Annotated in this window: 47 protein-coding genes, 5 tRNA genes, 1 other RNA gene and 3 pseudogenes (1 of these 56 running past the window's edge); 30 read left to right on the top strand and 26 right to left on the bottom strand. The window is 39.1% G+C overall.

Translation table 11 applies throughout. The annotated features are described in order from the left end of the window. Positions 1 to 277 carry the 3' end of a lipid-A-disaccharide synthase gene (gene lpxB / locus H3T84_RS08925; protein ID WP_198218896.1) on the top strand. It extends 896 nt beyond the left edge of the window, so the window shows 277 of its 1,173 coding nt (coding positions 897-1,173); its start codon lies beyond the left edge, outside the window; it ends in the stop codon at positions 275 to 277. After that, the gene (gene rnhB / locus H3T84_RS08920) at positions 274 to 879 is read left to right on the top strand and encodes a ribonuclease HII (protein ID WP_198218895.1); all 606 of its coding nucleotides are present in this window, start codon (positions 274 to 276) and stop codon (positions 877 to 879) included. The genes lpxB and rnhB overlap by 4 nt, the downstream gene beginning before the upstream one ends. Before the next feature lie 217 nt (positions 880 to 1,096). Here the strand turns inward: rnhB and dksA are convergent, their stop codons facing one another. Both dksA and H3T84_RS08910 read right to left on the bottom strand, forming a co-directional pair. After that, entirely contained in the window at positions 1,097 to 1,513 is a 417-nt protein-coding gene (dksA, locus tag H3T84_RS08915; RefSeq protein ID WP_025329875.1) for an RNA polymerase-binding protein DksA, read from the bottom strand. A gap of 162 nt (positions 1,514 to 1,675) precedes the next feature. Beyond that, positions 1,676 to 2,239, bottom strand: coding sequence for a YggT family protein (locus H3T84_RS08910; RefSeq protein WP_100125692.1), 564 nt, complete (start codon positions 2,237 to 2,239; stop codon positions 1,676 to 1,678). 653 nt (positions 2,240 to 2,892) lie between these two features. On the opposite strand from H3T84_RS08910, the gene H3T84_RS08905 reads away from it, so the two are divergent. Next, complete coding sequence (locus H3T84_RS08905) at positions 2,893 to 3,438, top strand: NADAR family protein (RefSeq protein ID WP_232346172.1); 546 nt, start codon at positions 2,893 to 2,895, stop codon at positions 3,436 to 3,438. Between the two features lie 268 nt (positions 3,439 to 3,706). On the opposite strand, the gene proC is transcribed toward H3T84_RS08905, so the two are convergent. Continuing rightward, positions 3,707 to 4,504 (bottom strand): pyrroline-5-carboxylate reductase, encoded by a 798-nt coding sequence (gene proC / locus H3T84_RS08900; protein ID WP_198218893.1) that lies wholly within the window; start codon positions 4,502 to 4,504, stop codon positions 3,707 to 3,709. A 300-nt stretch (positions 4,505 to 4,804) separates the two neighbouring features. On the opposite strand from proC, the gene H3T84_RS08895 reads away from it, so the two are divergent. Together H3T84_RS08895 and pdxY are read left to right on the top strand one after the other, a co-directional pair. Further along, positions 4,805 to 6,526, top strand: a complete 1,722-nt coding sequence (locus H3T84_RS08895; RefSeq protein WP_198218892.1) for a VWA domain-containing protein — start codon at positions 4,805 to 4,807, stop codon at positions 6,524 to 6,526. A 637-nt stretch (positions 6,527 to 7,163) separates the two neighbouring features. Then, positions 7,164 to 8,030: a pyridoxal kinase PdxY gene (pdxY, locus tag H3T84_RS08890; RefSeq protein WP_084547953.1), complete on the top strand. Its 867-nt coding sequence runs from the start codon at positions 7,164 to 7,166 to the stop codon at positions 8,028 to 8,030. Positions 8,031 to 8,106: 76 nt separating this feature from the next. Here pdxY and H3T84_RS08885 read toward each other — a convergent pair whose 3' ends face one another. Further along, on the bottom strand, positions 8,107 to 8,826 hold the full coding sequence (locus H3T84_RS08885; RefSeq protein ID WP_198218891.1) for a YggS family pyridoxal phosphate-dependent enzyme: 720 nt from the start codon (positions 8,824 to 8,826) through the stop codon (positions 8,107 to 8,109). Positions 8,827 to 8,984: 158 nt separating this feature from the next. Between H3T84_RS08885 and H3T84_RS08880 the strand changes: the two genes are divergently transcribed. The 4 genes from H3T84_RS08880 (at position 8,985) to ruvC (ending at position 12,998) form a co-directional block, all read left to right on the top strand. Next, entirely contained in the window at positions 8,985 to 10,028 is a 1,044-nt protein-coding gene (locus H3T84_RS08880) for a type IV pilus twitching motility protein PilT (RefSeq protein ID WP_037476158.1), read from the top strand. A 265-nt stretch (positions 10,029 to 10,293) separates the two neighbouring features. Next, entirely contained in the window at positions 10,294 to 11,484 is a 1,191-nt protein-coding gene (locus tag H3T84_RS08875; protein WP_198218922.1) for a PilT/PilU family type 4a pilus ATPase, read from the top strand. Between the two features lie 131 nt (positions 11,485 to 11,615). Further along, complete coding sequence (murU, locus tag H3T84_RS08870; protein WP_198218890.1) at positions 11,616 to 12,317, top strand: N-acetylmuramate alpha-1-phosphate uridylyltransferase MurU; 702 nt, start codon at positions 11,616 to 11,618, stop codon at positions 12,315 to 12,317. Between the two features lie 129 nt (positions 12,318 to 12,446). After that, entirely contained in the window at positions 12,447 to 12,998 is a 552-nt protein-coding gene (ruvC, locus tag H3T84_RS08865) for a crossover junction endodeoxyribonuclease RuvC (RefSeq protein WP_198218889.1), read from the top strand. A 104-nt stretch (positions 12,999 to 13,102) separates the two neighbouring features. Here ruvC and H3T84_RS12215 read toward each other — a convergent pair. The 8 genes and pseudogenes from H3T84_RS12215 to H3T84_RS08820 form a co-directional block, all read right to left on the bottom strand. After that, positions 13,103 to 13,819 (bottom strand): annotated as a pseudogene (locus H3T84_RS12215) (DUF2071 domain-containing protein). A gap of 1,484 nt (positions 13,820 to 15,303) precedes the next feature. Next, positions 15,304 to 16,413 (bottom strand): sterol desaturase family protein, encoded by a 1,110-nt coding sequence (locus tag H3T84_RS08850; protein ID WP_037476166.1) that lies wholly within the window; start codon positions 16,411 to 16,413, stop codon positions 15,304 to 15,306. A 19-nt stretch (positions 16,414 to 16,432) separates the two neighbouring features. Further along, positions 16,433 to 17,035, bottom strand: coding sequence for a phosphatase PAP2 family protein (locus tag H3T84_RS08845; protein WP_037476168.1), 603 nt, complete (start codon positions 17,033 to 17,035; stop codon positions 16,433 to 16,435). Then, on the bottom strand, positions 17,032 to 18,321 hold the full coding sequence (locus tag H3T84_RS08840; RefSeq protein ID WP_100116589.1) for a F390 synthetase-related protein: 1,290 nt from the start codon (positions 18,319 to 18,321) through the stop codon (positions 17,032 to 17,034). Before H3T84_RS08840 ends, H3T84_RS08845 begins: the two co-directional genes overlap by 4 nt. Then, positions 18,318 to 19,124: an MBL fold metallo-hydrolase gene (locus H3T84_RS08835; protein WP_037476172.1), complete on the bottom strand. Its 807-nt coding sequence runs from the start codon at positions 19,122 to 19,124 to the stop codon at positions 18,318 to 18,320. The genes H3T84_RS08840 and H3T84_RS08835 overlap by 4 nt, the downstream gene beginning before the upstream one ends. Further along, positions 19,125 to 20,132 carry an NAD(P)-dependent oxidoreductase gene (locus tag H3T84_RS08830; protein WP_198218886.1) on the bottom strand — a complete coding sequence of 336 codons (1,008 nt, stop codon included), beginning with the start codon at positions 20,130 to 20,132 and terminating at the stop codon, positions 19,125 to 19,127. Beyond that, complete coding sequence (locus tag H3T84_RS08825) at positions 20,129 to 21,142, bottom strand: 3-oxoacyl-[acyl-carrier-protein] synthase III C-terminal domain-containing protein (protein ID WP_037476177.1); 1,014 nt, start codon at positions 21,140 to 21,142, stop codon at positions 20,129 to 20,131. The genes H3T84_RS08830 and H3T84_RS08825 overlap by 4 nt, the downstream gene beginning before the upstream one ends. 708 nt (positions 21,143 to 21,850) lie before the next feature. Next, positions 21,851 to 22,150 carry a DUF6694 family lipoprotein gene (locus H3T84_RS08820; RefSeq protein WP_037476179.1) on the bottom strand — a complete coding sequence of 100 codons (300 nt, stop codon included), beginning with the start codon at positions 22,148 to 22,150 and terminating at the stop codon, positions 21,851 to 21,853. A gap of 907 nt (positions 22,151 to 23,057) precedes the next feature. Here H3T84_RS08820 and dprA point away from each other — a divergent pair. The 10 genes from dprA to rpsJ all read left to right on the top strand — a co-directional run bounded on the left by dprA (position 23,058) and on the right by rpsJ (position 30,110). Then, entirely contained in the window at positions 23,058 to 24,239 is a 1,182-nt protein-coding gene (dprA, locus tag H3T84_RS08815) for a DNA-processing protein DprA (protein WP_198211616.1), read from the top strand. 11 nt (positions 24,240 to 24,250) lie between these two features. Then, entirely contained in the window at positions 24,251 to 24,709 is a 459-nt protein-coding gene (locus H3T84_RS08810; RefSeq protein WP_025329887.1) for a DUF494 family protein, read from the top strand. 141 nt (positions 24,710 to 24,850) lie between these two features. Further along, a complete protein-coding gene (topA, locus tag H3T84_RS08805) occupies positions 24,851 to 27,145 on the top strand; it encodes a type I DNA topoisomerase (RefSeq protein ID WP_198218885.1) in 2,295 nt (764 codons plus the stop codon). Between the two features lie 78 nt (positions 27,146 to 27,223). Next, positions 27,224 to 27,796: a 16S rRNA (guanine(966)-N(2))-methyltransferase RsmD gene (rsmD, locus tag H3T84_RS08800; protein WP_198218884.1), complete on the top strand. Its 573-nt coding sequence runs from the start codon at positions 27,224 to 27,226 to the stop codon at positions 27,794 to 27,796. A gap of 91 nt (positions 27,797 to 27,887) precedes the next feature. After that, a complete protein-coding gene (locus H3T84_RS08795) occupies positions 27,888 to 28,142 on the top strand; it encodes a YfhL family 4Fe-4S dicluster ferredoxin (RefSeq protein WP_037392355.1) in 255 nt (84 codons plus the stop codon). 113 nt (positions 28,143 to 28,255) lie between these two features. Continuing rightward, a tRNA-Tyr gene (locus tag H3T84_RS08790) sits at positions 28,256 to 28,339 on the top strand. A gap of 38 nt (positions 28,340 to 28,377) precedes the next feature. Further along, positions 28,378 to 28,451: transfer RNA gene (locus H3T84_RS08785), tRNA-Gly, on the top strand. Between the two features lie 22 nt (positions 28,452 to 28,473). After that, a tRNA-Thr gene (locus H3T84_RS08780) sits at positions 28,474 to 28,548 on the top strand. A 42-nt stretch (positions 28,549 to 28,590) separates the two neighbouring features. Further along, a complete protein-coding gene (gene tuf, locus H3T84_RS08775) occupies positions 28,591 to 29,781 on the top strand; it encodes an elongation factor Tu (RefSeq protein ID WP_025329891.1) in 1,191 nt (396 codons plus the stop codon). Between the two features lie 17 nt (positions 29,782 to 29,798). Beyond that, positions 29,799 to 30,110, top strand: a complete 312-nt coding sequence (gene rpsJ / locus H3T84_RS08770) for a 30S ribosomal protein S10 (RefSeq protein ID WP_025329903.1) — start codon at positions 29,799 to 29,801, stop codon at positions 30,108 to 30,110. Between the two features lie 294 nt (positions 30,111 to 30,404). Here rpsJ and H3T84_RS08765 read toward each other — a convergent pair whose 3' ends face one another. From H3T84_RS08765 to H3T84_RS08755, 3 genes are all read right to left on the bottom strand, one after another. Next, a complete protein-coding gene (locus H3T84_RS08765) occupies positions 30,405 to 31,601 on the bottom strand; it encodes a PLP-dependent aminotransferase family protein (RefSeq protein WP_198218883.1) in 1,197 nt (398 codons plus the stop codon). 259 nt (positions 31,602 to 31,860) lie between these two features. Next, positions 31,861 to 33,087 carry a diaminopimelate decarboxylase gene (lysA, locus tag H3T84_RS08760; RefSeq protein ID WP_198218882.1) on the bottom strand — a complete coding sequence of 409 codons (1,227 nt, stop codon included), beginning with the start codon at positions 33,085 to 33,087 and terminating at the stop codon, positions 31,861 to 31,863. Next, positions 33,080 to 33,250 carry a lipoprotein gene (locus H3T84_RS08755; RefSeq protein WP_078474526.1) on the bottom strand — a complete coding sequence of 57 codons (171 nt, stop codon included), beginning with the start codon at positions 33,248 to 33,250 and terminating at the stop codon, positions 33,080 to 33,082. Before H3T84_RS08755 ends, lysA begins: the two co-directional genes overlap by 8 nt. Positions 33,251 to 33,382: 132 nt before the next feature. Between H3T84_RS08755 and cyaY the strand changes: the two genes are divergently transcribed. The 3 genes and pseudogenes from cyaY to H3T84_RS12510 all read left to right on the top strand — a co-directional run. Continuing rightward, entirely contained in the window at positions 33,383 to 33,706 is a 324-nt protein-coding gene (gene cyaY / locus H3T84_RS08750) for an iron donor protein CyaY (protein ID WP_078474527.1), read from the top strand. A 22-nt stretch (positions 33,707 to 33,728) separates the two neighbouring features. Continuing rightward, positions 33,729 to 34,628, top strand: coding sequence for a LysR family transcriptional regulator (locus tag H3T84_RS08745; RefSeq protein WP_078474528.1), 900 nt, complete (start codon positions 33,729 to 33,731; stop codon positions 34,626 to 34,628). A 100-nt stretch (positions 34,629 to 34,728) separates the two neighbouring features. Beyond that, positions 34,729 to 34,869: pseudogene (locus tag H3T84_RS12510) on the top strand (DUF4291 family protein); the annotation flags it as partial. A gap of 533 nt (positions 34,870 to 35,402) precedes the next feature. On the opposite strand, the gene H3T84_RS08735 reads toward H3T84_RS12510, so the two are convergent. The 3 genes from H3T84_RS08735 to H3T84_RS08725 all read right to left on the bottom strand — a co-directional run bounded on the left by H3T84_RS08735 (position 35,403) and on the right by H3T84_RS08725 (position 39,602). After that, positions 35,403 to 36,560, bottom strand: coding sequence for a hypothetical protein (locus tag H3T84_RS08735; RefSeq protein ID WP_037475230.1), 1,158 nt, complete (start codon positions 36,558 to 36,560; stop codon positions 35,403 to 35,405). 14 nt (positions 36,561 to 36,574) lie between these two features. Further along, positions 36,575 to 37,774 carry an ATP-grasp domain-containing protein gene (locus H3T84_RS08730; protein WP_198218881.1) on the bottom strand — a complete coding sequence of 400 codons (1,200 nt, stop codon included), beginning with the start codon at positions 37,772 to 37,774 and terminating at the stop codon, positions 36,575 to 36,577. 412 nt (positions 37,775 to 38,186) lie between these two features. Further along, positions 38,187 to 39,602, bottom strand: coding sequence for a pyridoxal-dependent decarboxylase (locus H3T84_RS08725; RefSeq protein ID WP_037475236.1), 1,416 nt, complete (start codon positions 39,600 to 39,602; stop codon positions 38,187 to 38,189). Between the two features lie 198 nt (positions 39,603 to 39,800). On the opposite strand from H3T84_RS08725, the gene thiL reads away from it, so the two are divergent. From thiL to H3T84_RS08710, 3 genes are all read left to right on the top strand, one after another. Beyond that, positions 39,801 to 40,763, top strand: coding sequence for a thiamine-phosphate kinase (gene thiL, locus H3T84_RS08720; RefSeq protein ID WP_037475239.1), 963 nt, complete (start codon positions 39,801 to 39,803; stop codon positions 40,761 to 40,763). Further along, positions 40,747 to 41,298, top strand: coding sequence for a phosphatidylglycerophosphatase A (locus tag H3T84_RS08715; protein WP_370385788.1), 552 nt, complete (start codon positions 40,747 to 40,749; stop codon positions 41,296 to 41,298). The genes thiL and H3T84_RS08715 overlap by 17 nt, the downstream gene beginning before the upstream one ends. Before the next feature lie 131 nt (positions 41,299 to 41,429). Beyond that, complete coding sequence (locus H3T84_RS08710) at positions 41,430 to 41,981, top strand: ZapG family protein (RefSeq protein WP_198218880.1); 552 nt, start codon at positions 41,430 to 41,432, stop codon at positions 41,979 to 41,981. A gap of 68 nt (positions 41,982 to 42,049) precedes the next feature. Here the strand turns inward: H3T84_RS08710 and H3T84_RS08705 are convergent, their stop codons facing one another. Continuing rightward, positions 42,050 to 43,468 (bottom strand): 3'-5' exonuclease family protein, encoded by a 1,419-nt coding sequence (locus H3T84_RS08705; RefSeq protein WP_037475242.1) that lies wholly within the window; start codon positions 43,466 to 43,468, stop codon positions 42,050 to 42,052. Positions 43,469 to 43,705: 237 nt separating this feature from the next. Between H3T84_RS08705 and H3T84_RS08700 the strand changes: the two genes are divergently transcribed. Next, positions 43,706 to 43,782, top strand: a tRNA-Arg gene (locus tag H3T84_RS08700). Positions 43,783 to 43,789: 7 nt separating this feature from the next. Beyond that, positions 43,790 to 43,864 (top strand) — tRNA-Glu (locus tag H3T84_RS08695). A gap of 105 nt (positions 43,865 to 43,969) precedes the next feature. On the opposite strand, the gene H3T84_RS08690 is transcribed toward H3T84_RS08695, so the two are convergent. The 3 genes and pseudogenes from H3T84_RS08690 to H3T84_RS08680 form a co-directional block, all read right to left on the bottom strand. Then, positions 43,970 to 44,698 carry an SIMPL domain-containing protein gene (locus tag H3T84_RS08690; RefSeq protein ID WP_037475244.1) on the bottom strand — a complete coding sequence of 243 codons (729 nt, stop codon included), beginning with the start codon at positions 44,696 to 44,698 and terminating at the stop codon, positions 43,970 to 43,972. A 118-nt stretch (positions 44,699 to 44,816) separates the two neighbouring features. Beyond that, positions 44,817 to 44,914, bottom strand: an RNA gene (ffs, locus tag H3T84_RS08685) — signal recognition particle sRNA small type. Between the two features lie 295 nt (positions 44,915 to 45,209). Continuing rightward, a pseudogene (locus H3T84_RS08680) lies at positions 45,210 to 46,446 on the bottom strand (DEAD/DEAH box helicase); the annotation flags it as partial. 430 nt (positions 46,447 to 46,876) lie between these two features. Here H3T84_RS08680 and recA point away from each other — a divergent pair. Both recA and trpE read left to right on the top strand, forming a co-directional pair. Next, entirely contained in the window at positions 46,877 to 47,926 is a 1,050-nt protein-coding gene (gene recA, locus H3T84_RS08675) for a recombinase RecA (RefSeq protein WP_037392494.1), read from the top strand. A gap of 310 nt (positions 47,927 to 48,236) precedes the next feature. Then, entirely contained in the window at positions 48,237 to 49,712 is a 1,476-nt protein-coding gene (trpE, locus tag H3T84_RS08670; protein WP_198218879.1) for an anthranilate synthase component I, read from the top strand. A gap of 135 nt (positions 49,713 to 49,847) precedes the next feature. Here the strand turns inward: trpE and modD are convergent, their stop codons facing one another. From modD to lepA, 4 genes are all read right to left on the bottom strand, one after another. Continuing rightward, complete coding sequence (gene modD / locus H3T84_RS08665) at positions 49,848 to 50,693, bottom strand: ModD protein (protein WP_198218878.1); 846 nt, start codon at positions 50,691 to 50,693, stop codon at positions 49,848 to 49,850. A gap of 97 nt (positions 50,694 to 50,790) precedes the next feature. Continuing rightward, positions 50,791 to 52,524, bottom strand: coding sequence for an ABC transporter ATP-binding protein (locus tag H3T84_RS08660; protein ID WP_198218877.1), 1,734 nt, complete (start codon positions 52,522 to 52,524; stop codon positions 50,791 to 50,793). After that, positions 52,517 to 54,349: an ABC transporter ATP-binding protein gene (locus H3T84_RS08655; RefSeq protein WP_198218876.1), complete on the bottom strand. Its 1,833-nt coding sequence runs from the start codon at positions 54,347 to 54,349 to the stop codon at positions 52,517 to 52,519. The genes H3T84_RS08660 and H3T84_RS08655 overlap by 8 nt, the downstream gene beginning before the upstream one ends. Before the next feature lie 642 nt (positions 54,350 to 54,991). Then, positions 54,992 to 56,788, bottom strand: coding sequence for a translation elongation factor 4 (gene lepA, locus H3T84_RS08650; RefSeq protein ID WP_198218875.1), 1,797 nt, complete (start codon positions 56,786 to 56,788; stop codon positions 54,992 to 54,994). A 134-nt stretch (positions 56,789 to 56,922) separates the two neighbouring features. On the opposite strand from lepA, the gene H3T84_RS08645 reads away from it, so the two are divergent. Then, positions 56,923 to 57,360, top strand: coding sequence for a MerR family transcriptional regulator (locus H3T84_RS08645; protein WP_198218874.1), 438 nt, complete (start codon positions 56,923 to 56,925; stop codon positions 57,358 to 57,360). The last annotated feature ends 311 nt before the right edge of the window (positions 57,361 to 57,671 follow it).

Here is a 57,671-nt window from a genome sequence, read left to right as displayed (position 1 = left end):
AATCTCACCTTTAACCTATGCATATGTCAAACATAAAATTAAAGTGCCGTATGTTGGTTTGCCTAATATTCTGTTAGACAGAGGTGTGGTACCTGAATTACTGCAAAGTAATGCAATGCCACAAAAACTGGCGGAGGCTGTGATTCACTGGTACGAATCGCCACAAGAAGTACAGGATTTGCAGGCAGACTTTTCAGCACTACATCAGCAGCTGCGTTTGAATACTGATGAACTGTCTGCACAGGCGGTATTGCAGCATGCAACGGGGCAAATATGAATACAGAGCTGATGGTTTTACCCAGCCATGCCGGTGTAGACGAAGCCGGTCGTGGTCCGTTAGTTGGCAGTGTATATGCAGCAGCTGTTATTTTACCGGCAGATTATGATTTACCCGGTCTTACTGATTCAAAAAAATTGTCCGAGAAAAAGCGTGATGAGCTGGCAATATTAATTAAACAGCAGGCAACTGCATGGTCTGTAGCTGCAGCAGACGTGGCAGAAATACACCAGTTTAATATTCTGTTTGCAACTATGCGTGCCATGGCTCGTGCTGTAGCCGGTTTACATATTCAGCCGGCTAAAGTGTGGATAGATGGCAATCGCATACCTGCTGATATGACGTTGCCGGCAGAAGCAGTAGTTAAAGGCGATCTCAAAATAGCCGCTATTTCTGCCGCTTCTATTCTGGCCAAAACGGCACGTGATGCAGAAATGTATGAGCTGGATAAATATTATCCGCAGTATGGTTTTGCTCGTCATAAAGGCTATGGTACAGCCGCACATCTTGCTGCATTGCAGCAGTTTGGAGTGCTGCCACAGCACCGGCAGGATTTTGCGCCTGTGAAAGCCTTGCTGGCTCAGGGAAAATACTGTCTCTGAGGCTATTCAGCCGCGGGATTGTACTTTTTATGCTTAATCTGTACATCGCTGTTATATCAACATTTTATAATTTCTATTGAATTAATTTCAAATAATTAGCAACAGTTAATATTTAAGCAAATTAGCGGTAAGGCATGCATTATCGCAATGATGATATGTAGCAATAATGCAAAAACGCTTTCCGGCAGGAAAGCGTTTTTAATCCATAACAGATAAATTAATCAACAAACTGTTTTTTAATTCGTTCACGCCGTTCCTGCGCTTCTACCGACAAAGTTGCAGTAGGGCGAGCGAGTAGCCGTTTCAGACCGATAGGTTCGCCGGTATCCTGACAAAAGCCATAATCGCCTTCGTCTAGTTGACGCAATGAAGCCTGAATTTTACTTAATAACTTACGTTCACGGTCACGGGTGCGCAGTTCTAATGCATATTCTTCTTCCAGTGTTGCGCGATCTGCAGGATCAGGCGTAGTAGCCTGCTCCTGTAAATGTCCGGCCGTATTGTTGGCATTATGAATCAGCTCATCCTGGAGTTTTAACAGCAAATCACGGAAGAAAGCTTGGTGTTCTTCATTCATGTATTCTTCTTCAGGGCCATTCCAGGCCTGGATGTCTTGTTCTGTGAGTTTGGCCATTGTACAGTCTTTCTTTTGCATAGCTCGATTAAGCAATTAGCTCAGGAACTGACAGCTTAATCTGGATTTGAAAATAACAGATACTGGATTTCAGGCTGTTAAAAAAGTTCGGGCATAATAGCATGTTTTTATAATTTATTAATAATTTTGCATTCGACAACATTATCCGAATATCAGCCAGTATGAAATCTTACTGCTTGCCTGCGGCAGCCACCATTCGAGACAAAGCCAGAGCACAAGCAGAATAATTGTCGCAGAAAAATCATATTTACCAATACGCATAAAGGCAAACGGACGGGTTAATGGAGCATAAATACGCTGCAAGGTAAATAGCAGTACTGAATAAGGTTTGCTCAGACTTAAAAACATTCTTATTACCAGCCCGATGAATAATACATAGCACAGTGCTTTCAGGGAAAACAGAATGCAAAGAGCCAGACTGGCTGCAATAGTGCGAATATCCGGTAATACCCATCTAAGGCTGATAAACAGATTTAGCGTACATGCCAGGTAATAAATAATGACAGTAGCCAGAATGCAGGCAATATCCCATTGGTACAATGGCGGTATAATTTTACGCAGAGGGCGTACCAGCCAGTTGGTACTGCGTACACAAAACTGAGCCAGAGGATGCAGAAAAGGTAATTTAGCCCACTGTAACAGAAGCCGGGCCCAGCATATAATACTCAGTGCACTGGCTAATAAAAATAATGTTTTACTAATCACATAATGCCTTTAAGATTCAACTGATGTTGAATCTTGTTTTGTAGAAAGAGATTCAGGCAGATTATATTATGGAAAAGTTTGAAAGAACAAACCCTAACTTGGCAGTGTATTCTGCTTAAAATGAAAAATAAATAATAATATTTGATAAATATGAGCTTTTATCTAAGGTAAAATTTAAATCTGCAACGGTATAATCCGGCATCCATAATACAGAAATTTGTATTCCGCAATTTTAATCTGAAATACAATGTCCTTGTATTGGTAATTTTTCTTACTTTTAAGTTTAATTGAGCTGTTAACTCAGAGTTACTCTATATTTATGAATCAAGATATACTGACAAGTTTTTGGTGCAACGGATGAAGTAGGTTTACCGATATCAGTTATACCGGTTTTAATACTGAAGCAGGTAGTTCCGGGGACAAGTTGTACCCGAATATTGGTACTAATGATGACATCTGTGCAATATCATTAAAACAATATAATAATCATATTGAAGATATAAATAAAACTGATTACCGGATAGATATAGATAAAGAAAATTTAAAATTTATTCAATTAACCCTTTGCTAAATGAATACCAGATATATCAATTTGGACTAATTTATTGATATTTATTTTAAAAAATAAAGATAGAATATAATGAGGAATGAATATGGATTTGCAGGAATTACGCCAGCAATATAGCAGAGGTAAGCGATTCAAATATTTATACTTTTGGGGACATACGCAAAAGCAACCCTCTTCAATGATAACTAAATCCTGTCTTAGCCAATGGTATCATAGTGGTTTTGTGATTGATAATATTTATTATCCAACTGCTGAGCATTATATGATGGCAGAAAAGGCAAGATTGTTTAATGATCAACAAAAGGTGTCAGAGATTCTTAAAGCAAATAATCCAAAATTAGCGAAATCGTTAGGAAGAAAAGTAGCATATTTTGTACCTGATATTTGGAATGAACGATGCTTGGCTGTTGTCATAGCTGGTAATTTTGCTAAATTTTCACAAAATCCGGAATTAGCCGATTTTTTATTATCCACTAAACAAAAAATATTAGTCGAAGCTAGTCCTGTAGATAAAATATGGGGGATAGGATTGTCTGAAGATACACCTAATATTGATAACCCCTTAATTTGGCGTGGTAAAAATTTATTGGGTTTTGCTTTAATGACTGTCCGTCAGCAATTAAAAGAATAAGTATTAATTGTATTAATACTTAGATAAAACAGAAAAGCAATATTTCTTGGATAAATATTGCTTTTCTGTTTAAACTGTTTGCCTGATAAGTTGCCATTTTCATCTTTTCAGCACTGGTTTTTTCAAGCATAGCTGATAAGTTTGTAACAGTTAATTTATATGTTTGGTCTAAAAATGTCGATTCGACTATCCTTGAAGTACATTATCACAAATTATACTAAAAAATATATTTTTTAATTAATAATGTTTTGTATAGGAATAGTATTTTTTAAATAGGTGCAAGTTGTTGCTGCATTTCTTCTGCTCGCGCAACACTGGCAGCAACACCGTCAATTACAACCTGTGTCAGCTGATGCTGGTCAAAAACTGAAGTCGCAGCAAATGTGGTGCCACCTTTAGATGTTACATTTTTTTGTAGTTGAGCAAATTCGGTGCCAGACTGTTCTGCCAGATTTACTGCACCTTTGAATGTGCCTAGTGTCAGACGGTGAGCTTCTTCAGGGCTGAAACCCTGTTGTATGGCAGCTTGTTGCAGGGCATTAAGAAAATAGAAGACATAGGCCGGACCACTGCCACTGATACCGGCGATACGATTAATGCCGTTTTCATCTTCCAGCCATACTACTTCGCCTGTTGTGCGCATGATATTTTCTGCAACGGTTTTGTCTGCTTCACATATGTCTGCTGGTGCATACATACCGGAGATTCCTTGACCAATCTGGCAGGGGGTATTGGGCATAATCCGGATAATACGCTGATGATTATCCAGAAACTGACTTAAAGTATTTATTGTTAAGCCGGCAGCTATGCTTAATACAAGTGCACCGTTAAGCCGGATACCGGCTGTAGCCTGCTGCATATCTTGCGGTTTAACTGCCAGTATCAGGATATCTGTGGCTGCCAGTTCAGTTAATTTATCACTGGTACGTATCTGATATCGCTCGCTTAGATACTGTCGTTTATTCTGATTACGGTCAATTACTTCTATCTCATAACCGCCTTGCTGAGTCATACCGGCAACAATCGCTGTTGTCATATTGCCACCGCCAAGAAAACATACATTCATACGATTTTCCTCAGTTTTATTAAAAATAATTAGCTTAATTGGTAATATTATCTGAATTAAATAAATTTAAACAATATTGGTTTGTAAAGAATTTTATATTCAATATTAGCTTAATTATAGGTTTAACGTGTAACGGATAAAATCAACATTGGTTGCAGCATCGGATTCAGTAACCGAATATTAATTAATTAATATTTTACTCTGTTGATTTTAAAGCTGATAAGAAACAAATAAAATTACTGGTGTTAATTTGACTATTATGTTAATAATATATTTTTATCTGATAAATAAAGAATATTTATGTTAAAAATAAAATCAATAGGTCGTAAAGCTTCTTGTAGTTTGATCATGGTGTTATTAACCAGCATACTGAGTGCTTGTAATACGCCTAGTACCAGCGATCAACCAGATGGTCGCTATGAAAAAATGTCAGCGGGATATGATACTGCGTATTATAGTCCCAACACCAACATGGGGAAACCTAGTGGGAAGTTTTCGACTAGCATGGAGTATGATTCCAGACTAGGACACAGGGGGGCAATCTATCAGAGTCCAGGCTCAAGGGCTGTATTTGAAACTCAGCAGCCTGATACTGCGCAATATAAAAATTATTCTGATAACCCGGTAAAACAGGTGGCTACTGAACCTGTCAGTACATTCAGTCTGGATATGGATACAGCCAGTTATGCAAATAGCCGACGGTTTATCACCCAAGGTCGGATGCCGCATCCTGATGCGGTAAGAGTAGAAGAATTTATTAATTATTTTCCAAGTGCTTCGAATGAGAAATTAACGTCAATAACAGGTTCTCCTTTTTCTGCCGGTTATGAGCTGGCCCCCAGCCCATGGAACACAGATAAGATTCTGTTAAGAGTTAATATTAAGGCAAATGATGTCAATTTTAATCAGTTACCGCCGTCGAATCTTGTTTTTCTGATAGATACATCCGGTTCGATGGATGGTGAAGACAGGCTGGATTTGCTTAAACAGTCATTAAAGTTACTGGTAAATGAACTGCGTCCGCAAGATAAGGTTTCTATTGTTACTTATGCCGGAAGTGCCGGAGTGGCGCTGGAATCTACCTCTGGTAGTAATAAAGCCAAAATTATGGCTGCCATTAATAAACTTGAAGCTAGGGGCAGTACCGCTGGCGGAGAAGGGCTGCAACTGGCTTACAAGATGGCTGAACGGGGCAAAGTAAACGGTGGAATCAATCGGATATTGCTGGCTACTGACGGTGATTTTAATGTTGGTATTAATAGCACAGAAGAGCTGAAAGCATTTGTCAGCAGAGAAAAAGAAAAGGGTATAACATTATCTACACTTGGTTTTGGTACTAATAATTTCAATGATGCAATGATGGTTCAGATTGCTGATGCAGGTAATGGTAATTACAGCTATATCGATAGTCTCGAAGAAGCGCAAAAGGTATTGCAGGAGGAGATGAGTGCCACTTTGGTGACGGTAGCTAAAGATGTCAAAGCTCAGATCGAATTTAACCCGGCTCAGGTACTCGAGTATCGCCAGATTGGTTATGAAAAACGGCAGTTAAAGCAGGAAGATTTTAATAATGATAAAGTTGATGCAGGTGATATTGGTGCGGGGAAAAAGCTGACGGTTTTATATGAACTGACGCTGGCCGGTGGTAAACCAAGTATTGATCCTTTACGTTATCAGAACAAAAAATCAGCACCAGCTATAAATGCAAACAATAAAGAAATTGCTTTTCTTAAATTACGCTGGAAAGCACCACGTGGTGAAAATAGTGAACTGGCTTCCCTGCCTATAGAAAAGAAAGCTCTGGCCAGTTCTTTTGCTAAAGCCGGAGTAGAAACACGGTTTATGGCCGCAGTAGCTGCATACGGACAAAAATTGCGTAATAATCCTGAATTGTCTAAAACATCTTATCAGCAGATAGCAAGCTGGGCAAATAATGCCAAAGGTGAGGACAAGCAGGGCTACCGCGCTGAATTTGTAAAATTAGTCAGAAAGGCAGCTGCTCTGGACGATAAAGACAACTAAGTCATGATTCACTAGCATATTAAATTTATTTCTAATAGAAAATAAACAGAGATTACTGAACCGGGTAATTTAATAACTAAAAAAGCCAGTTTTAAAACTGGTTTTTTTAGTTATTAATGTTTATAAATTAGTTTTGTCTGCTCACTACAATTATCAGATTCGGAAGATATAAATATTTATGCTTTTGGAGTAATTTAAAGGTTATAATTAATTTCAGTGATAAAAAATAATTGTTTTCAGATTAATTAATTTCAATTCAACTATTATCTGGTTTATGTGCTGCAATCAGAATTAGTATTGTTCAAATAATGATATGCAGTATATATAAAACCAATAATTATTGAGAAAAATAAAACACAAGGTTTGGCTGTTACATGAATATCTGAATATTTTGTAAATAAATTTTATATAGTATTGTTTTTGCAATGTTAGAGATAAATCCGGACAAATTATGTCGTAATTAGTGTGTATACAGATATGAAAAGCAAGATTCAGGGCTGAGGTGTTGATATAAGTAATGATTTATCCGAACCAATATAATCTGAGTATAATCAGTTTTGTCAGCATGTTTAGCTGATTATCAGGTTTTTATGAAATTCGCTGGGTAAACACTCATCGGATTGTAAATGGCATTATTATGAAAAATATACTTTCAATTCAGTCTCACGTGGTATTTGGTCATGCAGGTAACAGTGCTACTGTTTTTCCTATCCGTCGGTTAGGTGTCAATGTCTGGCCATTAAATACAGTACAGTTTTCTAACCATACTCAGTATAAGCAATGGAAAGGTATGGTAATGCCGGCTGCACATTTACTGGATATTGCAGATGGCATTGCCGCAATTGATGAATTAAAAAATTGTGATGCTGTACTAAGTGGTTATATGGGTTCAGCTGAGCAAGGCAATGCGATTACTGATATTGTCAGAAAAGTGAAACAAGCTAACCCGCAAGCCATTTATTTTTGTGATCCGGTAATGGGACATCCGGAAAAAGGCTGTATTGTGGCAGGTGGCGTAGCTGAATTTTTGTGTGATGTGGCTTTGCCGCTGAGTGATATGATTGCGCCGAATCTGTTTGAGCTGGAAGAATTGAACAACAAACAACGTATTCATAATGTGGAGGAAGCAGTTGCAGCCTGCCGCGCTTTATGCAATAAAGGTCCGCAGGTGGTTCTGGTGAAACATTTGAGCCGTGCCGGCTATCAGACAGATCGTTTTGAAATGCTACTGGTCACTGCTGAGGAAGCATGGCATATTCACCGGCCATTGGTAGATTTTGGTGAACGGCAGCCGGTAGGTGTGGGAGATATGACCAGTGGTATTTTTCTGGCTGATTATCTGTCTGGTAAGACCTTGCTGGAGTCATTTGAGCATACTACTGCTGCAGTATACGGCGTTATGCTGGAAACTCTAAAATGCCGGCAGTATGAGTTGCAGGTGGTCGCTGCTCAGGAAGAAATAGCTCATCCTACACATCGCTTTCAGGCTGAGAAAATAGCCTGATTGATTTATATATTTATCATAATGATGATAATTTTTGTGCTGCCGGTAAGAAATCCTTACCGGCATAATTTTATTTCTAAGAATTATTTTCTGTTTGAGTGTAGTTGCGCTGCCCAAAAATTGCACTGCCTACCCGTACATGAGTAGCTCCGCAAGCTATAGCAATACTTAAATCCGCGCTCATACCCATTGATAATACATCAACTGCAAAACCGTCCTGGTGCAAGTACTGTAACAGGTTTTGCATCTGATGGAACTGTTGTTGTAATTCAGTGTCTGTGCTACCGGCCTTGGCTACACACATAAGTCCGCGCAGTTTAAGACGCGGTAATTCGCTGATCATATTAGCCAGTGTCAGTAATTCGCTTTTATTTGGGCTAATACCATGTTTATTGCTTTCTGCTGAAATATTCACCTCAATACAGACATTGAGGGGCGGTAAATATTCAGGACGCTGCTCATGCAGCCGCCGGGCAATTTTTTCACGATCAATAGTGTGTACCCAGTGTGCCCGTTCTGCCACAATTCGGCTTTTATTTGACTGAATATGCCCTATCATGTGCCAGACAATATCCAGCTTAGCGAGCTGACTGGTTTTTTCGCTGAATTCCTGAATATAGTTTTCACCGAAATCGCGTTGACCAGCTTCATATAAAGTAACGATATCATTGATAGGAAAGGTTTTACTAACAGCAATTAGCTGTACCGGCTGTGGGGCCGCAGTTTGCCGGCAGACATCATTTATGTTTGCCAGTACCTGTTGCCAGTGTTGAATTAAGATGTCTGTATTTTTCATAATTAATGGTATTTTTCAATTTTTCTGATTAAATCTAAGTATATTTGTAAAAATTTTGGCATAGTGACAAATATTTTCATTTTAAAGATACGACAACTTGATTAGAATAAGAACCATACTTGTGCCTGTATCATGCAGGCGAGCATAATGGAGTAAACATGCAGATAACCGATTTATTGGCCTTTGGCGTTAAAAATAAAGCTTCCGACTTGCATCTGAGTGCAGGTCTGCCACCTATGATACGCGTTAATGGTGATATCCGCCGTATCAATCTGCCTGAACTGAGCGCAGAAGAAGTAGGTAAGATGATTGCTTCTATCATGAACGATTATCAGCGCAAGGAATATCAGCAAAATCTAGAAACTGACTTTTCGTTCGAATTGCCCAATGTATCGCGGTTCCGTGTAAATGCCTTTAATACTGAACGCGGCCCTGCAGCTGTTATGCGTACCATTCCGAGTAAAGTTCTTACGCTTGAAGAACTCAGAGCCCCGGCAATTTTTCAGAAAATTGCAGAAATGCCGCGCGGGCTGGTGCTGGTAACCGGGCCTACAGGTTCAGGTAAGTCAACTACACTGGCTGCGATGATCGATTATATCAATAATAATGATGCCGGCCATATTTTAACAATTGAAGATCCGATTGAGTTTGTGCATCAAAGTAAAAAATCGTTGGTAAATCAGCGTGAACTGCATCAGCATACCCATAGTTTTGCCAATGCTTTACGTTCGGCACTACGTGAGGATCCGGATGTGATTCTGGTAGGTGAAATGCGAGATCCGGAAACGATTGCTCTGGCTTTGACTGCTGCTGAAACAGGTCACTTGGTGTTTGGTACTTTGCATACTACTGGTGCCGCTAAAACCGTTGACCGTATTGTGGATGTATTTCCTGCTGGTGAAAAAGAAATGGTTCGTTCCATGCTGTCAGAAAGTTTGCAGGCAGTGATTTCTCAGACACTGCTGAAAACCAAAGATGGAAATGGTCGTGTGGCTGCGCATGAAATCATGATCAGTAATCCGGCAGTGCGTAATCTGATTCGGGAAAACAAAATTGCTCAGATCAACTCCACTTTACAAACCGGGCAGAAATTCGGAATGCAGACACTCGATCAGTGTTTACAGCAATTAGTGCGTGAAAATCGCATCAGTATGGATGTTGCACGTTCGAAAGCAGTAAGCCCGGATCAATTAGTAGGATAATTATTTTTGTTTTTATTCAGGAAAGTGTATTGACATGGGTATGTTGAAAGGCTCTGCTACTGAGTCCGGCTTATCTGATTTACTTGCAGATATGGTTAATCAATATCAACAGCCTGCTACTGAGGCAGCTGATACTTCAGTTTCAACTGTCGGTGCAACTGTCAATTCATCGGCCGTTGCCAATCAAAAGCCGGTTTCCCAAGCTAACGTTGTTGCTAAAGAAGCTACGTCTGAAATCAATAAAACGATCAAACCTAAAAACACAATGACAGAATCCCGTACACAAGAAATAAATACTTCAGCCCCTGTTGCCCCGGAGAGGGAAACTATCCATATCCATCCGGTACTTGAAAAAATGGCTGCAGAGGCTGTTCGTTTAAATGCAGCAGATATTTTTATCAGTCCGGGTTTTCCTCCGTCATGGAAAATTGACGGTATCATTACACCGGCCCCTACTAAACCTTTAACCGGCGATGAAACTGCCAAAATTACCTTTTCTACCATGACGATGGCGCAACGTCAGCGCTTTATTAAAGAGCTGGATCTGAATTATTCTATTATTGCTAAAAATGGTGTGCGCTTCAGGGTTAATGCTTATCATGAACAAGGTCGGATTGGTATGGTATTGCGCCGGATTACCACTGATATTCCAACGATTGAAAGCCTTTTTTTACCACCGGTACTGAACGAACTGGTAATGAAAAAACGCGGGCTGATTATTCTTGCCGGTCCTACCGGTAGTGGTAAATCCACTACCATGGCTGCTATGCTGGATTATCGCAATGCTAATTCTGCCGGCCATATTCTGACTATTGAAGATCCGATTGAATATATTCATAAACCCAAGAAAAGCATTTTTACTCATCGCGAGGTAGGTGTGGATACGCTGAGCTGGGATAATGCTATGCAAAGTGCTCTGCGTGAGGCCCCTGATGTAGTGTGTGTAGGGGAGGTGCGCAGTGATGAAAGCATGGAGTATGCATTAAAACTGGCTCAAACCGGCCACTTATGCTTTTTTACTCTGCATGCCAGTAGTGCAAATCAGGCTATTGAACGTATTCTGAATTTTTATCCGGAAGAGCAGCATAAACAAGTATTGATGGATTTGGCACTGAATCTGGTATGTATTATCGGTCAGCGTCTGACTGCGAAAAAAGATGGTAAAGGCCGTCGTGCTGCGATTGATTTGCTTATTAATACGGCTACTGTCCAAGACTATATCTATAAAGGTGAGTTAATGCAGATAAAAGATCTGATGGCTAAAGCGGGTAATGATGGTATGCAAACTTTCGACCAGTGTCTGTTTCAGTTATATGTCGATGGTGTTATTGATTTTGATGAAGCTTTGCGTCAGTCTGATTCACCAAATGATTTACGCTTACGTATTAATCTGTATGAACAGGGTGAAAAGGGTGCGGCAATCTTTGATACTGGGGCAGATTTGAATCTGATTTAAACTGATTAAATTTATTAATCAGCTATGATTTCGAATATTCAGGCAAAGCTATATGCTTTGCCTGTTATATTATCGGCTTGATCTATCAGCCTGTAATTTTAACTGTATTTACTACGGAATAATCAATCATCATGAAAGCCATGATTCTTGCTGCCGGACGCGGTGAGCGTATGCGTCCACTGACAGATACTTGTCCAAAACCATTGCTGAATGTTGGTGGTATACCTTTAATTGCCCATCATTTACGGCGGTTAAAGGCAGCCGGATTTACTGATATTGTTATTAATCATGCCTGGCTTGGACAGCAAATCGAAGATACTCTGGGTTCAGGGCGTACTTATGGCGTGAATATCCGTTATTCTGCGGAAGCAGAGGGTGGGTTGGAAACAGCCGGAGGGATTGCCACGGCCTTACCTTTATTGGGGCATGCCCCTTTTCTGGTCATAAACGGAGATGTTTTAACTGATATTGATTTTGCACAGGCGTTAAAGATTAGTGAAAAGTTACAGCAAACAGGTAAGCTGGCACATCTATGGCTGGTTAATAATCCGGTACATCATCCGGAGGGTGATTTTAGTCTGACGGACCAAGGAGATGTTGTTGAACGGCAGCCAGAAAACCCGGCATTTACTTTCAGTGGTATAGGTGTCTATCATCCTGCTCTTTTTAATGAGATACCAAGATATACCCGGGCTAAACTGGCACCTTTGTTGCGTACAGCTATGCAAACCGGGCTGGTGAGCGGGAAGTATTATGATGGTTATTGGCTGGATGTAGGTACAGAAGAACGCTTGCAACAAGCAAATCAATGGGCTGCTGAAAAAAAATCTTAAATCACTAACAGATCTGATTAATATACGATAACATAATTTACTCAACTGGCAGGGCAAATATCCGTTTATAAGATAGTGTCGCAACCTGTCAGCATAATTTCTTGTTTTTCAGTGATTAAGTAGTAAAGTATGCAAAAACAACCGACAGAGCAAAATCATATTCGAATTCTGGGCGTTGACCCCGGCAGTCGTGTTACCGGCTTTGGAGTTATTGACGTCATCGGTAGCCAGCATATTTATGTTGCTTCCGGATGTATTAAAACGATTTCAGGTGCTCCATTAGCTGAGCGTATCCGTATAATTGTTAAAAATTTACGTGAGGTGATTACAACTTATCAGCCAACGCAAACTGCCGTAGAGCAAGTTTTTGTCAATGTTAATCCTGCTGCAACGCTGGTACTGGGACAGGCCCGCGGAGCTGTATTAGCCGCATTAACCTTGGGAGAGCTGCCTATATTTGAATATACTGCACTACAGGTCAAACAGGCTGTAGTAGGTAAGGGGAAAGCTGCTAAAGAGCAGGTACAGCATATGGTGGTACAAATGCTGTCACTGTCGGGTACACCTCAGGCTGATGCTGCGGATGCTTTAGCGGTAGCGTTAACTCATGCTTTACGAAATTATAGTCTGGCTTCAAGAATTCAACAGGGGCTAACTATTAAATCTGGTCGTTTTCGTTGAATCCTGTCTGCCAGATGATATTCTGCTATTTGTCAAAGTACCTATTTCTATTTTCTATGTGCAGAACAATACAATTAGTAAATTATAATTTTTGTTGATAAAGCCTATAATGCTGTCGGTGGTAAATAGATGGTAAATTCGTTGATAGGCTGAAGTAAAACGCTGTAGGGATGCTGCTGTTCATCCTCATTAACTAAATTCATTCTACTTAACAGGCCAAATTGTGCTGACTCAAGTTTTGCCTGCTTTACATCCAGTCGATCATGCCAAACACGGTAATTTCCTAATTTGCCATTACGCCGGTAGTAGAAGCCGGCTAATGGACGAGTCAGATATACCTGTGCAGGTGCCCAGTCAGACTGTGTATGCATTTCATAATGCTGGTAACATTTGGAAAGTGGATCAAAGTGACAATTGAAATTTATTTTGCCCCGATGCCAGGGTAATTTCCATACACTACGGGGTACCATAATCGTCCAGGAATCCAGAGTTGTGCCCAAAAACTAGACACAGCGTTCACCAGTAGTGGTATCTATAATATAAATTCTATAGTTTGTTTGCCCCATGGTAAAAACAGGGAACGGATAAACGGCTGAAGTGAAATCAACATCCATAAAAGGTACTACTGATAACAAGCCTTTTTGCTCACCATTAATTATGACACTATTCAGCTGGAAACGTGGGGGAAATAATCCTGCAAATCTCTCTGCATCAATTGCGTAAGTAATAATAGCAAAATGTTTTAATTTACAGTCTGTATCTATGCCTGATGGAGCCGGACGCGGATGCAGAAAATCTTTAAATTTAAGAGGCGTTAGCATATCAATACCTTTAATTCTTATCTGAAAATATAATCAGTATCAGGAATCATTAATATTCCTAAACTAAGTATATATATTAATTTACAAAAATAAGCGTAAATTAATATATATTATAAATTTAGTTTAAAAATTTACATTCTAATTAAATGATAATCCTATATCATAAATTAAATGTTTTATATATAAAGAATATTAGATAAGAATTATATTCTTAAAAGATAATTAATTATTTTATTTTAAACTGGGGGCTATCTATTTAATATATTTGGGATAATTGGAAAATTATTTAATTTAAATATAATGTGAATAAATTAAAAAAAGCATTATGCTCAGATAGAATTGGTTTTAACGCCAATATCTAAATGACAAAACATTTTTGCAAATATTAAATCTTTTTGGTTCAGTTTAAGTGTACTAACGGCAAATGTAGATGAAATTAAATTTTTTCTGATATGAATGCTTAGACATGCCAATATTGGTGCGAAAATGCAGCTTGGCAGTCTGCAGAAATTATAATGATATTGGAATAATATTATGAAAATGCCCGTTTATTATTGCATGATTTAAGATTATCCGGATATTCAGGTACCCATTAGCTGAGCGTATTCGTATAATCATTCAAAATTTATGTACGACCTATAGCCAACGCATTACCGTAGAACAGGTTTTTGTCAATGTTAACCTGTTATAACGCTGGTGCTCAGACAAGTGCGCAGAGCTAAACTGGCAGCATTAATGCTGAGAGAGCTGCCTGTATTTGAATATACTGCACTTCAGGTCAAACAGGCTGTGTAGTAAGGTAAGGGCGCGGTCAAAGAGAGCAGGTAAAGCAAAATGGTGCAAATGCTGTTACTGTCGGGTACACCTCAGGCTGATGCTGCGGATGCTTTAGCGGCAGCATTGACTTATGCTTTATGTAACGGAGGCTGGTTTCAAAAAATTAGCAGGGATTGACATTAAAGTCTGGTCGTTTTTGTTCAATATATTTTATTACTTAATATGGCAGTTGGTAAAAAAACCAGACTGGCTATGGTTTTGTTCAGATAACTTAGGCAGAGCTAAGAGGTGGTAATTCATGCGGAGTAAAAAGTGACATTAAAAAATATTGATTTACCATAGTCAAGTATTTTTTTAACAGAAGATTGTTTATACGAAGAGGCTTCTGCTGCGTATAAACTGGTAATACCTGTAATTGATGTATAAGCGCGCAAACTTAATTCAATCAATGGGTAAAACTTAAACTATGAATCACTTTTAAAGTGTGATATTAAACTAATTCAGGCTTTATAATGCTCGGGCAAGTTTAAAACAAATCAGTAAATAATGAAGATTAAATTGCTTAATTGATCAAAAATAGAAACAGTATTAAGGTTATAAAGATATTTATCTGAAAGATAAAATACTTTTAGTCTTTATAATATAGGTAGTAATAACATAATATTACCAGTTGCAAAATAAAACCCAGAGCATAAATGATACTAAAATCAGATAGCCAGATATTGTCCTTTAATCCAGAGGATAAATGTGATGACACCATGCATTGCAATTAACCCCATAAATAACAACCAATATAAAGCTGACCATTGTAATAGAATAATAAAAAACAGTGGTATGCAACAGCAAAGCATAAACCAGGTGATAATTCCCCACCGTTTACCTTCGGCTATGCCTCCCAAAGCTATACTTCCTAAAACTAAACTGCTAAATAACAAATATTGTGTGATGTTTGGATTTTGATAACCATAGCCATAATCGTAGACATAACATAGCACCAGGCAAAACAAAATCAAACCACCGCTCACCAATAATGTATTCGGTACGCGATAATAACCTGAAGTAGACGGAGTATAGTGGATATTGAGCAGTTTCATGAAAGGTAATAAGCTTGCCCAAAAAGGATTTTGTGACTTAATACCATGGCTGCCATAAGCAATTGTTTTATCTGTTGGCAGGGTTTTAAAGGTACCAAAAAGCTTATCCCAGAATATAAATGAACCTGAAAAATTACTGTTTGAGTAAAAGCGATTTTTAAGATGATGAACTTTATGATGATTAGGAGTGACAAAAATTTGTTCCAATATTCCTAATTTTGGAGTAACAGCATTATGATTAAAAAACTGAATAGAATAATGGAATACAGATACAGCGGTAAAAATTGGTGTCGGAACACCAGCTAAAGCCAGCAAAGCAAAGAATGGTATTGACGCCAACGATGAATACCATGAGTTACGAACCGCCAAAGATAAATTAAAATTTTCACCCTGATGATGAAGTACATGAATTGCCCATAATATTGGTATAGTATGATGCAGGCGGTGCTCCCAATAAAAGCCAAAATCCCAGGCAAATAAGGTAAATATCCAGATTAAGATAACCGGTACATCAGCAAAGAGATTAAAACTAAAATGGGTATAAATAAAATGATAGCAAAAGACTTCGAATCCCCTGAAGAACCAAAGCATTAAATGCCCTGAGTTTAAATTGAAAATAATATCAGGCCAGTTGATGGTTGCTTTTTTTATTTTCTGCAAAAATATTGCTTCGGCCACTATCAATATCATTATAATCACAAAAGGGAAGGCCAATTCCACCATAATAATGATTCCTATAAAGCTAAGATTGTTTAATCACACGTTTAAATCCATATTGCACACTCCATCCCGCTATCAGTGCCAGTACAGTACCGCCAATAAAATCAATAAAGAGATGTCGCCGAAGCTGGATGATCGATAACACAATCGTCATTCCCCATAGTAATAAAATTATATTGCGCAGAGGGTGAAACTTGTTTAATGCACCCCAGATAGCAAGAGATGTTAAGGTAACATGCAGTGAGGGAAAACAGTTTACTGGATCATCAATTTCAATCAGTTTTACCAGTAACCATGAACTGATAGAACTACCGTTATCGACCGGATAAATCATCGTGGTTGGAAAAATAAGGTAACACAGAGCGGCCAGAATCCCGCTAAGTACAAAACAGCCAGACATCCAGCCCAGGCGTTTATAAGGGGCAATAAAAAAGCAAATTGGAATAATTAAAAAAAACGAGAGATAAGCCCAGATAGCATGGGGTGTAAATTCAATCCATTTATCGATTATTGACGGTGAAAGTAAACTCGGTTCATGTTGCAGATAGGCTGAACCATGATAAGCCATTCCGACTATTCCCCAACTTGTAAATAAATAAACGCATCGCATCCAGAAGTGCTTCATTGAACACCTCGATCGCGAATAATTCGTCGCCTTTTTTGTGAAAATTCGGCAGGTATCGTGGTAACAGACATAAGTTTCCACTTTAGCTGAGTAACATTTGCGCCTTGCTGAATAAAATGTGCAGTTAATGCCTGTTGGCATTGACTTAAATATGCTTGTGAACAGCAGGCAATCAGCTCAATACTGTTATCCTGATGCTGAATCAGACGATAATCACTAGTTAATGGTAAATTATTGGCAATCACGCGACTGCAATAGTCAGCAAAAATAGTTAACGGATTTCCTTGCTGATCGGTAAGTGATAGCTGATCATCGCATCGCCCTTCAATATGTGAAATTGCCATTCCTTGCCGTCCACAAAGGCAGGGCGTTTGGCGCCGGACTAAAATATCATCTAACTGATAGCGTACAATGGGTTGGGTTTCACGAGTAAAATCAGTAATAATCGGCATAAAGCGATTTTCGTCTAACCAGCACGGTTCGATATAGATGAACTCTTCATTTAAGTGAAGCGTACCAAGCGGGCAGGTAGCTGCAAGAAAGCCTTCGGTAGCCTGATAAACTTCAGCCAACTGATTAAAGACCTGTTTGATAATTTGTTTGTCCTGATCTTCAAGTACTTCAGCAGCAGAGATTACTAGAACCGGATTTATTGTCAGCTTACCATTAAGTTTTTCTGTTGCCAGAGCACGCAATACTTGTGCTGGTGCCACGATGATGGTAGGTTGATATTCATTCAGCGATTGGATCTGTTGCTGAAAATTATCAAACAGACCATAAAAACGAAAAGTTAACCAATGGCTGTTGGTGCTATGATAAAGGTGATTATCGGCTCTTAAAAATAATGCAACCCGTTCTTTAGTTAGTAATCCGCGAGGTAACATTTTTGCCAGTATTCCGCCTGCCCAGATTAGTTGCTCTCTCGGACTCACAACAAATAAACCACGTTGCCCTGATGTTCCCGAAGATAACCCCACACTGAACTTACCCATTCTGGCACTAAAGTCACGCTGTTGTTCGCTGTGCTGAGCCAAGGTTAATAATGAATCACAAGTCAGATTCTCTGTATTCATTTGATCAAAATGTGCCATCATCAGCTGTTTGTTCATTAAAGGCCATGATTCAAACGGTTGATTAATGAATTGGCTGAAATAAGGACTTTTGGTTAACACACGCTGTTTAAATTTTTTTAGTTGTTTAATTTGATATGCTTCAAGATCAGCGCGCTGTTTAAATATTAAGTGTTTTGTGCGCCAGTAGTACCAAAGTATTTTTAGTAGCCTCATTCCTCACCTTCATGGCTTAAATAAATGGTCACGTCAGGATGATAAGAGAGTTGATGGAGCTGATTAAGAGTGTTTTCAAAGGCTCTGGAATCAGCCATAATCAATTGAGCAAAGCGAGATGGCTTTCTTAAATCTTGATAATTTTCTTTGACCCAAGCAGCATCACTGGCTAACAGCGTCCAACCCTTATCAGTTAAAATAAATGCACCAATATGGCCGACAGCATGGCCTGGTAAGGGAACTAAAATCACTTGTTCTTTACTGTTTGGCAAGATGTAGCCCTGAGTAAAAGGAGCAAGTTCAGGAGCAAGCTGACAAATTTCAAAATGTTCTACAAAACTCACCCGCTGTTCAAAATCAGACGGAATAAGGTCAGGTACAAATCCTTGTTTAAGCGCAAAAAAACCGCGTAAAGGTTTGAGTGTTTTCCAGCCCTGTTGTGAGCAGATGAAATGACTGTGAGTAAAATCTTTCAGTCCGGCGATATGATCACCATGAAAATGTGAAATAATGACATTTTGGATACTTGCAAGATCAATACCCAAGGTAATAAATTGCTCTTTAAGAGATTCACCTTTATTGAGATAGACAGGTGTGGTTTTCTGATAAAGTTTAAAGATACCTGTTTGTGTATATTGCTTAAAATAGTCAGCATAGCCAGTGTCCCATAGCCAGCGGTATCCATCAACTTCAATAAGCCAGGCGCGTGCCGGGAACTGACACACGTTAAAACCTGCTCCACGCATGGCCATGCAAGCAATATGAGTACAATATCCGGCTTTGAACGGGGTAATTCTGGCCATTTATACATGCCCGCTTTGCTGTAACCACTGTGCTGTCAGATGTATACTTTCATTCATATTATATAGAGGCTGATAACCTAAACGTTCAATCGCCATTTTCTGACTTAAAGTCATATCAAAATAGAGCGTACCGACACTATAACGGGTTAGTGCCGGTTCTTTGTTTGTTAATGATGCGATACCCTCAAGCAAAGCAGCTGTGCCATATAATAATCTGTAGGGTAGTGACCGGGTTTTGTAGTGAAGATTTAACTGATCTTTTAATAATAAATGAATTAGGTCATCAAGTTTGCAGGGTTGCTGATTGGTAATATTAAAAACATTACCAGACTGAATATTCTGCTTATCAGAGGCCAGGTACAAGGCATGAACGACGTTAAGAACAAAGGTAAGGTCTACAAAAGCCTGACCGCCACCAGGCAAATATAAAATACCTCCGGTACGGTTTAATAATGCCAGTATACGGGGAATAATCACTCTGTCATGAGGACCGAAAATGCCTCGTGGTCTTAAGATTAAATAAACAGTATCCGGATAAAGCTTTACGCATTCCTGAATGCGTTTTTCTGCTTCATATTTGGTATTTGCATAATGATTTGCAAAATGTTCAGCAAGATAATCTTCAGTAATATTCTGATGAGATTGAAAATCAAAATAAATTGAAGGTGTTGATATATGAATAAAACGTTTAATACCAGATTTTCCGGCAAACTGAGCTAAACGTGCAGTAACAACGGTATTGGCCTGATAAAACCATTCATATCTTCCCCATGGGGAAGATAAAGCTGCACAATGCCAGACAATATCGCAATCAGAAAGAAGTTGAAGATAATCCGTATCAGTTGCGGTAACTAAGTCCAGTGCAGTAAATTGTGCACCGAGTGTTGTCAGCTCTTTTCCCGCTATTTGATTACGACCCGTGGCATGAACCTGATGGCCTTGTGTCAGTAACCATTCTACTGCATTGCGCCCCAAACCACTGGTTGCGCCAGTCACTAAAAATTTCATGGCAGCAGAATCATCCCGCCTAGGGTTAGCCCTGCAGCAGTTCCTATTAGCATAGCTGGTTTCCCCGGATTAAAACGATTGGTGATTACCGCTTCATGCAATGCACTGGGAATTGATGCGGCTACCTGATTACCTCGAAAACGATAAATATCAATTATCGATTCGTTAGGAATAGTAAGCCGTTTACGCATATGTTCCAGTGATAAATGGCTGGCTTGATGAGGAATAACCGTAGCTATATCAGAGAGAGTTAAGTTAGCCTGATTTAATAAACGAGCTAAATATGGCTCAATCAAAGCAGATGCCAGTCTGAATAGTGGTTTGCCTTGCATACGGAAAAGGCAATCATTTTCATCCATGCCGGTTTTAATATTCCGACGGCTACCGCCACCACTGATTTCACAAAAATCAATGCCATTAGTATGTGTTTCTAATAAACAGGCAAGAATACCACTACAACCATCGCCTTTTTCGACAATGGCACAAGCAGCGCCGTCTCCAAAGATTAAAGACGACTCTTCATCCTGCCAGTTCAGACCACGTGATGCTAAATCTGCCGAAACAATAGCGATGCGCTTATAAGCTCCGGTATTTAACAGACCTGCTGCTACCTGTAGTGCACTGATAAAACTTACACAACTGGTATTAACATCAAAGTTAGCAATGGTGTTGGATAACGTGCTGGCTTTTAAAATATGTGCTGCTGTATACGGTAAGGCCTGGACAGGAAGTGCACAGGCTGAAATCAGTAAATCAATAGATTCTGCTGAAATATTACAACGAGTTAGCGCATCATTAATGGCTGCTGCCGCTAAATCAGCCTGCTTTAAATGATGGTCAGCATGATAACGATAAAGAATGCCGGAACGTTTCAGCGTATAACCTGCCGGTTTGTTCAGCTTTTTATCCAGATCTGCTGCCTCAATTCTATCCGGAGGTAAAGCAGTTCCGGTGGAAAGAATTTTAATCGGAACTAAGTTTTTATTTAGTAGTTCATTGACTTTAAACAAAATATGTACACTCCATACTATTTTGTAAGAATTGCATTGTAATTCAAATATTTTATTAAATAAATGTTATTTTTTATTTTTTCATGATAATAAATGATAATTATAAGTATTTTAAGTAAATATTTTTGATTTTATTTTAATTTTTATTGTGTATGGGTTAAATCTTTATTATAAAAAAGCAATCTGGTTGCTATTCACAAATCTGCCCAGATATTTATATATCTAAGGTACAAATACAGATATAAACTAATCCAGTTATGTATAGATATGAATAATTATAAATTATTGAATTAAATAGTTTAAATTGGGAATATTTAAAAATTTTAGTTGATTTAACTTTATTTACAAGGCTAAAACAATAACTTGAATAAATAAAATATGCTTAGTTATGCAATAAATCAGTAATAAACATATCTGTAATTAGTTGATAAATCTTTTTTTACTTCTTTAAGTTTTAACTAAATCACTAGACACCTCAAATGTACTATTCTATTGCCGTAAGTATATAAAATTTCTTCAGGAAATTAAAAAATAACTGTAATCAACTAAATTATAAATAAATTAAATTATCATAATCAAAAGTAATTGAGTTAAAATAATGTTAATTGGGTTTATAACGGTATGTATTATAAATAAATTAAGCAATGAGGTTAAATTTATTTATAAAAAAAACCCGCTGATGCGGGCTTTAGAGCTAATCAGTTAAAATTATTTATCATATTCACTGATAATTTGTTTAGCTGTTTTACCATTAAGTTTGCTTTTAAGTTCTTCAGCTATTTTAGCATCATTGCGATTATTGGCAGGATTAGTTGCCGCTTTAGCTGTTACATTAACAAGTGCACGAGCAAAAGCAGCTTTATCTGTATCACTTAATTTTTCAGTAGCTGCTTGTACAGAACTGGTATAAGTTTCTACTGTTGTAAAATCAACTTTAGGACCATCATCACCACCACAACCAACTAATGCAAAACTTAATAATGATACAGCTAATAGTTTTTTAAACATTTTATTCCTTAAAAGTAAATATTTTAAAAGAATTGATATTTTTATACTAAAAAAGTTAATTTTCAAGCAATAAATGTAATTTAATCGAAAATAATTTATGACTGTGTCAGTTTGTATTTCAAGATTGTGAATTTAGTGCAACATATTTTTTTATAATAAATAAAAGCGTTATTAGAAATTATGTCTGATTTTACGCTTAAAATATGTTCTCTAATAATTTTTATTTAGAAAAACTTTAATGTCGGCAAATCAAGTGAAGAACTAAACAGTTATGATATAAACAATATAATGACTATTTAATCATTAATTTGTGGCTTATATCTGGATTTAGATAAAAATAAGCTTTCTGTTTTTAAGCAGCAACCAGGTGTTTTATTTGATAAATTTTACAAATATAATTGAATTGACAGGTATTATTGTGTTTTATAGTTCTTATATCTGTTAGCTTAATTGAAAAATTATGTATTTCTAATTTTACTCACAAATTCATGAATAAAGTATGAATTGGTGAGACTTCGAAATACTGGCAGACTTTCCAAACAAGTAGATCAATATTATCAGCTAAGATTTAAAAAATTTATTCAGCCTAGGAATTCAATATTTTTATTACTGCCTGAAGTAATCAGACATTATTTAAAATAAGTTTTTTATTCTGATGTCTTTCAACTCAATCAGCTACAATTTTGAGTTTCATAATATTTCGATACTGAATCTGAATATATATAGATTAAAATGCACACATATTTAATAATTTTTCATTATGATTCAAAATAATTCGATACACTTTTAAATGATATTGGAATGATAAATAGAAAATAATTAAGTAAATTGATAATAAAATTAATAGGAATTGTTTATTTATATTTCTTTTGTCATAATTAAATGTAGTAAATGCTAAAACTATAATATGGATACACAAGAACGCCTTGCCTGGATTGAATTGGCATTGACTCCGTTTGTTGGTGCTGAAACTTTTCTTCGTATAATTAAATATTTTGGTTCTGCACAAAATGCTCTGAGTGCATCTGCTGCTGAAGTAACTCCTTTTTTTCATCATCAGCAAGCCGGTAAATATTGGCACAGTAAAATAGCTAAACAGGCAACAGAAGGTGCTTTAGAGTGGGAGCAGGCGCATTCTGATGCACGTTTATTATTACTGGTAGATAATGATTTTCCGGCAATGTTAACTAATGGATTGACGCCGCCACCATTATTGTTTGTTCGTGGTGATAGCCAGTGTTTGCATCAACCTGCTTTATCAATTGTTGGTAGTCGGCATGCTACTCCACAAGCCATGCGCATTACTCGTGATTTTGCTGCTGCGCTGGCTCAGAAAGGTGTAACAATTATTTCAGGTATGGCTAGTGGCGCAGATACAGCAGCACATCAGGGTGCTTTGCAGGCGATGGGTACAACAGTGGCAGTTTGGGGTACAGGTATTGACAGAGTATATCCGGCACGTAACAAAAATTTAGCCACACAAATTGCTGCTCATGGCTGTATTATTTCTGAATTTCCCTTGGCTACTCGTCCTTCGCCCGGAAATTTTCCGCGACGTAACCGCTTGATTGCTGCACTTAGTCAGGGTACGCTGGTAGTTGAAGCCGCAACTGAATCGGGCTCATTGATTACTGCAAGACTGGCTGGAGAAATGGGGCGGGAAGTTATGGCGATACCGGGTTCTATTGATAACCCTTTAAGTAAAGGCTGTCACGCATTAATCAAACAGGGTGCCAAATTAGTAGAAAATCTGGAAGATATTTTGCAGGAATGTCCACGCCTCTTGCAAAAAAAAGATTTGCAATCATATAGCAATCGTCCTCATCTGCAAACTGATGATGTAAGTAAATCATCTACAAATACTGATAGTTCAGAAGATTCATTATCAGTTCATTCACCAGATTGTATACTTAACCCGATGGAGCAGCAGGTGCTGGACGGACTGGGTTACGGCATAATGCATCCGGATATGTTAGTTACAGCACTTGGCATGGCTGCTACAGATGTGTATGCTCATCTCGTGACATTGGAGCTTGGTGGCTGGATTACCACTCTGCCAGGCGGTTGTTATCAACGCATTAAATCTTGAGAGGAAAGCAAATGATTGATGTAATAGCGTTTTTGATTGAGCACTTTCAAGACGTTGATGCATTTCCACCGCGTAAAGACTTAGGCGTATTGTTGGAAGAAGTCGGTTTTAATGATGAAGAAATCGGCGATGCTTTATCCTGTCTGGACGATTTGCGTTTTGAACCATTAATTCCGGCAGAAAAGTTACGCAATAGCACTGGATCACGCATTTATAATAATGAAGAGCTCGATGCGCTTCCGCTTGAAGTGCGTGGACTGGTACATTTTCTGGAGCAGAATGGTGCTCTTAATCCAGAGCAGCGTGAATTTGTACTCAATGCCCTGATGAACTTACCTTACGAAGATATTACGGTGGATCATGCTAAAGTATTAGCTTTACTGGTGTTATGGGCACACCGCTCAGAATTACCGGTGCTGATAGGTGATGAATTAATGGCTGCGCTCAATGGTGAAGCCGTCATGCAGTAAGTTACTGAAGCGATACAGTTGCTTGAAAGCTTTCAGTCAGCGTGTCTGAAAGCTTTTTGCATTGTTCAAATGTATTTATTAGAATAATCCAGACTAACAACATATCACAAATATTTAAATTACGAATGTGAGCCTGAACTAATGGCAAAAAACCTGTTGATTGTTGAATCTCCATCTAAAGCGAAAACGCTGAAGAAATATTTAGGTAGCGATTTTGAAATTCTCGCTTCCTACGGTCACGTGCGTGATCTGGTTCCCAAAAGCGGTGCAGTGGATCCGGAAAATGACTTTGCTATGAAATACCAGTTAGTAAGTCGTAATGCCAAACATCTCGATGCAATTGTGGCTGCAGCTAAAGAGGCTGATGCATTGTATCTGGCTACCGACCCGGATAGGGAAGGTGAAGCCATCTCATGGCATTTGCAGGAAATACTGAAATCCAAACGCGGTCTGAAAAACCTGCAGCCAAAGCGGGTAGTGTTTCATGAAGTGACCAAAAAAGCTGTACTGGATGCAGTAGCTCATCCGCGTGAATTGTCACAAACGCTGGTAGATGCGCAGCAGACGAGACGGGCACTGGATTATCTGGTAGGTTTTAATCTATCACCTTTATTGTGGAAAAAAATTCGTCGTGGTTTATCTGCTGGCAGAGTACAAAGCCCAGCATTGCGCATGATTTGTGAACGAGAAGAGGAAATCCGCGAGTTTACTGCACAGGAATACTGGACTGTACACCTTGACAGCCATAAAGCACGTACTAAATTTACCGCTAAATTAACCCATTGGCAGGGGCAGAAGCTGGAACAATTTGACATTCCTGATGAAGAACGTCAGCAAGGTATCGTTTCAGCTTTGGCCGGTCAACCAGCACATGTATCTAACGTAGAAAAGAAAAAGCGCAGCCGTAATCCTGCGGCTCCATTTACCACCTCGACTATGCAGCAGGAAGCAGTACGTAAGCTGAGTATGACAACTGATCGTACCATGCGTACCGCACAGCAGTTATATGAAGGTGTGGATGTCGGACAAGGAGCTGTGGGTCTGATTACGTATATGCGTACCGATTCGGTTAGTCTCTCAGATGAAGCTGTAACAGAAATACGTCATTATATTGACAACAAAATCGGTAATGAATTTTTACCTTCATCGCCCAAAATATACAAAACCAAATCTAAAAATGCACAGGAAGCGCATGAGGCTATTCGTCCTACCTCAGTGTATCGTACGCCAGAAGCAGTAAAACCATTTCTGACTGCCGACCAGTTTCGCTTGTATCAGATGATATGGCAGCGGGCAGTGGCCTGTCAGATGGCGCCTGCACGCTTTGATACTACCAGTGTTGATATTGTTGTGGGTAAAGGTATCTTCAGAGTAACCGGTCAGGTACAAACTTTTGCCGGTTTCCTCAGTGTCTATGAAGAGGGTGTGGACGACAACGAAGAAGATGAGAATGCCAAAAAATTGCCGGAACTTCATGAGGGTGACAGTTTGCCGGTTGACAGGATTTTTGGCGAGCAGCATTTTACCCAGCCACCACCGCGTTATTCTGAAGCCAGTCTGGTTAAAGCACTAGAAGAGTATGGTATTGGTCGTCCATCAACCTATGCCAGTATTATTTCCACACTAAAAGAGCGGGAATACGTTACTCTGGAACAGAAGCGTTTTATGCCCACTGATACCGGTGAAGTGGTTAATAAATTTCTGACCGAACATTTTGGTCAGTATGTGGATTATAACTTTACTGCCAGACTGGAAAATCAGCTGGATGACATTGCCGGCGGTAAACGGGAATGGAAACCTGTAATGCAGCAGTTCTGGAAAGGCTTTGATAAAGAAATCAAAGCTAAGGAAGATATACCCCGCGCAGAATTAACTGCCGAAAATCTGGATGAAATCTGTCCTAAATGCGGTACCCATCAATTACAAATTAAATTTGGTAAGCGCGGGCGTTTTATTGCATGCAGCGGTTATCCGGAATGTGACTACACCCGCAATGTTAATGAAACAGCCGAGGAAGCAGCAAAGGCAGCAGAAGAACCGACAATTGTAGAAGGGCGGGTTTGCCCGAAGTGTGAAGGACAACTGGTATATAAACGCGGACGCTACGGTAAATTTATTGGTTGTGCCAATTATCCTAAATGTAAATATATTGAACCGCTTGAAAAGCCAAAAGACACGGGTATTGAGTGCCCTAAATGTCATAAAGGCAGTCTGATTGAGCGTAAAAGCCGTTATGGTAAATTATTTTACAGTTGTAATACCTATCCGGACTGTGATTATGCTGTCTGGAATCCGCCGGTTAAAGAAAGCTGTCCGCAGTGTGGCTGGCCAATAATGACTATCAAAACAACTAAGCGGCGCGGAACTGAAAAAGTGTGTCCGCAAAAAGAGTGCGGTTATACGGAGCAGATTGAGCCACCTGCACCAAAAGAATAAATCAGGCTGCTTTAAGAAATTAGATGTATCAAGACTTTCAGAATGCCTGAAAGTCTTTTTTTATCGGAGTGAGTATACGTGGCAAAAGTACAGTATCAGCATCGCAATCAGGTACGCATTATTGGCGGTACTCATCGCGGACGTAAATTAACATTTCCGGCAGCCGAAGGACTGCGTCCGACTGCAGATAGCGTGCGTGAACGATTGTTTAACTGGCTGGGACAGGATTTAACCGGAATGGCAGTTCTGGATCTTTTTGCCGGTAGCGGGGTAATGGGGCTGGAGGCTGCATCACGAAATGCTGCTAAAGTTACTATGATAGAAAAAAATCGTCAGGTTGCTGCAGCAATAAAAAGTAATGTGCAGCAATTGAATTTTGGGCAGATAGAGCTTATCTGTACAGAAGCACACAGTTTTCTCATAAATAATCACCAGCAATTTAACATAGTATTTCTCGATCCGCCGTATGTCTGGCAGCAATGGCATGGACTACTGGATGCTCTTTCATTACATTTGCTTCCGAATGCGCGCGTATACATGGAAAGTAACACATTACCTGTACTTCCAGCTGGCTGGGAGGTGCTTAAACAAGGAAAGTCAGGTATAAGTCGTTTTGAATTATTGACTTATCATAAAATTAATGCTGAATAGAGAGAAAGAGCGGATTGCAGGAGAGAAAACAAAATAGTGCTATAATCCGCGCCCAACGGTTTAGAGTTAAATTTAACGATAAAGGAAAAACATGTCACTCTTGATAACAGATGAGTGCATTAACTGCGATGTATGTGAGCCTGAGTGCCCAAACAACGCTATTTATCAGGGTGATGAGATTTATGAAATCACCCCGGAGCGCTGTACACAGTGTGTCGGCCATTATGATGAGCCGCAATGCCAGCAAGTTTGCCCGGTAGACTGTATCATTATTGATGAAGAACATCCGGAAAGCGAAGAAGAGCTGGAAGCAAAATATCAGCAGCTAATGGCGGAAAAAGAGTAAATTTTTCCAGGCATGAAATGTATTTGAAACAGTTGATTACTATTTTAAGCAAAAAAAAATGCTGAATAGACTTGACGAAGTGGAAAATGAACATTATCATGCCGTTCTCTTTTGGAGGGATTCCCGAGCGGCCAAAGGGGGCAGACTGTAAATCTGTTGCGAAAGCTTCGAAGGTTCGAATCCTTCTCCCTCCACCAAAATTCCAGTCTTGCTTGTAATTTTTTTAAGTGAGTATGCGGGTGTAGCTCAATGGTAGAGCAGAAGCCTTCCAAGCTTACGGTGAGGGTTCGATTCCCTTCACCCGCTCCAGATAAGTAAATACCTACCGTACGCCCATGTAGCTCAGGGGTAGAGCACTCCCTTGGTAAGGGAGAGGCCGACAGTTCAATTCTGTCCATGGGCACCATTAGAATTGATAAACCTAATCATCTTTAGATAGGAAGTAGCCATGGCTAAAGAAAAATTCGAGCGGAGCAAACCGCACGTAAACGTTGGCACCATTGGTCACGTTGACCATGGTAAAACCACTTTGACTGCTGCAATGTGTACCATTCTGTCCCAGAAATTTGGTGGTGCAGCCAAAGCTTATGATCAGATTGACAATGCCCCGGAAGAAAAAGCCCGTGGTATTACCATTAATACATCACACGTAGAATACGAAACTGCAGAACGTCACTATGCACACGTTGACTGCCCGGGACACGCTGACTACGTGAAAAACATGATTACCGGTGCTGCCCAGATGGACGGCGCGATTCTGGTGGTTTCTGCAGCTGACGGTCCAATGCCACAAACCCGTGAGCACATCCTGTTAGCTCGTCAGGTAGGTGTACCTTACATTATCGTTTACATGAACAAATGTGACATGGTAGACGACGAAGAGTTGTTGGAACTGGTAGAAATGGAAATTCGTGACCTGTTGTCAAGCTACGAATTCCCGGGTGATGATGTTCCTTTGATTAAAGGTTCAGCTCTGAAAGCACTGGAAGGTGACCAGTCAGACATTGGTGAAGCTTCAATTATGGCTTTGGCAGATGCACTGGACAGCTACATTCCTACACCGGAACGTGCAGTAGACAAACCATTCCTGTTGCCGATTGAAGACGTATTCTCAATTTCAGGTCGTGGTACCGTGGTTACCGGTCGTGTAGAACGCGGTGTAATCAATGTGGGTGATGAAATTGAAATCGTTGGTTTGAAAGACACCCAGAAAACCACATGTACTGGCGTTGAAATGTTCCGCAAATTGCTGGATCAGGGTCAGGCAGGTGATAACGTAGGTGTATTGCTGCGTGGTACCAAACGTGAAGAAGTAGAACGTGGTCAGGTACTGGCAAAACCGGGCAGCATCACTCCGCACACCAAATTCAAAGCAGAAGTATACGTACTGAGCAAAGAAGAAGGTGGTCGTCATACACCGTTCTTTGCGAACTACCGTCCGCAGTTCTATTTCCGTACAACAGACGTAACTGGCGCAGTAAGTCTGGCAGAAGGTGTGGAAATGGTAATGCCGGGAGAGAATGTAACGATAGACGTAGAACTGATTCATCCGATTGCGATGGAAGAAGGCTTACGCTTTGCGATTCGTGAAGGTGGCCGAACAGTTGGTGCCGGTGTGGTTGCTAAAGTTATCGCTTAATCAGGAAGAATATAGATATGAAAAACCAGAAAATCCGTATTCGTCTGAAAGCTTATGACTACGCTCTAATTGATCGTTCTGCACAGGAAATCGTAGACACTGCCAAACGTACTGGCGCTGTGGTAAAAGGTCCGATTCCTCTGCCAACCAAAATCGAACGTTTTAATCTGCTGCGTTCTCCTCACGTGAATAAAACTTCACGTGAACAGTTGGAAATTCGTACTCATCTGCGTCTGATGGACATTATCGATTGGACTGATAAAACCACTGATGCATTGATGAAACTGGACTTGCCAGCTGGTGTTGATGTTGAAATTAAAGTTCAATAATTAATTGAATTACTAAAACGGACTGGATATTATCCAGTCCGTTTTTTATTTATTCTTAATTCGGCTAATTGAACAGGTTAGAATAACCAATCCAGAATTTTAGGCAAAATCTGTGCTGTGACAGGTGAGGTGGATATTTTGCGGTTAATGATTCTACCATTAATGCAGAATTTATTAGCCAGTTTCAATTGGTGTGCAGAGTATTTAGTTAATAGTTTAAGCCATAAAAAAACCAATACTATACTAGGTATTGGCTGTGGTGGAAAAAACAGATTGATGCAGTTTGCTAATATTTCACAGCAATTGTTGTTGAATGTGATGTTTAATTATATCTGCCATTTTTTTTATCCCTGTATCAATTTTTTCTTCTGAAACAGTTACAAAAGCCAGCCTTAAACAATTATTTTTTTCACCGTGTACATAGAAAGTTTCACCGGGAGCAAAAACTATTTTCTGAGCAATGGCTTCTTTGAGTAATTCAGTAGCATTAATATATTCAGGTAATTCAACCCAGATAAACATACCTCCTTCAGGTTGATTCCAGCTAACTTCTTTAGGCATATACTGTGCTAATGATTGCAACATATACTGGCAGCGGGCATTATAGAGCTGGCGGATTTTCGGAATATGATGATTGAGAAAATTATTTTTACTAAGAACCTGATAAGCAATGTACTGGGTCAGGCTAGGGGTATGTAAATCAGAAGCCTGTTTTAGCGGAAGTAGTTTACTGATGAATTGCTTATTCGCAACTAGATATCCTAAGCGGAGCCCCGGCGCTAAAATTTTGGAAAAAGAACCTAAATAAACAGTGTTTTCTGGTGCCAGCGTATATAAAGCAGGCAGGCGCTGACCCTGATAATCCAAATCGCCATAAGGGTCATCTTCAATCAGCAATAAATTATTCTGTTTTGCTTTTGTGGCTAAAGCCTGTCGTCGGTGTAATGGTAACCGACGTCCGGTAGGGTTTTGAAAGTTTGGAATGCTATATAGAAATTTTGCAGAGCTTGCCAGTTCATTATCAATAGTTTCAGGAATTAAGCCTTCATTATCACTGGCAATAGCTATATATTCGGGATTGTATTGATTAAAGGATTGTAATGCCCCAAGATAAGTCGGAGTTTCTACCAGTACTTTATCGTTAGTATCAATTAGTGCTTTCCCGATTAAATCCAATGCTTGCTGTGAACCAGTTACTATCAGAACTTCATCACTATTGACAGATACATGATCACGTTCAGATAAATAATTAGCTATCCATTGCCGTAAAGGTGTATAGCCTTCACTTGGTCCATATTGTAGTGCACCATAAATATCCTGGTTTTCCAGTAAGGCATTAGCTGCATCTTTGATTTCTGATAATGGAAATGTATCTGGTGCCGGTAAGCCGCCAGCAAATGAAATAACATCTGCTTGTTCGGTGACTTTAAGGATTTCTCTGATGGTTGAGCTTTTTAAATTTTGCGCACGTCGGGAAAATTTCCAAGGCATAAATCTGACCTTTTTAGATGATATTTGCTTAATTGTTAAAATATATTTATCTTATTTGATTTTAAAATTTATTTTTAATTTTAGTTTGGATAATGCAACGAATTTTATATCGTACTTATAAAGCGTAATATCAGCCGGAGAATATTCAATATCTGAAAAGCTTTTCAATGAGTAACATAAAATTAGTATAGCGTCTGTGCAAAAATACTGATAGATAACGCTATACTTGTACTTCATTATTACAATAAGCATGGGTTATTCATAAGCATGCTGTTTCGGTAGCCAACAGACTGTCAATTGTTTCTCGCTGACGAATAAGATGATGTTCTGTACCATTAACCAATACCTCAGCGGCACGACAGCGAGTGTTATAGTTACTTGCCATACTGGAAGCATATGCTCCGGCACTTTGTATTAACAGTAAATCACCTGCTTTAGCTGCAATGGTTCGGTCTTTAGCCAGAAAATCTCCGGTTTCGCAAATTGGTCCGACGACATCAGCAACAAATTTATCTGCTGTTGTCGGACTGGCGTTAATAATGTTGTGATAGGCCTGATATAGTGAAGGCCGCATCAGATCATTCATGGCCGCATCAACAATCACAAAGTTCTTTTCTTCACCTTGTTTAATGTATTCAACTGTAGTGAGCAAACTGCCGGTATTACCAATCAGACTGCGCCCGGGCTCGAGTATTAATGGCAGATTACGCCCGGATAACAATTTGCTGACTGCTGCTGCATAAGCATTCAGATCAGGCACATTTTCGTTTTGATAAACAATACCTATGCCACCACCCAAATCAATATGCTCTATCTGAATTCCCAGTTCGTCTAGTTTGTCTACTAGTACCAATAATCGTTGTAATGCTTCGATTAAGGGTGATAAATCAGTGAGTTGTGATCCAATATGGCAGTCAATTCCTGTAATTTTTAAGTGCGGTAATGTAGCCGCAAGCTGATATGCTGTTAATGCATCCTGACTGGCAATTCCGAATTTATTGGCTTTTAACCCAGTAGAAATATACGGATGGGTATGAGCATCAACATCAGGATTAATACGCAATGATACCGGAGCAATTTTATTCAGACGCTGGGCAATACTATTAATACGTTCCAGCTCAGCCAGTGATTCAACATTAAAACAGCGAATATTGTTTTTCAGGGCAAATTCAATTTCAGCACTGCTTTTGCCCACCCCGGAAAAGATGACCTTGTCGGCAGCTCCGCCAGCCAGTAACACCCGTTCTAATTCCCCGCCTGAAACGATATCAAAACCACAGCCCAGACTGGCAAAATAGCGCAGAATAGATAAATTTCCATTAGCTTTGACTGCGTAACATATTAAAGGTTTTAAATCGGCAAAAGCCTGCTGATAAAGATTAAAAGCATCTGTCATTGCTTTCTGGCTATAAACATATAATGGTGTACCATACTGTGCAGCCAGTACAGAGTAGGGTACTTGTTCACATTTCAGGGAATTAGTCATGTTTAGGTAAATTTTTCTGATCAATCGGATCAATAGTCAGTCCGGTTTGTACAGGTCCGTATTTAGCTTTATCTCCCTCTTTTGGCAAATAAAGATCACCTTTATAACCACAGGCCGCTAAACAACTGGTTGCAATTACAGTTAAAAAGAAGAAACGAAACATTAATCTGACCTATTGTAGTTAAGCTGGCAGTGAACAGCTGTACTGCCAGAACGGATAAAACTAGGATTTAAACATATTATATGGCAAGATAACAGTTTGAATGTAATAAAATACAGGGGTATGGTAAGTAAGATGACCGAAAGTGAATTTTTGCAATATAGTGATGATTTGTTTGGCTATATTGAGGAAAAAATAGATGAAGGCGGTTGGGATCTCGATTGTGAAGCTGGCGGAAATGTACTCACAATTGAAGCGGAAAGCGGAGAGCAGATTATTGTAAACCGGCATGCTGCCACTCAGGAATTATGGATAGCGGCAAAAAGTGGCGGTTATCATTTTGCCTGCAAGAACGGTCAATGGCTTTCAGCACGGGATGGCAGTGAATTTTTTGCGGTCTTAAATCAGGTGCTGTCTGCCGCCTGTGATGATGACGTATCTATTCCGGTTTTGAGCTGATTTCTGATATGGGGAAATAGTGATGTTGCATACCTTGATTAAACATGATTTGAAGGCTTTACAGGCATTTGTGGCCATTGTTGAATGTCAAGGTGTGACTGCTGCACAGAAACGGCTGAATATGTCACAATCGGCAATCAGTATGCATTTGGCGCATCTGGAAGAAAGTCTGGGCGTGATATTATGCCGGCGCGGTCGTTCCGGTTTTGGGCTGACTAAAGCCGGACATCAATTATATGAAGCTTGTACATTACTTTTACAGGCAACATCTGAGTTTCATCGGGAAGTACAGAATATTAAATGGCATCGTTCTGTGCTTTCCGGTAAGTTGCGAATTGGCTTAGTTGAGTATTTACCACCTGATTTTCAGCGTATTTTTAATCAGGTCATTGCCAGTGCCTATCAGCATTATCCGGAGCTGCGTTTGACTATTGATATTTGTGCGCCACATGATATCGAAACCGCTATTGCCAATAATCAGATGGATTTTGGTATTGGCTATTACTATAGTCTGCTGAAAAATTTGCAATATCAGATAGTTTTCGAGCAGCGTGAGCATGTTTATTGTCATGCAGAACATCCGGCTGCAAAAGTAAAGGATTTAACGTTAAATCAGCTTGCTGAAGAATATCATTGGGTAAAACGTACCTATGCTGATTTTCCGGCTAATGCCGGCTTTTCTGCCGGAGTAACTACGGCTACTGCAGATAAAGAGCGGGCAACATTATTGTTTATTCTTGCAGGCAGCCATCTTGGTTTTTTATCACAAGATATGGCTGAGCCTTATGTTCGTACAGGTGAACTGGTGCCATTACTGGCACAGCAGGCGACTAATATAGTAAATCATTTTGCTGTTACCCGTCCTACGCCTGATCCACGGGTAAACTGGTTTCTGGGAGAGTTAAGCGGTCTGTTGCCTTAATTTACAGTTGAATTTTATTTATATAGATATTCTATGAAAGAAAAAGAAATAAAAGATTTTTGATAAAGAAATAATAACAGTATATTAGGCATACAGGAAAGAAATTACTTTACCGGCTTTAGATGCTCAGATTTTTGTACATCCGCTCTTTAAAGCTGAAAGAATGACTTGGTTTAAACCTTTTTTATGGATGATGTACCCATCAGATGGGCAGAGAAAGAAGGACAAAAATATATTTTAGCAATTAAAATGAATTGATATTTCTTTAGCTAATTTTCATGTAAAAATTATTTTAATAAATATATATTTTAGATTACCAGGGAATATCTAAATTTTTATAACCACCAATTTTGGGTAATTTTTCTTCAAAATCACAACTTGCTATTGCAGGTATTCCGCTATTCCATAATATTTCTAGAATTAACTTAGAATTATAAATATCGTCTTTTGAATATTGTGCTTCATCTTTTAAATATTATATAAAATTTGAAAAGTATATGAATCCATCTGGACATTCTTGAGTTTTATTATCATCATATTCATCCTTAGCTGTTAAACTGCCTAAATTTAGTCGATTTTTTATATTCTGTTTAAACAATAGAAGTACTTTTAATCCAATTTCCCATCTATTCAGATACGTCAAAAAATATACTTTAGCTTCTCCCGCTCTTTTAACTGCAAAATTTTTCGCATGAGCGAGGTCTGCAAACGATCCGATCTATAATTAAAGTAGCGTCGTCTGTTTTAACAGTTTCAGAAGGTGATTTGGTTGAGTTAAAACTGTTTTTTAGTTGCATAAGGAGTAATAAAAGTATTAATGATCTTATTCAAAGTTTTAAATATGCTCTGGCGGTAGCCCGGCAAATGCTGCATCCATATAGCAGCGAATTCAGGATAAAACTGAGCACCTCGTTGTGCTTTAAAATTTCCTGCGCCAGCACTACAGTGCAATATACCGCGATGTTTTTCCGTTTCTAAAAAAGCTTTCAGCATCAATCGACGATAAAGTCCATATTGTATGGGCAGCTCCAAATCATATCCGAGTATGAGAGTTGCAAATTGATTTTCACGTCGAGTAAGACCAACAAACCCGCTTAAAGGATTTTTTGATGAAGTGTCTGAGTGGTTCACTAACCGTAAACCATAAAATTGTATAAAACCTGTCTGTACTGCCGTTTTAAAGAAATCTACAGAATAGTCTGGATTATATGGTGGATATTTTTTTCGGTACAGTTGATTATAAAAAAATAAAGCTCGTTCAAAATCATCATCAGAGAAATCTGTACCTGCCACCCATTCCGACTGAGAGGTATATTTTTTTTCCAAACGAAGATCCCTTTTCACATCTGCATGCCGGCGCCAGCTGGGTTCATGTAGATTGCTTGCAATCCATACTTGTCGTGTTGGAATCAATAAGAAACCATTTTGTTGCAGCTCATTGATCATGTCGGCATGAAATATTGGTGTCAATGAACGGATGATAATAGGTAAATTATTAAGATTTTTATCAGCAGCCTCTTTTATTAAATTTTTTACTGCCAGCAAAATATCATTGGCAGTACGATTGCTGGGATAGATATTAGTCGCTAAAAACCAGTGATCCAGAAAAATACCACTACCCAAGCCACTCATCTGCATTGATAACTGTGCAATATAGGATAATCCGGCAAAAAATAGTCGCAGATATTTTGGAGTATGAATTAATTCCAGTTCGGCGCGCGCATAAGGTCCATAGCTGTTGAGTAAACTGGCTATCCAGCTTGTTTGCGGGTTGTTGCTGGTATTCCAGATAACAGGGACTTTTTCGTTATTAATCTCAGTGCTGGTGACTTGAAAAGGAGCATTATTAACAAAGTGATTGCCTTGTGTACATAATACTTCTACAAAATCCTGCTTGTGTTGAGATGAATTTAGTGAAAGTTTATTTTGCATAATGAAATAAAAAATTAATTGAAGACGATGGGCATACCATCCCACTCAATATCTGCGGTTGTAGCTGCTAATGGGGTGATATGCAGTTGTATAGCGCGCAAAAGTAGTTCTGTTGTAGTCGTAAATTGTGTCCAATAGGGCAGGGTATCGCCTTTTTCCCATACAATATCCTGAGCCTCTTTATAGTCATGCCAGAAAGTTGGGTTTTTCCAAAATCGCCATTGCTGGGGTGTTAATAGCATAGATAAACTATGCATTTGGGGAGAATTAAAGCTCATTTCATCTAAAGTGACAGATGAATTCATGCCCAGATTTAGTATTGTTTGGACAATAGAAGTTTGTATTGTCTGTGACAGAGCAGTCATGAAATGAATACCACTTGTGGCGCGGGGATTGCATTCCAGTACAAATATTTTACCTGACGCGTCTTGAATAAAATCAAATCCCACTTGACCGTGATAATGGGTTTGCGCAGCGAAGTATTCAACAAATTCACGTATTTCAAGATGTTGTGCTGGATTGAAGTATATTCCGGCACCTTTACCAATCCGGTATTTTGGATGATAACAGCTATGAGCAATCACTTCACCATGTCTGATAATACTGTAACTGCAGTATTCTTTCCCCGATATATATTTCTGTGCAACCCAGGGTTGTTGTGGTGATGCCTGAAGCTGATTGTAGTTGATAGTATGCGGACAAATTAGTGTCTGGGTAGCAAAACGTGAAAATGCTGGCTTAAAAACCCATTGTTTATCGGCGGAAAATTGTTGTTGTTTAAATAAGGTAAACTCTGCCTGATTAGTTAGTAAAAGAGTATCAGGACTTGAAACAGGCCAGTTTTGTGTTAGTTGAGCAAAAAAGCCTTTATGATGTAATTGCGTTAGTAGTGAAATGGAACTGGTGAATAGCTGGCAAGGGTGAATCTGTTGAATGAGGTCATTGGCTGAAGCCAGATAAAATACCTCTTCGCAATTTGGAATAATTGTATGAATTTTTTCTTGTGTCAGTAATTTTATAAGCTCCTCCAGCCACAAACCGGTTTGAGATTTAGGTAGAGGAAGACGGGTATAACTCACTATATATCTGCTGTAACGGCTTAACGCATAACTCATGCTATCAGCCATATGCACCCGATAACCAGCCTTAGCCAGTAATCGAGCCCATGTCAGGCTGGCTGGTGATCTGGCTCCTAATATAAGTATGTTGGGCATATCTATTTATAGTTAAATATAAAGTTAATTGAATAATAAATATAAGAATTATTAAAATTTTATATTTATTACGAACAACTGTAACTATTAATCTAATTCTGTAAAATGAAATATGAATTCTAATCCTGAGTGTTTTAACTAATTGCTATAAAGATATTTAGAAAGGAGAAAAACTGGTATTCCCTAGAAAGTTCATACATAGCAAATAGTTGTTTTAAACAATTAGGTCATGGCATTCCTAAAAACTGATAAATGAATAGTATAAAAAATTCTTAAAAAATAATAATATAATCACTTAATCAGAGTAAATATTTATAAATTCTAAAAAGGATAAAACTATCTATATAGCTTGAATAATAAATTATGTATAGCTTTAATCAATATGTATGATTAATATTTTACTTCTTAAAAGTTATTTACTATTGATCATGTTTTCAATTAATGAACATACTAATTTAATATCTTCAATAGTAGTTCGCCAGTTTACAAATGCTGCACGTATACCTTTTTCATGATTAAAAGTGGTTGGTGTCATAAATACAAGACCGGTTTTATTTAATCTTTGCAGAAATTCAGCGGTATCGCATGCAGCAGTAACTTTAAAGCAGACAATATTTAAACGTACTTCAGCCAATAATTCAAAATGGCTGCTTTTACGTATATAGTTACCAAATTCTTGAGCCAGCTCAATAGAATTATCCACAATATACCGATACCCTTCTCTGCCATAGGCTAACAGGCTGAACAATACTGGTAATGCTTTTAGTCTTCTGGAATTTTCCGGCAAGATATTCATAAAGTTAAAATTTTCCAGTTGATTTTCCAGATATGGAGCGCTGCTGTTTTTAAACTGGTTAAACTGTAAGCTGAAATGCTCTTTTCGTATAAAAAAGCAGGCATTTTCATAAGGTACGTTTAACCATTTATGGCAATCTATGGCAATGCTGTCAGCCATTTCCCAACCATTAAGTAAATGCGGATAGTGTGAAGAGCAGGCGGCAAATGCTCCAAAGGCGGCATCAATATGTATCCAACAGTTATAGCTATGCTTCAAATCCATAATTTCCGCAATAGCATCAAAATCAGCTGTATTGGCTGTGCCCGCATTTAAAACCAGAATAAATGGCTGATGTTTGAAACGATCTTCAATAAACAGTTTTAATTCGGCTACGTTAATGGCTTCACGCTGATTTGAAAGAGTAGGAATGGTAATTAAGTTATTTCTGCCTAAACCAAGCATAGCCAATGATTTTAATACTGATGAATGAGGGGTAGCCGAGATAACTGGCAGTGACAGATTTATTAAACCATCCGCAGCAATATCCTGTTTAAACTGAGTGCCATACCATTGTCTGGCCACAGCCAGCGCAGAAAAATTTGCCATGGTCGTGCCGGTGACAAATCCGCCGGTAAATTCCCTTGGCAGATTGAATAAATCCAGTAATAAATCAGTTGTGTGAATTTCAATATGTGCAGATACATCCCCCTCGCCGCTGATAGCCTGAGTATTCTGATCGTAAATAGTGGCCAGAATATCGCCTATTATTGCAGCCGGTGTACTGCCTCCGGTTACATACCCCCAATATCTGGGACCGCCTGAAGCAACAATAAACTCTTTAAACTGAGTATTAAATTGATTTAAGGCCGCTAATCCGCCATAACCTTGTTCGGGTAGATTCAGTTGCGGCAAACTATTTTGCTGTTGCTGAGTTAATTGGCAACATGTTGGCATACTGTCGAGGTTGTTTAGAAAGTCGATAGATTGATGAAAAGTATTTTCTAAAAGCTCATGGATGGCAGTTAAATCGTTGTTTAATGTTTTATTCATATATATTTATTGTATGGATTTATCTAGAATTGATTGTATAACTTTTTAATTATTGGAGAAATTTATTTTAAATCTAAGCAATGATATCTTTAGATAAGGCAATAAACTCTGCCTGATTATGGTAATAGACTTTTCTGGAAAGATTCAGGCAGACATCTTAAAATCTGAATCTGATTTGTATTCTAAAGTCTGTCTATCGTGAATGAATTTGATTTTATTCGTCAATATTTACATCGTCTGCAGCAGGATGAGCAACTTATTCTGGGTATTGGGGATGATGCCGCTATTATAAGACCTCGTAGTGGCTATGATCTGCATTTCAGTACTGATATGCTGATAGGCGGAACACATTTTTTTCCGGATGTTGCCCCGGGGGATCTGGCGCATAAAATATTGGCTGTTAATTTGTCGGATATGGCCGCTATGGGAGCCAGTCCGCGCTGGGTATTGCTTAGTGTGGCGCTGCCTGAGCTAAATAAGGAATGGTTAGCAGCGTTTTGTGATGCTTTGTTTGCTCTTGCTGCGCGCTTTGGGGTAACACTGATTGGTGGTGATACCACTAAAGGTAACTGGATATTTAATGTTAATATTATTGGTGAAACACCTAGAGGACAGGCTTTGCGGCGTGATGTTGCAAAAATCGGTGATGATATCTGGGTGTCCGGTCAGTTGGGGTTGGCTGCCGCTGCATTGGATATGCACTGGGGAAAAGTAAAATTACCCGTAGATGTATATAAGACGTGTGAACAGAAACGTCTGCGTCCGGAACCGCGGGTTGCACTAGGAAGACAGCTGCTCTCCCTTGCGCATGCTGCGCAGGATATTTCTGATGGTCTGGCTCAGGATATCGGACATATTCTGGCTGCGAGTAAGGTGGGTGCACAGTTGAATGTCGATGCTATTCCCGGCTTACAGACTTTACGGCAGATATCTGATGATGAGCAGCAATTAAGGCAATGGATGCTGGCCGGAGGTGATGATTATGAACTGGTGTTTACTGCACCTCCTGTAAAACGTGAAGCAATTTTAACAGCAGCTCAGACTACTGTTACACCGGTAACACGGATTGGTGCTATTACTGCATCAGGACTATTGCAGTTAAAAGATAATGCGGGCAATATTATCAGCTTATCTAAACAAGGATTTGACCATTTTGGCTGAACAAGATTTGACTACAGCACCGGTAACACCTACCTGGCGCTGGTTGTGCCGGCATCCGGTATGCTGGCTGGGTTTTGGTTTTGGTACGGGATTAGCGCCGAAAGCACCCGGAACATTCGGGACGCTACCAGCCATTCCATTGGCTGCATTATGGCTTATGCTGGGATTACCCCTGTGGCTGAATATCATTTTTGCTTTGTTGCTGTTTCTGGTTGGTATATTTATTTGTGATTATACTGAACAAGCATTGCGCCGGCAGGATTATGGAGGCATCGTCTGGGATGAAATTGCTGCTATGATGCTGATTTTATTTTGTATCCCGGCAGGCTGGATATGGTGGCTGGCTGCTTTTGTTATTTTCCGTTTCTTCGATGCCGTAAAACCATGGCCTATTCGTTGGTTTGACGCCCGGGTACACGGCGGGTTCGGTATTATGCTGGACGATTTGATTGCGGCAATTTTTAGTTTACTGGTGTTATTACTGGCCGGATACTGTATATCATCTTATGATTCAATTTTGAATATATTCAGATAAAATTGCATAAAACAGTTAAATCTTTAATCAATAATAATCCGGAATACGTTATGCTATGCTAACCATAATGATAAAGTAATCTGCATGGGGCTGATGTCAGATATGATATTCAACAGGAAAAGGAAAACAGCATGAATGGTCAGGTTTGGTTGTATGTATTAATTGCTGCCATAATCGGTTTGGTGCTTGGTATGGGGTTGATGTGGCTGTTATTGCGGCACAGTAGTCAGAATCAGCAATATCAGTCAGTTAAAGCCAGTTTTGACAGTTATCGTCAACAGGTAGACCAGCATTTTATTCATACGGCCAGTGCTGTAGATGAGTTAAACCGCTGCTATGAAAAAGTATTGCAACAACTTAATATTGATGCAAAGCAATTGATGGAAAAAAATACTTTGCAGGAACTGCTACAGAAACGTGCTGATAAAAGTGTCACTTTGGCATTTATGACCAGTTCAGAAAATAAAAATCCGCAAACAGATGCGGATTCGACCTTGCCTTATACTGATGTGATGCAAGCGGCCGTCATCCCAATTAACGGCATGCCGGATCAGGTACCTGATCGTATCGGTCCTAACGTGATACATAGCCACGAGCAGCTGACACATCCTAAAAGCAAAAATACTACACGTGACGGTGGGCCAACAGAAAAATCAGTTGATCTACAACAGAGTAAATCCTGATTAGGGTTTAATGCATTAAAAAATCAGGCTGTAGCAAAATTTTTGCTACAGCCTGATTTTTATTTTAATTAGCGTATAAATTCGATATTTTCCGGTTTTTTCAATCGCTGTTTAAGTAGTTTAGGTAAAAGAGGATGAAAATACCAGTGCAGGTCATCCAGCCGGATACAGCCTGCCTGAGCCTCAATCGTCACATTCGTATCAGTTACGGCATCTGTTTCAGTAACACGTATCTGATGCCATTTGCCCCAGTCGCAAACCGGTAACAATGGCGCATATTGCATAACTTTGTCATTTTGTTCATCCATAGCTGTTTCTTTACGACAGTGACCATCACATAAATGAGCAGCCTGTTTCGGACAAGGCTCATGAGTGCTGATGCTTTGCGGCAGAATATCCAGTACCGCTGGGCACAGATCATAGCGGCGTGCCCAGTCAGATAATGCACGTTTTGCTGCACGCGGATGAGCAAATAATCCGTAAGGCGGATGTCGCAATATTTCTTCCTGCAGCCGAATAACTCTTGCTTGTAATTGTCCGCGCTGATTGGCTACAAAAGAAACTGTATACCAGTTAGCAGGTGAGGAAGATTTGGATAAATGTGTCTGTGTTTGTGGGTGTAACTGATAGTAACCATATAGCCATAATGCATGCAAAGAGCTGACTGCGGGAATAAAATTAATTTCTGTAGTATTTTTCCAGTAGCTTTGTGTATTTTGGCGCTGAAACTGTATACATATATCGGTAAAAGCCCGTTCCACTATCATTAAAGATTCAGGCTGATTCGGAGTATGTTGTAACAGAAGCCCGGAGCTGTCTGGCAATGCATATAATTGCTGACGTAATTCAGGTTTAAGCCATGCAGGGAAATAACCTGGTTTAATCATTGTTCGCCACTGAGACTGCCAACGGGCATTATCTTGCTCATGCAAGCTGCGCTGTAAAAACTCAGTTAAAGCAAGAACGTCACCCATGGCACGATGGCGGTCGGCTGCGTTCAGATCAATTTCGAAACGCGCAATAATGGCATCCAGATTATGTTTAAAATGCTGCGGGTATAATTTGCGTGAAAAGGGGACTGTATCAAGTGTTGGTGCTGCAAAATTAATATTATTGCGTGCAAAAGCATGACGCAAAAAAGTGTAATCAAAGCGACTATTATGTGCGACCAGAAGGTGCCCGCGCAGTAAAGGTAGAAGCTCACCTGCAATGTCGGTAAAGCTCGGTGCATCCTGCACCATTTCGTTGCTGATACCTGTTAACTTAGTAATAAAATCGCTGATGGGTTGCTGCGGATTAACCAGCCATTGATGTCGGCTGATACAACCCTGATGAAAACGTAAAATAGCAATTTCAGTAATCCGGTCCTGAGCGAAATGGCCACCGGTGGTTTCAAGATCGACTATGGCAACAGGCAGAGGCAGCGTACAAAAAACCGCTGCCAGCTCGGCAAATGCAGCGGCGTCATCGTTGGTAACAATACTCATGACGCAAATAACTAACGCTTAAAAAATAGTCATTTTATACTAAAATACAGGTTATAGAATAATGCCTTTATACTAAGAAGTTTAATGAATTTATATAAACACTATCTATACAGGTCTTCAGAATTTAAATATGAATTTATCTGTCGATAAAACAGTATATTGCTTAATATTGCTATTTTTTAATTATGACTGGTCTTGACAGTAATGCCGATGTTACCTATACTGCACATCTTTCTCGCACCCGTAGCTCAGTTGGATAGAGTATCTGGCTACGAACCAGAGGGTCGGGCGTTCGAATCGCTCCGGGTGCACCAAGTTTCCGCGCCCATCGTCTAGCGGTTAGGACATCGCCCTTTCACGGCGGTAACCGGGGTTCGATTCCCCGTGGGCGTGCCAGTTAATAAGAAAGCCAGCTTTTTTAAGCTGGCTTTTCTTTTATCCAGATTATTGTTCAGAATTCATATAGGTATTGAATTAATTTAAGTAAGAGTGACTGTTTTTTTATTCAGGTAGTCCGGTTATCTGAATTTTTCCATTAATGTTTAATGTGAGGCGAGTTTCACCGGCTGCAATATCCTGAACCGGAGCAGAACCGGCTGTACGGCTTAGCATCATAGGTTGAGCATAGGCTGCATAATTCTGGGTAGGCTGGCTATTGCCTAAATTTATATTCACTATTTTGTATCCATGACCGCCTAGTTCGTGAGTAATTTGTGTTGCACGCTCCTGAAAACGGGCAATGGCCTGTCGGGTTAATTTTGTTTCATAGTTTTTCAGTGTTGTATCCGCAACCTGATAATTTATAGCTTCAATGGTTGCCAGACGCTGTACTGTAGTAGCGAACTGATTTAAAGCCACTAAATTTGTACTTTTAATCTGTATCAGAGCACTGTCTTGCCAGCCATTATCGATGCGTTTATCTTTTTGATAATCAAATTTTGGCTCAACCGCACGCGTTAATTGTGTGGTATTAAAATCAGCATGCCGGTGTGCATTAGCCAGAATCTGATTCAGTTGACTGGTAACTTTATTGCTGATCTGTTGTCTGTCCGCTCCCTGTTGCTGAATCTTTAATACCAGCACCATTTCATCCCGGGTAACGGTTTGCGACGCCTGTGCACTCAGCTCCACTACACCATAATTTAATTTTATTTCTTCTGCCAGACTGCTACTTGTTGAATATACAGATAGTAATACTATGAAGATATATGAAATAAAGCGGCGGTTCATTGTACAAACCTTTGTCACAATATAATTAAAGCAGATTAGCAAGGTGACAGATTAAATACAATAATTATTTGATAATAATGGGAAAAAATGAGGAATATACAGAAAATTTAGAAATGAAGGTGGCGAGCCAAACCCCCGGCACTGGTCGCTTTAAGATGGGCTGCTTGCTTCCGCACCTGACCCGTTGTCCTAAATAACCATGCGGGGAGACCCGCCACAGCGCGGTATTATACCGGTAGTTGGACTAATTCCCAACTATTTTCTTAATTTTAATACAAACAAAAATAGCTATTGTTAAAACAATAGCTATTTCAAATAATTAATCGCAAAAATTAAAGGCTGATTTTGGTTTTACGTACACCATAATCCGGCTGAAGCAGAGCGCATTGCGGATGATTATGACGGCTGAAACGGCGCGCACGTCCCGGAATTTGCTGACAACTGACACTTACGTCATTACTATCCTGAGTTCTGCCTGTCTGATTATTTGCATTAGCCTGATTGGCTTTAGCTGCTCGTTCGCGTTGACGCGGTTTATCACTCTCAACTTTAACCGAAGAAGTCTGTGACGCTTTATTTTCAGCGGGTGCCTGTTCCCACCAGCGCGGTTCAAAGCCTTCAATGCGTTCAATTTGCAGGTTATTCTGAGTTAATTCTTTTATTGCATTAAATACTTTTTGTTCCTGCTCATCCATCAGGGAAATAGCTACCCCTTCAGCGCCGGCACGACCGGTACGTCCGATACGATGTACGTAATCTTCGGCATTCAAAGGTAGTTCATAATTGATGACAAACGGAAGTTCAGCAATATCCAGACCGCGTGCCGCTACATCCGTGGCCACCAGAACACGCAAACTGCCTTCCTTGAATTGTGCCAGTGTTTCCAGACGTGTTTGCTGGGATTTATCGCCATGAATGGCTTGTGCACTTATCCCGCGGCGGTTCAATTCGCGATTAACCTGATCAACACTTTGCTTAGTATTACAGAATACAATTACCTGATTCATGTTCAGATCACAGATCAGCCGCTGCAGAAGTGAACGCTTGCGTCCGTTATCCAGTGCAATAATATGCTGTTCCACATTGGCAGAAGTGGTATTTTGTGCCGCTACCTGAATTTTTTCCGGATTATGCATAAAATCCTGAGCGAGCCGCTGAATGGCCGGTGCAAAAGTTGCTGAAAACAGTAAAGTCTGACGCTGTGATGGCAGCATTTGCATGATTTTGCGGATATCGTCAATAAAGCCCATATCGAGCATTCGGTCTGCTTCATCCAGAACCACAATTTCTACTTTGTTTAGCTGGATATTCTTTTGTTGTACGTGGTCAAGCAAACGTCCTACTGTGGCAATAACAATCTCGCAGCCCTGACGTAAATCCTGTTTCTGAATCTCCATATTCATCCCGCCAAACAGCACAGTCTGACGTAAAGAAAGATTTTTCAGATAACTCTGTACATTCTGATCAATCTGGTCAGCCAGCTCACGGGTTGGTGTCAGTACCAGCATACGCACAGGATGCATTGCCGGAGATGTACTGGTATTGGCATAGCGTTTCAGTCTTTCCAGACTGGGCAGCATAAAGGCTGCAGTTTTTCCTGTGCCTGTTTGTGCGGCAGCAAGTAAGTCCATACCTGCCAGTGCTTTCGGAATAGCCGCATACTGTATAGGTGTAGGTTCGTGATAACCCTGTTCTGTTAGCGCAGAAACAATTTCCTGAGATAAACCCAGGCTGGCAAAAGCATTCATTTTGACAACCTCCAGTTGTTGTCTGCAAATACATACAACTGTTACGAATTGGATAGAATAGATGACTGTTCAAATATCATTATTTTTAGAAAAGCACCATAACGGCAGATGGCAATCATTGATGTTATGGTTATCGTGACAAAATAGTCACTAATGTAAACCAATAGTGTATCATCTTTATCAACCCGTTATAAACTTGACTGCTATCTGGCTAAAATTAAATAAAAATTCGTAAATTAGCATTTGAATGAAGTCATTACAGCTTTGTATAACCTTTTGCAGACGGGCATTCCACTACTCAGTAACAAATAACAAAATCGTATAATTCAAATAGATAGCATAAATAAGCTTTTGCTAAACATCTAATCATAGGCTTATGCGATAATTAACTTTATTAAGTTAATCATACAGTACAAGCGAGCATATCAATATGTCAGATGAAAAAAGCAAGGCTTTGGCTGCGGCACTGGCGCAGATAGAAAAGAATTTTGGTAAAGGTTCCATCATGAAAATGGATGGCAGCCATACCGATGAAAATCTCGAAGTAATCTCTACCGGCTCACTCGGACTGGATCTGGCTCTGGGTGTGGGTGGTTTACCACGTGGTCGTATCGTAGAAATCTACGGACCGGAATCTTCCGGTAAAACCACGCTGTGTTTGGAAGCCATAGCACAGTGTCAGAAAGATGGTGGTGTATGTGCATTTATCGATGCCGAGAATGCCTTTGACCCGATTTACGCCCGTAAACTTGGGGTAAAAGTTGAAGAATTACTGGTATCACAACCTGACACCGGCGAACAGGCTCTGGAAATTTGTGACATGCTGGTTCGCAGTGGCGGGGTGGACATGGTTGTTGTTGACTCGGTTGCAGCTCTGGTACCCAAGGCTGAAATTGAGGGCGAAATGGGTGACAGTCATGTCGGCTTGCAGGCCCGTCTGATGAGTCAGGCTTTGCGTAAACTAACTGGTAACATCAAAAAAACCAATACTCTGGTTATTTTCATTAATCAGATTCGTATGAAAATCGGTGTCATGTTTGGTAATCCTGAAACCACTACTGGTGGTAATGCACTGAAATTCTACTCATCTGTACGTCTGGATATCCGTAAAACCGGCCAGATTAAAAAAGGTGATGATGTTATTGGTAATGAAACACGCGTTAAAGTAATCAAAAACAAAGTAGCTCCGCCATTTAAACAGGCTGAGTTCGATATTTTGTATGGCGAAGGTATCAGCTGGGAAGGTGAGTTGATTGATATCGGCGTTAAGCTAGGCATTGTTGAAAAATCAGGTGCATGGTACAGCTACAATGGCAGCAAAATAGGTCAGGGTAAAGACAATGTACGTCAATGGTTGAAAGATAATCAGGAAATAGCCGACGAAATTAATCTTAAAATTCGCAATAAAGTAGGCATCACTGCTCAGAATACCGAAGGGCAGTTGGATGATACTGATGGTGAAATGCCTGCCGAAGACTAAACGGGTCTGTTTTAAAAAGCTGCTTAGCTACACTAAGCAGCTTTTTTATTAGCTTATATGAGTTAAAAATCGACTGGAAAATTCTGGATAGTATATAGTTAAAAGAAAGGTAATTGCTTATGGAATAAGCAATACCATTGATAATACGGAAATGAGTTGCAGAGTCAGAGACCATTCCATTACTTCAGGTATACATCTGATAAATGCTTTTAAAGCGGATTTAAGTTATGATATTGAAAAGGAAAATAGTACTATTTGTAAAAATTTCCAATCAGAAACCACACCTTTTAAACAACACCAAGCATAAATCATGATCACTTTAGCTGAATATCAGCAACAAATGACTGCCGGCTATACTCATATTCCATTAGTACAGGAAGTGCTGGCAGATATGGATACACCATTATCACTTTACCTGAAACTGGCAAATAAACCATTCAGCTATTTGCTGGAGTCGGTAGTAAATGGTGAGCGTTTTGGTCGATATTCTTTTATCGGTTTGCCCTGTGATACCTATATTAAAATATCCGGACAAAACACAAGGGTATACCAGAAAAATCAGCTAATAGAAACGCATCAGGGTAATCCGCTGGAATTCATTAAAACATTTCAGAACAGATATAAAACTCCTGATATTCCTGACCTGCCAAGATTTACAGGCGGATTGGTAGGTTATTTCGGATATGAAACCATTTATCACTTTGAACAGATAGCCCACCGGCTGAAGCAGGCAGACAAACCTAATCCGATTGGAGTGCCCGATATTTTTCTGCTGCTTTCATTAGAGCTGGCGGTTGTGGATAATTTATCAGGCAAAATTTATCTGATTGTTTATGCCGATACCAGTAAAAAAGATGGTTATCAGCAGGCCAGAGCACGTTTAGAAGAGTTACGCACCGCGCTGCGTCAGAGTGTGCAGTTGCCATTGTCACTTGGCAGTGAATTAACTGAGCCAGTGACAGAAACTGGCGAAGAACAATATAAAAATTATGTTAAACAAGTAAAAGAGTACATTCTCAATGGCGATTGTATGCAGGTTGTCCCCAGTCAGCGCCTCAGCATGCCTTTTTACGATAATCCATTGAGTCTGTACCGTGCTCTGCGTACTTTGAATCCTTCCCCTTATTTATTTTATTATCATTTTGACGACTTCTATGTGGTAGGGTCTTCTCCGGAAATTCTGGTAAGACGTGAACAAAGCAGCGTTACAGTACGTCCTATTGCCGGGACGCGTCCTCGGGGCAGAACACCAGACGAAGATCAGGCACTGGCACAGGATCTGATAAATGATCCTAAAGAAGTGGCCGAGCATGTCATGTTAATTGATCTTGGACGCAATGATGTCGGACGCATTAGTAAAATCGGTCAGGTAAAAGTTACCGATAAAATGATTATCGAACGCTATTCTCATGTAATGCATCTGGTATCCAATGTTGAAGGTGAATTACAGGATGGAACATCGAATCTGGATGTACTGGCTGCCACCTTTCCGGCTGGTACGCTTTCAGGCGCACCAAAAGTGCGTGCTCTGGAAATCATCGAAGAACTGGAGCCAAACAAACGCGGTGTTTATGGCGGAGCAGCCGGTTATTTGAGTTTTTCCGGAGATATGGATTTATGTATCGCTATTCGTACTGGTGTTGTCAGAAACAATACACTATATGTACAAAGTGGTGGCGGTATCGTCTTTGATTCAGATGAAGAGCTGGAATGGCAGGAAACTCAAAATAAAGCCAGAGCAGTAATCAGAGCGGCGCATATGGTGCAGCAGGGTCTGGATAAGTAAAGCAGATAATTAGTTACTTAGAATTAACTATGGTTGATGCACTATTATTTATAACTATTCCATCAACCATAGTTAATGTCGTCGCCAATACTATGCAGTAAACCATCAGCTAATCATTTAAAACACAAATTAGCATTAAACAGGTTGCAATTTCACTTTAATATCTGCCGGCGGGGCATAATAGGGCGCAGAGGTAACCAGTAATTGCGCTCCCGCACGAACATATTCCGCTATATTTAATAAAGTAACGCCACCGGCAGCAGACAATAAACTCATTGGCGCTAATATTTGCTGTTTTGCTAACACCATTGCAAATTCTTCCGGCGTAAACTTATCCAGCTGTACAATATCTGCCTGTGCTACCAGTGCTGCAAAAGCCTCTTCGATATTATCTGCTTCGACAATAATTTTCTTTTCCGGCGCAGCATACTTTAAACGCGTTACCATAGCAGCCCAATCATCCGGCTGCTCATAAAAATGGCGGTGATTGGCAAACAGCAAAACAGACTCAGCTGTGCCGGCACGATGTAATATTCCTCCGCCATCTATTACAGCCGCAATAGCCAGAGATTTCGTACCGGGAATACTCTTACGCGTGCAGGCAATTTGTACCAGCGGATTAATCTCATGTGCGCTTGCCAGCATTTGCGCCATATATTGTGCTACACCACTGCACCATTCCAGTACATTCTGTGTCACCTTCCAGCCCTGATGCAGATTTTCAGCTTGACCAAAAGCGGTTAACAGCACGGTTTCAGCATTAACATCAGTACCATCTTGTTCTTGTATCACTACTTCCAGCCCAAGCTTCTGCAATAGCCTGGCCGCAATGGCCACACCACTAACCCTGCCAGCTTTCTGGCGACAGAATGTCATTTTTCCAGCCTGCCGGCCAAAACCTAAAGCACGGGTGGTTAAATCACCATAAGCGATATCATCGAGTAATAGTTTATCCAGCTCAGCATCAGATAAATAAAACATGGTATTTCCCCGTTAAATGAATGACTGCAACCTGCGCCTGTTTCTTATCAGTGATGTCGCTATAGCATATACCGATAATTATGAGAAAAATAATTAATCAATAATTAACAGATAATGCTTGTTTTTGAAAACTATAAAGCTTAGTAAATAAACCATTATTGTCCATCAAGTCTTGATAATTACCTTGTTCCGCAATTGAGCCTTTATCCAGAACAATAATATTATCCGCACCGATAATCGTTTTTAAACGATGAGCAATAACGATTACAGTCCTGTCTTTGACCAGACTGGCGATTGCTTCCTGAATATAAATCTCATTTTCAGGATCCAATGAGGCGGTAGCCTCATCAAGCAAAATAATAGGAGCATTTTTTAATAATGCTCTGGCAATTGAGATTCGTTGCCTTTCGCCGCCCGATAATTTACTGCCGTTTTCACCTATTAAGGTATTCCAGCCATCAGGTAATCGGGCAATTAGTTCATCACATCTGGCTATTTTAGCGGCAAGTTTGACTTCTTCATCAGACGCATTATGCCTTCCGATGCGAATATTGTTCATAATCGTATCATCAAACAATACCACCTGTTGGAAAACAAAAGCCATTGAATGCATCAAGGTTTCAGGGTCAATTTGCTTAATATCGAGATTACCAATGGTAATCCTCCCCGAATTTACATCCCAAAAGCGCGCAATCAATTGTAATAAAGTACTTTTACCACTACCTGATGGTCCAACTAATGCTGTCATTTTTCCTTCCGGAATAGTGCAGCTTAAATTATTAATAACGTTTATTTGATTGTAGGAAAAATTAACATGATCAATATTGATAGTATGATTAGCAAAAGTCACATCTTCTTTTCCTTCCATAATAGACTCAGATTGTAAACTTCTCATTCTATCGATGGAAACAAGCATATAAAACAGCTCGGGTAATAATGTCAAAATAGAAATCAGAGGGCTATAAATTCGTGAACTGATAATAACAAAGGCAATAAAAGTAATTGGATCTAAGCTGCCAGAAACCATCAGCGAAACACCGAGTAAAACCACTATGCCTAAACCGACTTGTAATGTCATAGTAGACAAAGTGACAATAATTCCTCCTATTCCTTCAAATTTAATTGATGCCCACATCATTTTTTTTAGGGCTTTATCCAGACGTTGGAATTTTTTACCACTTATTCCGTAACCTTTGATGATTTTAATACCATCCAGATATTCCTGAACTTCGTCGGAAACAATTAATTTAGCCTGAACATGTTTTTCACCAAATTTTTGTTCAAGTCTTTTACCAATAACAACAATAATAATAGAAATCGGCAGAGTACAAAAAATAGCACCAGCCATCCGCCAATCATAAAATGCCAATAAACAACAAGTTATCAGGCTGCTGATTGAATAACCGATTAATTGGGGTATCACATGGCTAAGCATGTTCTCAATAACGGCACAATCACCCATAATATTAGCCGTAAGTTCAGAAAGATCTTTTCGGTTGAAAAAACTAAGCGGTAGTTTGCGGATTTTTTCAGCAACTTCAATTCGGGTATTGGCTGCCTGACTAACAGCATTAGCATAAGTTTTTTCATATTCTCTTTTATAACAAAATAAGAATAATAAGGCTGAAACTACGCCTGCTCCCGCCATAATCCATAAGTAATTTATATTTACAGGAATTTGGTCAGTTAATGGCTTAATTAGCAGGATAATTATCTGTAATAAAATGACAAACGGTAACATTAATGTCAAATTAGAGATGATACAGGCGATAATAGCTTGATTAAGATTTTTATTCTCTGCATCAGACAACATCAATAATTTTTTAAACATATGCCACCTCATCATCTTGACCAGACTGATACATTTGCCAATTTAATGTTTGCTTATAGTATTGCCACATTTTGTAATAGGTATGATGCTTATCGATTAGCTGCTCATGCGTTCCTTTTTCAACAATTCGACCTTTATCTAATACCACAATTTGATTTGCATCTTTTATTGTTGATAAACGATGAGCAATCATAATAACGGTTTTACCCTGCATCAAAACTTTCAAGGCAAGCTGAATTTTGTATTCATTTTCAGGATCAGCAAAAGAAGTGGCTTCATCAAGAATTAAAATAGGTGAGTTTTTTAATAATGCGCGGGCGATTGCTAAACGTTGCATTTCACCGCCTGAAAGATGCAGTCCTTTAGTACCTATTACCGACTGATAGCCGTCTGGCAGCTTTTCAATAAATTCGTGACATTGTGCAGCTTTAGAGGCGGCAATAACTTCATCTAACCGGGCATCGGGTTTGCCGATTTTAATATTATCTAAAATAGTTTGTTTAAAGAGAAAAACATCCTGAAACACAAAACTCACTAACGACAATAAATACTCACTTTTCATTTGCTTAATATCTACACCACCAATCGTTATCGAACCTTCATCAGGATCAAAGAAGCGAGGAATAAGCAATGAAACTGTACTTTTACCACTGCCGGAAAGCCCAACCAGAGCAGTAGTTGTTCCTTGTTTTGCCGTAAACGAAATGTGACTTAGCGCATTATTCTCTGAAGCCTCACTACCCTGAATCTTATTGTAGGCAAAGGTAACATCATTAAAACCAATATCATAACGATTTACTTCTAAACCGGATTCGGGTTCAGCTAAAGGTTTTACGTTTAAAACGCTATCCATATTTTCAACGCTTTTAACTGCTTTTTGAAGGCCTTGAGAAACATACATCAGTTTTAAAAAAGGCGCTGGTAATGCCAGTGAAAAAATTAAATAAAAAATAGAAGCTAAGATAAAATTTGCATAATTATCTACAGAACCGAGTAAGAAAATTATTACCGGGAGAATAAAAAGATAGATGTTATTTAATATCAGTAGAAAAAATGCCATATGATATTTAAAACAATCAGTAAACTTAAGGCAAAATACTTGATACGCTTTGATTGACTCATAAAAGCGTTTAAATGAGAAAAAAGTTTGATTGAAAGCTTTTACAACAGCAATACCACGAATATATTCAACTGAAGCATTACTCATATCAATGAGTCGATTTTGAAACTCCTGCATATGGTTTTTAATATCTTTACGACAGTAGCCGCTTATCAAAACAATATAAGCCAAAATAATGGGTACTAGCGTTGCCAACCCTAAACGCCAGTCAAAAACAGCTAAAATAATTAAAATGATAATCGGAGTCGCAAACGAACCAACCATATCAGGGAGTTGATGAGCAATAAAAATTTCTATCTTTTCAATATCATCATCAACGATTTTTCGTAACTCTCCACTCGAATGTTCAGTATAAAATCCTAATGGTAAATATGATAAATACCGAACGAAATTATATTTCAAATAGTAAAGCGTTTTAAACGCAGCAATATGCGAGAAGCAGAGTGCAAGGAAATTAAAAAATAGCGACAATGCAGCCGCAATAAAAGCCAGCCAACCATAATGAATAATAAGCCCGTTATTTAATACGTCCTTATTAGCTAAACTCATTATTAATTCGTAAACAATATAATAAACCGAAATAAAAGGGATAAAAGCAGTAGCAACACTTAAAACTGAAAATAAACAAGATAAAATAATTAAAATTTTATTTTTAAAGGTGAGTTGCCAAAGTCGAAAAGCAGGACTGTTATTACACGGTTTCATTAAATGAGTACCTTATTAAAGTAATAATAATCATTATCATTTATAATGTATAAAATAACAATTCTTTTTATAAAACAAACAATATTATGGAGTGTGTTAATAAAATCGCAGGCCTTGAGTGCAACAAATTTTGCACTGAGTCATGATTTTGAGCTGATGCGTGACCACAATGGAAAAGATTGCTCTACTTCTTAAAACCATCTTAATGACGAACAGCTGATTAAATAATTAACTCAGTTAAATTATCGAGCAGAGTTTTTTTGCATTATGAGAATTTATTTTTTGATATTGTTCTAAAATAGATTTCTGACTGGAATGATAGGATATATTAAAAGTTGTACTACGATATTCAATGAACTCTATTTGATTGATTCATGACAATTTATTTTGCTTTTAGTTGTCAATAATTCCTAATAAATATAACAGATTGCCAGTGATGTTTTCATTTCATAAGCTATATCTATCTGGTATATAACCATTAATAATTTTGTCGTATATAACCTTCTGAAAGAAATCCAGGTACAAAAAATGTAAGCTGAAACAGTTAATACTCAAAGTATTATTTCAATAGCTGTAGAAAAACTAAGAGGATATAGAAAAAGCATACCCTCTTAGTTTTAAATTGATAGAAATAAACATTTATCAGCTAATATCCAGCACCGCATGGAATGCAGCTTGAGGAATATCTACACCGCCAAATTTACGTTGTCTGACTTTATTATCTTTTATATTTTTAGCAATTTTTCTCTTTTTGGATAGAGAGCCGGAATATCCTTTTCCGGTTACGCTTTTGCGTAAGGGCGGAATATCCTCACGCGCAATAACTCTGTTTTCAACCACAGACTGAACTGGCATGGGATATAACTTACGCGGAATCACATGCTTCATTTTCAGAGCTATTTGCTTACCGCGTTCATAACTACTGCTGCGCGGTAAAATAAATGAAAATGCATCTACTATTTCATCATTCAGCCAGATATCCATTTTCACAAGATCAGACGCAATATAACATCTGTCGCGGTAATCAACTGAAGCATAACCATGCGTGATGGATTTTAGTGAATTGAAAAAAGTATAGGCAATTTCAGAAATCGGCAGCTTAAAAAATAGTTCCGCCATTTTATTATTGAGGTAGGTCATATCAACAAATATACCTCGCTTTTCCTGGCACAGATTCATAATTTCGCCAATATTTTCCACAGGAATAATAATGGCTGACTCAATAAAAGGTTCTTCAATGGAAGCTATTTTTTCAAAACTCGGTAACAATGTCGGATTATTTACCGTTATTACCTGGCCATTCGTAAGCGTTACCCGGTACTCAACACTGGGAAACGTAGAAATAATTTCAATACCATGTTCCCGTTCTAGTCTTTCCTGAATAATTTCCATGTGCAAAATGCCTAGAAAGCCACATCGAAAGCCACTGCCAAGTGCCAGAGAATTTTCCTGTTGATAAATAAAGGCCGAATCATTCAGAGCCAGTTTTTCTATCGCATCGCGCAGCTTTTCCTGTTCCTCATTTTTAATAGGAAACAAGCCTGCATATACCATGGGTTTAACATCTTTATATCCGGGTACGGGCGGAGTGTCTGGCGCATTAATATCAATTAATGTATCACCAACCTTTACATTGGACACCACCTTTATATTAGTAGAAATATAGCCTACCTCGCCCGCAACAAGCGTTTCAACAGACCTCATTTCAGGCAAAAATACACCAATCTGTAATGCTTCAAACTCCAGTTCACTTTTGATCATTTTAATTTTCTGACCAGTAGTCACCGAACCATTGAAGATACGGACATGCAGAACCACACCACGATACATATCGTAATGCGAATCAAAAATTAAAGCCTGAAGAGGACGATCCTGCTCACCACTAGGTGCCGGTATTTCTTTAACAATAGCATTCAGAATATTATCGACTCCGGCCCCTGTTCTGGCCGAAGCCAATATAATATTGTCTAGATTAATCCCATCCAGCTCTTCGAGCTCTTTGGTAACACGTTCTACATCCGCATTTGGCATATCAATTTTATTGATAACCGGAATAATCGTTAAATTCTGTTCCTGCGCTAATTTTAAATTAGCAATAGTCTGAGCCTGCACTCCCTGTGTGGCATCAATCACCAATAATGCCCCTTCACAAGCGGCTAAACTGCGGGAAACTTCATAGGCAAAGTCAGTATGACCGGGCGTATCAATCAAATTAAGTTCATACTCAGCTTGATCTTCGGCTTGATAGTACATACGCACAGTCTGGAGCTTAATAGTAATACCGCGCTCTCTTTCAAGCTCCATATTATCTAATAATTGCTCTTTCATTTCTCTTTCGCTGACCGTTTTTGTCATTTCAATTAACCTGTCAGCCAGCGTAGATTTACCATGATCAATATGAGCAATAATACAAAAATTTCTAATATTATTTAGGTTCATATTCCCATTCTTTCAGATTTTATTCATTTAATAGGCATTAAATGTAATAATTAGAGTAACTCGAAGTCAAGCTTAATATCCCGTCTTTACTAACTGTTATATTTTGTTGATTTATAAAACTAAAGAGGTGAAAAATGGTGGATTTACAGGATTGTATTTTATCAATAGCCAATAATGGACAGTTAAGCCTCAAACCTAAATATTCTGTAACCGAAGCGGCCCAAATTCTTGGATTATCAGCACATACTCTGCGCTATTACGATTCCCTTAATCTATTCCCGTTCTTACAGAGAGATCAGCATGACAAAAGATTTTTTTCAGATGCAGATTTACAATGGGCAAAATTAATCGAGTGTTTACGCAATGCCAATATGTCCATAAAAGATGTTCAACACTATGTAGAGCTCTGTTTGCAAGGAGACAAAACACTGGATCAGCGGCTGAATATAATTAGCCAGCAAGAACAAAAGCTGCTCGACACCATGGAAACATTAAAAAAGCAAATAGCATTATTGAGATTTAAAAAAGAATACTATGAAAATGCTAAACTCAAAAAAGACCATGATAAATAGTACTGTCATCTAATCAAAAGTAGAAGGAAATAGAGGCTATAAACAAGTCAACATCCCTATCGGCAGATAGCGGAGTCAAATAAAACCGCAAAGACTGAGTCAAAGGCACCAAAAATAAACTTAGTAAAAACAGTTGAATGAGAAGAAAGTCAAAAATAAATGCAGACAGGAGTTGACAGGGGATTAGTGGAGGCGTATAGTTCGCCTTCTTCGCTGATGACGCGATACGAAACAAACGCACAGTTTAAAGTAGAACGCAGTCGAAAGCAACGCTCTTTAACAGAACAGATTACCGATAAGTGTGAGTGCCA

The organism is Snodgrassella sp. M0110 (assembly GCF_016101465.1).
Lineage (GTDB): Bacteria > Pseudomonadota > Gammaproteobacteria > Burkholderiales > Neisseriaceae > Snodgrassella > Snodgrassella alvi.
This window is presented reverse-complemented; position numbering and strand designations above follow the sequence as displayed.

Bases quoted from the DNA above. Each gene is read 5' to 3' on its own strand.
- rnhB (WP_198218895.1), top strand. From the start codon at position 274: ATGAATACAGAGCTGATGGTTTTACCCAGCCATGCCGGTGTAGACGAA.
- dksA (WP_025329875.1), bottom strand. From the start codon at position 1,513: ATGGCCAAACTCACAGAACAAGACATCCAGGCCTGGAATGGCCCTGAA.
- H3T84_RS08905 (WP_232346172.1), top strand. From the start codon at position 2,893: ATGGATTTGCAGGAATTACGCCAGCAATATAGCAGAGGTAAGCGATTC.
- proC (WP_198218893.1), bottom strand. From the start codon at position 4,504: ATGAATGTATGTTTTCTTGGCGGTGGCAATATGACAACAGCGATTGTT.
- H3T84_RS08895 (WP_198218892.1), top strand. From the start codon at position 4,805: ATGTTAAAAATAAAATCAATAGGTCGTAAAGCTTCTTGTAGTTTGATC.
- pdxY (WP_084547953.1), top strand. From the start codon at position 7,164: ATGAAAAATATACTTTCAATTCAGTCTCACGTGGTATTTGGTCATGCA.
- H3T84_RS08885 (WP_198218891.1), bottom strand. From the start codon at position 8,826: ATGAAAAATACAGACATCTTAATTCAACACTGGCAACAGGTACTGGCA.
- H3T84_RS08880 (WP_037476158.1), top strand. From the start codon at position 8,985: ATGCAGATAACCGATTTATTGGCCTTTGGCGTTAAAAATAAAGCTTCC.
- H3T84_RS08875 (WP_198218922.1), top strand. From the start codon at position 10,294: ATGACAGAATCCCGTACACAAGAAATAAATACTTCAGCCCCTGTTGCC.
- murU (WP_198218890.1), top strand. From the start codon at position 11,616: ATGAAAGCCATGATTCTTGCTGCCGGACGCGGTGAGCGTATGCGTCCA.
- ruvC (WP_198218889.1), top strand. From the start codon at position 12,447: ATGCAAAAACAACCGACAGAGCAAAATCATATTCGAATTCTGGGCGTT.
- H3T84_RS08850 (WP_037476166.1), bottom strand. From the start codon at position 16,413: ATGGTGGAATTGGCCTTCCCTTTTGTGATTATAATGATATTGATAGTG.
- H3T84_RS08845 (WP_037476168.1), bottom strand. From the start codon at position 17,035: ATGAAGCACTTCTGGATGCGATGCGTTTATTTATTTACAAGTTGGGGA.
- H3T84_RS08840 (WP_100116589.1), bottom strand. From the start codon at position 18,321: ATGAGGCTACTAAAAATACTTTGGTACTACTGGCGCACAAAACACTTA.
- H3T84_RS08835 (WP_037476172.1), bottom strand. From the start codon at position 19,124: ATGGCCAGAATTACCCCGTTCAAAGCCGGATATTGTACTCATATTGCT.
- H3T84_RS08830 (WP_198218886.1), bottom strand. From the start codon at position 20,132: ATGAAATTTTTAGTGACTGGCGCAACCAGTGGTTTGGGGCGCAATGCA.
- H3T84_RS08820 (WP_037476179.1), bottom strand. From the start codon at position 22,150: ATGTTTAAAAAACTATTAGCTGTATCATTATTAAGTTTTGCATTAGTT.
- dprA (WP_198211616.1), top strand. From the start codon at position 23,058: ATGGATACACAAGAACGCCTTGCCTGGATTGAATTGGCATTGACTCCG.
- H3T84_RS08810 (WP_025329887.1), top strand. From the start codon at position 24,251: ATGATTGATGTAATAGCGTTTTTGATTGAGCACTTTCAAGACGTTGAT.
- topA (WP_198218885.1), top strand. From the start codon at position 24,851: ATGGCAAAAAACCTGTTGATTGTTGAATCTCCATCTAAAGCGAAAACG.
- H3T84_RS08795 (WP_037392355.1), top strand. From the start codon at position 27,888: ATGTCACTCTTGATAACAGATGAGTGCATTAACTGCGATGTATGTGAG.
- tuf (WP_025329891.1), top strand. From the start codon at position 28,591: ATGGCTAAAGAAAAATTCGAGCGGAGCAAACCGCACGTAAACGTTGGC.
- rpsJ (WP_025329903.1), top strand. From the start codon at position 29,799: ATGAAAAACCAGAAAATCCGTATTCGTCTGAAAGCTTATGACTACGCT.
- H3T84_RS08765 (WP_198218883.1), bottom strand. From the start codon at position 31,601: ATGCCTTGGAAATTTTCCCGACGTGCGCAAAATTTAAAAAGCTCAACC.
- lysA (WP_198218882.1), bottom strand. From the start codon at position 33,087: ATGACTAATTCCCTGAAATGTGAACAAGTACCCTACTCTGTACTGGCT.
- H3T84_RS08755 (WP_078474526.1), bottom strand. From the start codon at position 33,250: ATGTTTCGTTTCTTCTTTTTAACTGTAATTGCAACCAGTTGTTTAGCG.
- cyaY (WP_078474527.1), top strand. From the start codon at position 33,383: ATGACCGAAAGTGAATTTTTGCAATATAGTGATGATTTGTTTGGCTAT.
- H3T84_RS08745 (WP_078474528.1), top strand. From the start codon at position 33,729: ATGTTGCATACCTTGATTAAACATGATTTGAAGGCTTTACAGGCATTT.
- H3T84_RS08735 (WP_037475230.1), bottom strand. From the start codon at position 36,560: ATGCAAAATAAACTTTCACTAAATTCATCTCAACACAAGCAGGATTTT.
- H3T84_RS08730 (WP_198218881.1), bottom strand. From the start codon at position 37,774: ATGCCCAACATACTTATATTAGGAGCCAGATCACCAGCCAGCCTGACA.
- H3T84_RS08725 (WP_037475236.1), bottom strand. From the start codon at position 39,602: ATGAATAAAACATTAAACAACGATTTAACTGCCATCCATGAGCTTTTA.
- H3T84_RS08710 (WP_198218880.1), top strand. From the start codon at position 41,430: ATGAATGGTCAGGTTTGGTTGTATGTATTAATTGCTGCCATAATCGGT.
- H3T84_RS08705 (WP_037475242.1), bottom strand. From the start codon at position 43,468: ATGAGTATTGTTACCAACGATGACGCCGCTGCATTTGCCGAGCTGGCA.
- H3T84_RS08690 (WP_037475244.1), bottom strand. From the start codon at position 44,698: ATGAACCGCCGCTTTATTTCATATATCTTCATAGTATTACTATCTGTA.
- recA (WP_037392494.1), top strand. From the start codon at position 46,877: ATGTCAGATGAAAAAAGCAAGGCTTTGGCTGCGGCACTGGCGCAGATA.
- trpE (WP_198218879.1), top strand. From the start codon at position 48,237: ATGATCACTTTAGCTGAATATCAGCAACAAATGACTGCCGGCTATACT.
- modD (WP_198218878.1), bottom strand. From the start codon at position 50,693: ATGTTTTATTTATCTGATGCTGAGCTGGATAAACTATTACTCGATGAT.
- H3T84_RS08660 (WP_198218877.1), bottom strand. From the start codon at position 52,524: ATGTTTAAAAAATTATTGATGTTGTCTGATGCAGAGAATAAAAATCTT.
- H3T84_RS08655 (WP_198218876.1), bottom strand. From the start codon at position 54,349: ATGAAACCGTGTAATAACAGTCCTGCTTTTCGACTTTGGCAACTCACC.
- lepA (WP_198218875.1), bottom strand. From the start codon at position 56,788: ATGAACCTAAATAATATTAGAAATTTTTGTATTATTGCTCATATTGAT.
- H3T84_RS08645 (WP_198218874.1), top strand. From the start codon at position 56,923: ATGGTGGATTTACAGGATTGTATTTTATCAATAGCCAATAATGGACAG.